Here is a 57,325-nt window from a genome sequence, read left to right on the forward strand (position 1 = left end):
GGACGAGGTGGTGAAGGTGCTGGCCGAGCGCGAGCTGATCCCATTCCTCGACATCGCCTATCAGGGCTTCGGCGCCGGCATGGAGCAGGACGCCTACGCCATTCGCGCCATTGCCGCCGCAGGGCTGCCGTGCCTGGTGAGCAACTCGTTCTCGAAAATCTTCTCGCTGTACGGCGAGCGCGTGGGCGGGCTGTCCGTGGTGTGTGAGAGCGGCGAAGCCGCCGGCCGCGTGCTGGGCCAGCTGAAGGCGACCGTACGCCGCAACTACTCCAGCCCGCCGAACTTCGGCGCGCAGGTGGTGGCCAAGGTGCTGAACGACGCGCAGCTGAAGCAGCAGTGGCTGGATGAAGTAGAAAGCATGCGCGCCCGCATTCTGGAGATGCGCCAGACGCTGGTGAATGCGCTGAAGAGCGCGCTGCCGCAGCGTAATTTCGATTACCTGCTGCAACAGCGCGGCATGTTCAGCTACACCGGCCTAAGCGCGCAGCAGGTCGACCGCCTGCGCGAAGAGTTCGGCGTGTACCTGATCCACAGCGGCCGCATGTGCGTCGCCGGTCTGAACCACCGCAACGTGCATCAGGTGGCGGAAGCAATCGCCGCCGTGCAGTAAGTCATAAAATAGAACGGGGGCGATATCGCTATCGCCCCCGTCCCGTCAGCCGCGCCGCTATTTGTCGGCGCTGTCTTGCGCCATCTGCGGCGGCAGCTGCAGCAGGCTGCGTTTCTCCGCCACCTCATCCTTCGTTATGGCCGGCGCCGCATTGCCCCAGCTATTGCGGATGTAGGTCGTCACCGCCGCCACCTGTTCGTCCGACAGCTTCCAGGCAAAGCTCGGCATCGCGCCGCTGGTGGGATTGCCCAGGGTCACCGCGCCACGGCCGCCCTGCAGAACGGTGGTCACCAGCGATGCGGCGTCCGGCGCCATAATCGCCGGGTTGCCGGCCAGGCTGGTGGCCAGGTTCGGGATGCCTTTGCCGTCGCTGTTATGGCAGGCGGTGCAGTTGGCGGCATAGACGTTGGCGCCCATCTTCATCTGTGCGCTGTCCGCGGCCAGCTGCGCCGGTTTTTGCCGATCCGATCCCGGCTGGGATTTAAGATACACGGCGATGGCGCGCAGGTCCTGCTCCGTCAGATGCTGGGTAGAGTTGCTGACCGCCTCCGCCATCGGGCCGGAGGCGACGGCGACGTGGTTGCTGCCCAGCCTGAGGTAGTCCACCACCTGATCTTCCGTCCACTCGCCGATGCCGGTGTAGCGGTTGCCGGTGATTTCCGGCGCGTACCACTCGCCCAGATTGCCGCCCTGCAGATAGGCGGAGGTATCCCCGCCGATGAGGTTCTTCGGCGTGTGGCAGGCCGCGCAGTGCTCCAGTCCCTGCACCAGATAGGCGCCACGGTTCCACTGTGCCGACTGGCCGGCATCCGGCGTAAAGCCGCTGTTGTCGAAGAACAACAGGTTCCAGCCCATCATCGCCAGACGAATGTTGTACGGGAACGGCAGCCGGGTTTCCGGCACCTGGTTTTTCACCGGCTTGACCGAACGCATATACAGCCACAGGTCGTGCATATCGGCGTCGCTGACTTTGATATAGGCGTTGTACGGCATCGCCGGGTAGAGGTTTTCCCCCTGTTTGCCCTTGCCGTGGCGCACCGCGCGGAAAAAGTCGCGTTCGCTCCAACTGCCGATACCGTCTTCAACGTCCGGGGTGATGTTGCTGGCGTAAATACCGCCGAACGGCGTGTCGATCCGATAGCCGCCGGAGAACGGCTGTTTGCTGCCCGGCGCGGTATGGCAGGCCACGCAGTCGCCGGCAATCGCCACGTATTTGCCGCGTATCACCGCCTGCGCGTCCGCCGCGGACGGCGGCTGGCTGGTCAGCGTCCGGTCGCCCGCCACGTTATCGGCGCTGGCATCGCCGTTTTTCCACAGCAGCCCAACCACCACAGCGGCGGCGACCACGGCGATCCCGCCCGCAATTTTGATTTTTTTCATCTCACACCTTTACCAGCGGGCCGGGGTTTTTGACGTACTGTTCGATAATCGCTTTCGCCGTCCACAGGCTCAGCGCGCCGATGGTGCCCGTCGGGTTGTAACCGGCGTTGTTAGGGAAGGAGGAAGCGCCCAGCACGAACAGGTTATGCATGTCCCAGCACTGCTGATAGCGGTTCAGCACGCTGGTTTTCGGATCGTTGCCCATTACCGCGCCGCCGATGGTGTGATCGCTGGCGAGGTTGTACGGCGAGTAACGGCCGGAGGCGGAGTTGGTGCCGATGACGATCTTGGCGCCCATCGCCTTGCCCAGCTCCACGCTTTTCTCTTCGATAAAGCGGGCTGTGCGGCGGTCGTTTTCGTTGTAGTCAAAGGTGACGCGCAGCAGCGGGTTGCCGTTATCGTCCGTGTATTCCGGATCCAGATCGAGGTAGTAATCTTCGTGCGAGTAGCTGGTGCCCTGGCCGAAGATAAAGGAGCCGTTCTGGAAGGCGTGGGTATAGGCTTTTTTCCATGCCTTGCCCCAGCGTGGCGTGCCGGGCGGCAGCGCGTCGGCATTGCCGATCGGGCGTGCGCCGCGGGCGACCACCAACAGGCCGGCGCCGCCGATAAAGCCCAGTCCGCTGTGGTCGAAATTATCGCCGTTATAGTCATCCACCTGCTGCGACAGCGCGCCGGCGCCGATAAACGGGTTAAGGTTTTCGTCTTCGAAGAACAAATTGGCGCCGGCCACCGTCTGGAAGCTGTAGGCGCGGCCGACCACGCCGGTTTTACTAACGGGATCGTAAGGCTGGCCGATTTTCGACAGCAGCAGCAGGCGCACGTTCTGCATCTGGAACGCCGACAGCACCACGATATCGGCCGGCTGTTCCCACTCTTTTTTATTGCGGTCCAGATAGGTGACGCCGGTGGCGGTTTTGCCGTCAGCGGCCTTGTTGACCCGCACCACCGCCGAGTCGGTGAGCACGGTAAAGTTCTCGCGCTGCATCAGGGCCGGCACCACGCAGGCGTTAGGGCTGGATTTGGAGAAGTTGCCGCAGCCGTAGTACAGGCAGTAGCCGCAGTAGGTGCAGGGGCCCATGCGCACCCCCAGCGGGTTGACGTAGGCGCGGGAGGTCTGGCCCGCCGGCACCATAAACGGGTTCAGCCCCAGCGACGTGGCCGCGTCGCGGAACAGGTCGGTCAGGCGCAGCCCCTCCAGCGGCGGCAGCGGGTATTCGCTGCTGCGGTTGCCTTCAAACGGGTTGCCGCCCGGGATAATTTCGCCGTTCAGCTTGCCGGCCTTGCCGGAGACGCCGGCGATCTTCTCGAAGCGGTCGTAGAACGGCTCCAGCTCGTCATAGGTAACGCCCCAGTCCTGCAGAATCAGGCCGTCGGCGATCTGCTGTTTGCCGTAGCGCTCGACGGTCTGGGTGTACGGCTGCAGGTCGAACGGCGTAAAGCGCCAGGCCATGCCCGCCCAGTGGGTGCCTGAACCGCCCACGTTATACCCCAGCTCGTTCAGGTTCCAGTCGCGGGTCGGCAGCGCTTTTTCGCTGCGGTGGTTGCGGAAGGTGGTGGTTTCCACCGCCGGCGGCAGCAGCATGCTGCGGCGGGTATCCCAGCGCAGTTCATCGGTATCGATGGAGGGTGGAAAATCGGTGGCGGTTTCAAACCAGGGGCCGCGTTCGATGGCGACGACGTTTAATCCGGCGCGGGTCAGCTCTTCGGCGATCAAAGAACCGCACCATCCCAGGCCGACGATAACCACATCGGCTTTTGGACGTACATTTTTCATAGTTGGACTCACAATTGCTCGGCGCGACAGCGGCGCGGGATCAAAGCGTGTTATCGATTAAACTGGTGGGGATGATGTTCAGCTTTTGCCCTTTCTTACCGAGCAGATCGCGGAAGTCATAGCGCGCGCCCGGGAAACCAATCATTTTCCAGCTGGTCATGTCTTTATTGCCGCCGTAAATCGGATCGGCCAGGAAGCCTTCGCGTACGTTTTGCAGCAGCAGCTCAAACAGCGCCTTGGTTTCCACCTGCGGGCCGAGGTCGTAGCGGTCGGCCTCCATGGCATGCAGGATGCGCTCCTGCTGCTGTTGGTCGAGCGCGATAAAGTCCTTACCGAACTGCGCCCGGGTGGCGCTATCCAGCGCCGCCAGGCCCTGGCGGTAACGCTGCGCCGGCGTCAGCGGCGACTGCGGCCCCTGCTGCGGGGTGCCTTTGACAAAACGTCCCAGCCGGTAGAGAGCGACGGCATTGCCGTAGTCGCCCGCCAGCTGACGGTCGATAAAGGTGGCGCAGCCGGCCTCTTTGCCGCCGAGGCTCAGTTCATCGGCCGGAATAAAGCGCTCGGCGATGATGGCGACGGTATCGAATTCATGCTGCGTGAAGTACTGCAGGCCGCCTTGGCGCGGCGGCGCTGGCGGCGTGTTGATGTCGCCGGGGTTCCAGGGCTGCCCGCCGTTGATGACGTCGGCCTGTGCCGTAGGCAACGACGAAGCCACCCCCAGCGCGACCACTGAGGTGAGAAATTCTCTGCGTTTCATAAATTCCCTGCCGATTAATTGCTCAAAAAACTATTTTTTTATTTTTTACGTTTCACGTCCGCGCCATGAAAGGGGGACGCGCCCAGCGCTGTTTTTTACATGCGAATAAAGAAATTAATAAAGTGTTAACAACGCGGCGAGAATAATTTCTTCCGTGTCGGCAGGGAAGGTTTTCGTTGATGGTTTTCCATCATCGGCCCGGTTTCTTTCCCGCTTTTGGCTTCCTATAGTGAGTTCACGTTGTCCTGACAGCACGCCGTCCCGCTCATCAAACACACGAGGAGAGCCTTATGTTTCCCACCGCCTTACCTCAGCCGACGCGGCTGGCGCCTGAAAGCATTCCCGTTTTGCGCTGGGGGATTATCGGCCCCGGCTGGATTGCCGACCATTTCGCTGCGGCGCTGCGCGGCCAGACCCGGCAGCAGCTGGTGGCCGTGGCGGGACGCAGCGCCGAGAAAACGGCGGCGTTCGCCGCGCGCTGGGATATTCCCCAGACCTGTCAGAGCCTTGGCGAGATGCTGGCGCTGAACCAGCTGGATGTGGTTTACGTCGCCACGCCGCACAACCACCACTTTCCCGACGCCATGCGGGTGCTGCAGGCCGGTAAACACGCGCTGATTGAAAAGCCGCTGGCGCTTAACGCCCGTGAGGGGCGGGCGCTGCGGGATGAAGCGCGGGCGCGTGGCCTTTTCTGTCTGGAGGGGATGTGGTGCGACTTTACGCCGAAATATGATGTGCTGCGCCAGCTGCTGGCCAACGGCGATCTGGGGGAGCTGCACACCCTGATTGCCGACCACGGCGAGTTCTTCACCCCGGAACACCGTATTTTTAATGCCGACCTGGCCGGTGGTCCGATGCTGGATCTGGGCAGTTACCTGATATCATTCAGCATCGGCATTGCCGGCGATGTGCCGGAGGCGATCGTCGCGTACGGGCAGCCCGCGCCGGGCGGCGTGAACGGCCAGGCGTCTATGCTGTTTAACCACGGCAATGGCATGCAGGCGGTGCTGAATACCACGCTGTTCAGCCATACCTCCGGCGCGGCGACGATCGCCGGGCGCGACGCCACGCTGTATCTGGACGGGCAGTTTTACGCACCCGGCGACTTCACGCTGCAGTCCAGCCAGGGCAACCGACGGCTGCATTGGCAGGACCGGGGCGGACGCTATGTACAACTGAGTTATGAAATTGAGCACGCGGCATGGTGCATCGGACAGGGGCTGACGGAGTCGCCGGTGCGCCCGCTGGATACCTCGTTGATGACGCTGCGCACGATGGATGAAGTGCGCCGCCAGCTGGGTATCGTCTTTAACGAAGAGCGCGCGGCGGCACGGCCGGCTTAGCCCGCCGCGCGGGGAGCAGAGATGAAGAAGTTAACCATCGGCAGGCTGGCGCAGCTGGCCGGCGTCGGCGTGGCGACGGTGGATCGGGTGCTGAATGAACGCGGCGGCGTAGCGCCGGAGACGGCGCGCAAGGTATTGCTGGCCGCGCGCGAGCACGGTTTTAACCGGGTATTGCCCGAGGCGTACCAGCACCCCTGGCGCATCGAGGTGATTCTGAGCGGCAACGGCTCATTTTTTTTCAAAAAGCTCGATAACAGTTTCAGCGAACTGGCCGGCGCGCTCGGCTACCGCCGAGTGACGCTGCACCGGACGTTTATCTCTGAATCCCACCCGGTCAGGCTGGCCGAGCATATCATGGCGTGCAGCCGTCAACGGGACGGCATTATCGTGTTTGCGCACGATCACCCTGCGGTCTATGCGGCGCTGGCCGACTGCCGGGCGCGGGATATTCCGGTGATCACCATCGTGACCGATCTGCCGCATGCCGAGCGCCTGTGCCATGTCGGCGTCAATCAGCTGCAGGCGGGCCGCACCGCCGGTTTGCTGATGGGGCGCACCCTGAAGGCGCCGGGCGAGGTGGTGATGGTCAGCGGCCGCAGCGACTACAGCGCGCACCGCCAGCGCATTGAGGGCTTCCGGGCGGTGCTGCGCCAGCGCTTCCCGCAGATTGACCTGAAAGAGGTGCTGGTGGGGCGTGACGAACGCCATACCATCCGGCGTCTGCTGGCGGAAACGCTGAACAAAAACGGCCATATCGTCGGGCTGTATAACACCGGTTCCGGCAACACTGAAATCAGCGCCGAGCTGGCGAAGCACCGACTGCTGGGAGAGTGCGTCTATATCACCCATGAGCTGTACAGCCTGACGCGCCGGCTGTTGGATAACGACAGCCTGTCTTATGTGATCGACCAGGATGCCCGCCAGCATGCGCAGCTGGCGATCGACCTGATGCTGGGTCAGCTGGGAGGCGGCGACGCCGTCGACATGTACCAGAGCGGCAAGGTAGATTTTAAAATCTTCACCGCAGAAAATTGCGAGTAGGGCGTACGTCCCCGGCGTGAAAAGCGTGGTATCTCCCTCAATTCCTTCTATGCTCAAAATGTAGCCAGTATTCTTGACGGCGGCTGCGCCGCTTCGCCACGGACGCGCGGCGCAGCACGCCGGACGACGGACATTTATCGAAGGACTAACTCCATGAATTCTTCAGCATTATTGCAATATTGCATGGCGAAACCGGGCGCGCAGCAGAGCGACCAGAATCAGTGGCAGGCCAGCCAGGTGAAGGTCGGCGAGGTGATGTTCGCCATGGTGTGGGAGATTGAGGGCCGCCCGGCGCTGGCGGTGAAATCCAGCCCGGAGCAGGCGGAAAATCTGCGTGAGCTGCATCCGGAAATTGTCCCCTGCGAGCATCTGAACAAGGCGCACTGGAATGCGGTCTATCTGGACGGCGGCCTGCCGGACTCGCAGTTTTATACCCTGATTGACGGTTCGTACCAGCTGGTGCTGTCGGGGCTGCCAGAGCAGGTGCGCCAGGGGCTGCAGGCCTGACTACGGCCATTTTCCCGTGTACGCCTCTTCAACGGGCTTCAGGCGAGGGTGTGATCGTTAACACATATTGGGAACGTTCCCTTTCTCATCGTCGACGCAAGCGTCTAGGCTGATGGCCGTAGAGCGAATCGCAAAAGGGAGCGTCTGATGGCCACAAGTGAAGAAAAACGCAAGATGATCGCCGGTGAACTGTATGACGCCGGTGATGAGCTGCTGCGCAGTGAACGCCTGCGGGCGCGCCAGCTGCTGCATCAGTACAACCACTGCGCACCACAGGAGGGCGAGCAGCGCAGGCAGTGGCTGACGCAGCTGCTGGGGCAGTATCAGGGCGGCACCATCGAACCCAGCTTCCGCTGCGATTATGGCTACAATATCTATCTGGGAAAAAAATTTTACGCCAACTTCGACTGCGTGATGCTGGACGTCTGCGAGGTGCGCATCGGCGATAACTGCATGCTGGCGCCGGGCGTGCACATCTATACCGCGACGCACCCGCTGGATGCGGCGACCCGCGTCGGCGGCGACGAGTACGGCAAGCCGGTGACCATCGGTGATAACGTGTGGATCGGCGGACGGGCGGTGATCAACCCCGGTGTGACCATCGGCGATAATGCGGTGATTGCTTCAGGCGCGGTGGTGACCAAAAACGTGCCGGCCAACTGTGTGGTGGGCGGTAATCCGGCGCGTGTCCTGAAGCGGCTGTAAAAGTCGGGCGCCGCAGCGGGCGCCCGTGGTGCGCTTAGGCGCGCAGCGAGTCGATGTCCACCACAAAGCGGTATTTCACATCGCTTTTCAGCATGCGTTCATAGGCTTGGTTGATCTGCTGCATCGGAATCAGCTCGATATCCGAGGTGATGCCGTGCTGACCGCAGAAATCCAGCATCTCCTGGGTTTCCGCAATGCCGCCGATCAGCGAGCCGGCGATGCGGCGGCGCTTCAGAATCAGGTTAAACACCTGCGGTGACGGATGATCGTGTTCCGGCGCGCCGACCAGCGTCAGCGTGCCGTCGCGGCGCAGCAGGTCGAGGAACGGGTTCAGGTCGTGCTGGGCCGCCACCGTATTGAGGATAAAGTCGAAGCTGTTGGTATGCTGCGCCATCTCCTCCGGGTTGCGGGAAATCACCACTTCATGAGCGCCCAGGCGTTTGGCGTCTTCGATTTTCGACGGCGAGGTGGTGAACAGCACCACATGCGCGCCCATGGCCCGCGCCAATTTCACCCCCATATGCCCCAGCCCGCCGAGACCGACGATGCCGACCTTTTTACCCGGGCCGACGCCCCACTGGCGCAGCGGCGAATAGGTGGTGATACCGGCGCACAGCAGCGGCGCGACGCCGGCCGGATCGAGGTTGTCCGGCACCCGCAGCACAAAGTCCTGATCCACCACCATATCGGTGGAGTAGCCGCCGTAGGTGACGGCGCCGGTCTGGCGATCCTGGCCGTTATAGGTGCCGGTAAAACCGTTTTCGCAATACTGCTCCAGCCCTTCCTCGCAGCTTGGACAGCTGCGGCAGGAGTCGACCATGCAGCCGACGCCGACCAGATCGCCGACCTGATAGGTGGTCACGCCGCTGCCGACGGCGCTGACGCGGCCGACGACCTCATGGCCCGGCACCACCGGATAGAGGGTGTTATTCCATTCGTTGCGCGCCTGGTGCAGATCGGAATGGCAGACGCCGCAAAACAGCACCTTGATTTGGACATCGTGTTCGCGCAGCGTGCGCGGTGAGTAATCGAAAGGCACGAGCGCAGACTGCGCGTCATGCGCGGCATAGGCATGCGTAATATTCATGGTTACTCCAGTTATCAATCAGTGCAAAGGGTGTTTTTTCCGGCAGCAGAATGCCGGTGAGGTGCGGCCTGAGTGATGAGGCGGCCGCTGAGGGAAGGTTGATAATAAGTGCTGCGCCGGGGGAGGGAAATGCCTGATAATGTTGGAATCTTGCCTGTTTCTGTTCAATGTTCGCACGGCGGACGGTCAGCGTGACCACCCGCCGTGCGCATCAGGCGTCAGCGTTTCAGCAGCGGCTTGAGGAAGCGCGCGGTGTGTGACTCCTGACATTCCGCCACGGTTTCCGGCGTGCCGGACACCAGGATCTCGCCGCCGCCGCTGCCGCCTTCCGGCCCCAGATCGACAATCCAGTCGGCGGTTTTGATCACGTCGAGATTGTGCTCAATCACCACGATGGTATTGCCTTGATCGCGCAGCTGGTGCAGCACTGCCAGCAGCTGCTGGATGTCGGCAAAGTGCAGGCCGGTGGTCGGCTCATCCAGGATATACAGCGTCTGGCCGGTGCCGCGCTTGGATAGCTCGCGCGCCAGTTTGACGCGCTGCGCTTCACCGCCGGACAGCGTGGTCGCCGACTGGCCGAGACGGATATAGGACAGGCCGACATCCATCAGGGTTTGCAGTTTGCGCGCCAGCGCCGGCACCGCGTCGAAGAACCCGCGGGCTTCTTCGATGGTCATCTCCAGCACTTCGTGAATGCTTTTGCCCTTGTATTTGATCTCCAGCGTTTCACGGTTGTAGCGTTTGCCTTTGCACTGGTCGCAGGGCACATAAATGTCCGGCAGGAAGTGCATTTCCACCTTGATTACGCCGTCGCCCTGGCAGGCTTCGCAGCGGCCGCCTTTCACGTTAAAGCTGAAGCGGCCCGGAGTATAGCCGCGGCTGCGTGATTCCGGTACGCCGGCGAACAGCTCGCGCACCGGGGTGAAAATGCCGGTGTAGGTGGCCGGGTTGGAACGCGGCGTACGGCCGATCGGGCTTTGATCGATGTCGATCACCTTGTCGAAGTGTTCAAGGCCGGCAACCTCGCGGAACGGCGCCGGTTCGGCGAGGGTGGCGCCGTTCAGCTGGCGCTGGGCGATCGGGAACAGCGTATCGTTGATCAGCGTCGATTTGCCGGAGCCGGACACCCCGGTGATGCAGGTGAACAGCCCCACCGGCAGCGTCAGCGTCACGTCCTTCAGGTTGTTGCCGCGCGCGCCGCTCAGTTTCAGCACTTTGTTCGGGTCTGCCGCCACGCGCTCCTGCGGAATGGCGATTTCGCGCTTGCCGCTGAGGAACTGGCCGGTCAGCGAGTCCGGCTTGGCCATGATGTCTTCCACGCTGCCTTCGGCGACGATCTGGCCGCCGTGTACGCCGGCGCCGGGGCCGATATCGATCACGTGGTCGGCGGCGCGGATGGCGTCTTCGTCATGCTCCACCACGATCACCGTGTTGCCCAGGTTGCGCAGGTGGATCAGCGTTTCCAGCAGGCGTTCGTTGTCGCGCTGGTGCAGGCCGATGGACGGCTCGTCCAGTACGTACATCACGCCCACCAGGCCGGCGCCGATCTGGCTCGCCAGGCGGATGCGCTGGGCCTCGCCGCCGGACAGCGTTTCCGCCGAGCGCGACAGCGACAGGTAGTTAAGGCCGACGTTAACCAGAAACTTCAGGCGGTCGCCGATCTCTTTCAGCACTTTCTCGGCGATTTTGGCGCGTTGGCCACTCAGCTTGATGTTCTGGAAGAAGGTCATCGCGTGGCCGATGCTGAGATCCGAAATCTCCGGCAGCGTGGTGTCTTCGACAAACACGTTGCGCGCTTCTTCGCGCAGGCGGGTGCCGTGGCAGGAGGTGCACGGACGGTTGCTGATAAATTTGGCCAGATCTTCGCGCACCGCGCTGGATTCGGTCTCTTTATAGCGGCGCTCCATATTGTGCAGCACGCCTTCAAACGGATGGCGGCGCACGGTGGTGTCGCCGCGATCGTTGATGTATTTAAACTCGATCGACTCTTTGCCGGAACCGTTCAGCACTGCCTTTTGCACGCTGGCGCTCAGGCTGTTGAACGGCGCTTCGACGTCGAACTGATAATGCTCCGCCAGCGAGCGCAGCATCTGGAAATAGTAGAAATTACGGCGATCCCAGCCGCGGATGGCGCCGCCGGCCAGCGACAGCTCCGGGTTCTGCACCACGCGATCCGGGTCGAAGAACTGCTGCACGCCCAGGCCGTCGCAGGTCGGGCAGGCGCCGGCCGGGTTGTTGAACGAGAACAGGCGCGGCTCCAGCTCGCGCATGCTGTAACCGCAGATCGGACAGGCGAAGTTGGCGGAGAACAGCAGCTCTTCCGCTTTGTCATCGTCCATATCGGCCACCACCGCGGTGCCGCCGGACAGCTCCAGCGCGGTTTCAAACGACTCCGCCAGCCGCTGCGCCAGGTCTTCGCGTACTTTAAAGCGGTCGACTACCACCTCGATGGTGTGCTTCTTCTGCAGCTCCAGCTTCGGCGGATCGGACAGATCGCACACTTCGCCGTCGATGCGCGCGCGGATATAGCCCTGCGTCGCCAGGTTCTCCAGCGTTTTGGTGTGTTCGCCTTTGCGATCTTTGACGATCGGCGCCAGCAGCATCAGGCGTTTGCCTTCCGGCTGGGTGAGCACGTTGTCGACCATCTGGCTGACGGTCTGCGCCGCCAGCGGCACGTGGTGGTCCGGGCAGCGCGGCTCGCCGACGCGGGCGAACAGCAGGCGCAGATAGTCATGAATTTCGGTGATGGTGCCGACGGTGGAACGCGGGTTGTGCGAGGTCGATTTCTGTTCGATGGAGATCGCCGGCGACAGCCCTTCAATATGGTCGACGTCCGGTTTTTCCATCAGCGACAGGAACTGGCGGGCGTAGGCGGAGAGCGATTCGACGTAGCGGCGCTGCCCCTCGGCATACAGCGTATCAAAGGCCAGCGAGGACTTGCCGGAGCCGGACAGCCCGGTGACCACAATCAGTTTGTCGCGCGGGATGATCAGGTTGATGTTTTTGAGATTATGGGTTCGAGCACCACGAACTTCGATATTGTCCATTTACACTTCCCGTCTTGGTGATACGCCGTGCGGCTTTACGGTTGGTTTTGTGACCAGGTGCGCAAAAAAACGCCACATCCAGTACGAAACGCATAATTATGACACAAAAAAGCCTGAATGAATATCCAGTGTTCGTATGAAACGTTGTCGATCGCGATGACAATTGTGGAATACAATGCGCAGTTATCAAGGCGGGTGTGGTTTCAGCTTTCGCGTGGTAAACTGACTCGTTTATACTGTGTAAAAATCATTCTTCAGGAGAGAGTTCATGGCCAGCAGAGGCGTAAACAAAGTAATTCTGGTCGGGAATCTGGGCCAAGACCCCGAAGTCCGTTACATGCCGAATGGTGGCGCGGTCGCCAACATGACCCTGGCTACCTCCGAAAGCTGGCGCGATAAAGCGACCGGCGAGCAGAAAGAAAAGACCGAGTGGCACCGCGTTGTGCTGTTCGGCAAGCTGGCGGAAGTGGCCGGCGAATATCTGCGTAAAGGCTCGCAGGTGTATATCGAAGGTTCCCTGCAGACCCGCAAATGGACCGATCAGAGCGGCCAGGACCGTTACACCACCGAAGTGGTGGTAAACGTCGGCGGTTCCATGCAGATGCTGGGCGGCCGTCAGGGCGGCGGCGGTGCACCGGCAGGCGGTGGTCAGGGCGGTCAGGGCGGTTGGGGTCAGCCTCAGCAGCCGCAGGGCGGCAACCAGTTCAGCGGCGGCCAGCAACAGCAGTCGCGCCCAGCGCCAAGCAGCGCGCCGGCGGCCAGCAGCAACGAACCGCCAATGGATTTTGACGACGATATCCCGTTCTAAAAAATACCTCAGACATTTCTGCCAATGTCCGCGCCAGAAGCCCCGATACACGGGGCTTTTTTTATGTCTGCAAAGGAAAAATTTGACTGGGTGCTTTTGGGGTATCGGTTAGGTCGGAGAAGGTAAAAAAACCGTGACCGGTTTAACAGTTAGACCTGCAGTTCAGTCGATTGTACGCGCTGAATGGTAAACCGGACGGTATCAAGATCGTGCCGCTGTCCGAGGTCGCCACCAAAGACGATTTTTTCAACATCAAGAACGTCAGCCGCGATGACCTGCTGAGCGCCCACCGCGTCCCGCCGCAAATGATGGGGATTATCCCCAGCAATACCGGCGGTTTTGGCGACGTCAAAAAAGCCGCTCAGGTGTTTGTCCGTAACGAGTTAATCCCGCTGCAAGAACGCATGAAAGAGGTAAACGACTGGTTAGGGGAAGAGGTGATCCGCTTCAAAGATTATGAATTGCCCTCTGAATAACAGGAGCCGCCCCACGGGCGGCTTTATTTTCATATGCAACATTTTTCAGGCACAACTACAAGCCATGACGTTTTTTTAACCTTTCCATTTGAACTATAATCAAATCGCTTAACGTATCACAGGAATCATAAACATAATCGACCGCTATACGGTCTCGAGCTTCCCATTTTTTATTTTCAGTATTAAAAACGAAAGTATCAGTATCATTTGAGCCAATAACAATAAATCCATCCAGGGCTTCATTATAAAAACCCTTTTCCTCAGACAAAATATCATTATTCAAGAAAATATTATTCTCATCTTCTTTGCTCAAAGGGTGAAAGATTATCCCATCAAAATCAACCCCATCACTGATACGGACAAAATCGCCGTATTGCTTCCAAAACTCCGGCTGTTCGTCTTCAATACCCCGGCTAAAGTGATAATTATTAACTTCGCCTTGGTAAGGCGGGTTAGGCTCCCCTCCTAGTTGCTGGCAAACCCCATTAAATAAATTTACTGCTTTATTAATTTCTGTCATACGTCCCCCTTAAGGATAGACTATACCCTTTGGAACAGGCCATAAAATCGATTTGCTTTCTGATGTACCAAGAGCCTTTGTTACTCTTATTTGCGCAGTCGTAAACACCGCATGTTCATGCGCCCTATTAATCAACACAAGATTATCAAAGTTATTTGTCCCACTATCATCCAACGGTAGTTTATGATGAACCTGATAGCCTTTTGGAACAATGCCTTTTAGCATATTAGTTCTAACATCATTATCGAACCTAGAAATAACATCAGGACTATCGGCAATGCTCTTTATAAATTTACCTCTTACTTTATTATCAAATTCAGAGCGTAACGCCACTAACTCACCTCTCGGCCTCTGAATATAATCCATTTTAATAACATCAATATTGTTGAGTAATTTTTTATCGCCCTTGTAAGTCCCTAGAAAATGCTGAAGTTCTTCTAACGACTTCATATTAGCAATGTTGCCGCCGGGCATACGAGTAACAGCAGCTATTGAAGATAGTGCAACCAGCGAACCTATTGACTGAGGGTTAGCCACCTGGGTAAAACCTTCGGCCGCATCGCCACCAAGCTGCTTAGCCGTCTGTGCGAAACCTTCCACGTTCTGATTGTATATCCCCCCGGCGGCTAGCAACCGCCCAACGGCTTTACTGTTCAACGTGCTAAGCTGCTTTTTTGCTGCTTGAGCGTGCTGGGGTGGCGTGTAATATTCCGCAGGCCTTACCGTTGGCAAAGGTCGCGAGCGTTCCCCCCTGCGCCTTATTGCCTGTTCGTAGTAGTCAGTGATGCGGTTACCACCGCCCAGCATGAATGAATTAACCCCACCACAACCTACCAAACGACCATTATCATTGATATAAAAAGCAAAACGTGTGCTGCTCCACATTTCTTTATCATCAATGTAAACAACATTGCCGCACTCTATATCACCCTTTAACTTACTGGCGTATCTACCGGTTTCATTCACTGTCTGGGTGTCCCACGGGGAGCGAGGCTGTATGTCATCCCCGAACATGTTAAACCCGCCGGAGCTGCCAGAATCCAACACATAATGTCGGCATATCTCGCGCCATGCTTCACGGGGGGTGATGATCCTGTCATAGCGTTCGGGCGGTAACTCGTCATAAAACAGGTGATACAGGTTGCCGGGTAATTTCTTCATGATATGAGCAACTCCCTTGCGGTAAAAAACGTCATTTCCGTGACATAGCGAACCCTTATAGCAGTTTCAATCTACGACCAGCAACCCTAAGCGCCTTAGACGCCCGTCACGGCGTTTTAACCAAACAAATCGCAATGCTATTCCCGCCTCTTTTTGAAGCATGGATAAAATATCAGCGGCAATTCCGCTCCTGCAAGCTTCAGCTCTGCTTTGAGTTGGATTAATGCTCCTCCTGCAGGGGCGTGTTTATCATGCCGGAATTCTGTTTCTGAATGGAGCAGGATTTTGGGATAGGGTCAGTACTTTTGGGTTATCGGTTACGTCGGAGAAGGTAAAAAAACCGTGACCAGTTTAACCGTCAGACCTGCAGTTCAGCCGCTTATGGCGGTTTTGTGCCAGAAGCGGAGGGCAAGGCGCGTTTTAGCCTCATTGACAGCATGAAGTGTGGTCACCTTTAATTAATAGACTTGAAAGTCTGATAAATGTTAGTAGACTCATCAGTCTACTTAATGACTGTTGTGGAAACCCTGATGACTAACTCGAAGTCCTTTTTGCTAACGCTCTGCTTATCCCGTGTTTTATTGACTTTTTTCTTCTGGATGGCCGGTGTTTTTGGCGTATTCAATTTTGGGGTGATCGTCCAGGAAATGGCGACGGCGGGTCTTCCCTGGCCGGTTCTCTTCGCGGTTGCCACCATCCTGTGTCAGCTCTGTGGTTCCGCACTGATAATTTTTAATTGTGCAGGCTATGGCTGGATTGGATCGGTAATGCTGATTGTGTTTACACTGCTGACTATCCCGGTGGGACATCCATTCTGGACATTCAGTGAGCCAGAACGTACGCAGGAGTTCCATATTGCTCTTGAACACATTACCGTTATCGGGGGGTTAATCATGAGCGCCCTCCTTTCAGGCCATAAACGATGAACGAAAAAAACCGCCAAAAAGGTCGCCCTAAAGATCCGCTCAAAGAACGCGCGATACTTCAGGCTGCGCGAAAATTATTTCTGGAAAAAGGACTGGAGGTCACCACGGAGGAAATTGCCCGTGTCGCTGGCGTGGCAAAGGCCACCCTGTACGCAAACTTTGCCGACAAAGACATCCTCATTGAAGCGGTATTACGGCAGGAATCAGATTTAACAATCAGTGATGAAGATTTTTCAAAACGGCATAACCATTCACTGACGGATACGCTGACTGCATTTGGAAACCGGTTCGTCCGTTTTATAAATCAGCGTGAGCTGACCGGATGGGATCGGCTGATTGCCTCTGCTGCCATTCGTCATCCGGATTTACCACGGCGATTTTACGTCGCAGGCCCCGGCAGGGCGCAGCAGATGTTGGAATCTATTATTGCTGAAGCCGTTGACGAAGGCGTGCTGATATCATGTAACCCGCGCGAAGCCGCTGATGATTTAGCCGGATTATGGTTGGGCATGACGAGTCTGGAGATAAAGCTCGGCGCGAGAAAGACACTGTCTGATGAGGAAATTAAGCATCGGGTGTCGCATGCGCTCGGTGTTTTTATGCGCTTTTATTCAGTCAAATAGCGCTTACGAGCGGCTATGTGCTGAAAGCCGGCGAATAGCTATGCTTGATTACGAAAAGTATCCAATTCTTTCGAGCTGACTAAGTTAAAAGGTTTGCATGCCGTATGAGCGCTGGCTGGTGGTCTGAAGCATGCTAATTGCATCACTTTTTAGATGGTGAAGAAAGTGAAACCCTGCTTCGGCAGGGTTTTTATGTGTTGCACTATCGATTTTGGATGGTTCTCAATGTGCTTTTGATAATAATTGACTGCGTTTGTTTAAGTAAATACAGATAGAAAGAGCAATCAGAGGTAGGATGGATGATGCAATAAATGCATGCGATTCGCTAATGTTCAGGCCGTTCGAAATATTAGAATCGGTCATTAAAGAATAAAATGCCACCCCGACAGCAAAACCCATTTGGCGTAATGTACTTGTTATCGCGGCAGCAAGGCCTGAGTTCTCTGGCGCGACATTATCCATCACTACTCGTGCCATAATCGGATTCAATATGGCTGCCCCACACCCCATAATGAAAAGAGTGATATCCAATAGTAACCCCTGGTGTTTCACATTGGTATTGAAAAGGTATGCCAATGCCAGCAAACCGAGAGCGATGAAAACAAACCCACTCATGGCATTTAGTTTTAGTTTATCTTGCAGTGTAAAAACAGGTATGAGTGTTAAAGGAATGGAAAGACATAGCATAGACGTCATGACCATCATCGGGGAATAATTAAATTTCACCGTGATGTATCCGGGGAGAGTCACGAAAAGACTCCAGTAAGAGATAGAAAAGAAAATAGGGAGTAATAAAGAAATAAGAAAATTTACGTTCTTCAGTTCAGGCAGTCGAGTAAAACTCTTTGAAGAAAATAGATGTAATGATCCAAGTACAATAAGGCAAGCTATGATTATAGCGTAAAAAAGATGCCTGCCAAGGCCGGAGAATGTCTGATTGAAATACGGATTCATGGTGATGAACAGAAGGATAATCGTCGCAGGAAGCGTACTCGTTAACGATACCTGACCAAGAGCCCCTTTTTTGAACGTCTCCATGGCAGTACTGCCAACAAATGGGAACAGTACCACCAAGCTCAGCGGGATGTTGATAAGCATAATCCATCCCCATGAAAGGTAGGATACAATCAGGCTGCCTAAAATAGGCCCAAGAGCAAAACTTAAGCCAAGAAACATTGACCATTTTTTAAATGCACCTGCCCGGTCACGGGGGCCGCCAATGGGATACAGTACGTTAAGTAGTGCCATTGCCGAAGTATTCAGGAATGCTGCAGAAATTCCTTGAATCAATCTTATGGTGGTGAATTCCGTGAGGGTTTCACAATACGTTGAATAAACGGATGAAAGCACAAAAACAGATAATGAAGATAACAAGGTTAAACGGTAGCCAGTTTTATCGGTAATAATTCCTGCTGGCAATAGAAAGGCGGCAAAACCTGCCGTATATGAAACGCTTAACCAGGTGCCTTCCTTTATGCCAAAACCTAATCTGACGGCAATGTCAGGAATGGCGACTCCTAAACCGGTGGTATCGAAACCGATCATGAATGTCACAATCATGACGGATAAAAAAAATAGATCTTCCTTTTTTCGTAACATGCGACCTTCTTTATTATGCATAACAATAAAGAGCAAAGAGGTTCTCTTTGCTCATGGCGTTTAGCCGGTAATCAGCAAAGAATACTGCCATCAAGGAAGCGAGAGACATTTCTGTCAATCAGACAGGCGCAACGATCCCCCATTACGCCTAATGCCGTCAACCACATCTCCTCCAGTCTGGCTCTTGCCATATCAGGGCCTTTTTCATGTGCCAGTAATGACAGCATATATGTTGTTCCTGAAACTGTGTATCCGGCAAGCTGCAATCGTTCACATTTTTCAGATAATATGGCAGGGTTGGCTGTCATTTCTTTTATCGTTTCTTGAATGAACCGATGGCGAGATACGATGGCGCTAACTTGTTCAGAATTAAGGAAAAGTGAGCGTGCTGTTTCATCACTGATGAAGTGCTTTAATGAACTCATCAAGTGATAGCTCTCCATGGGTTTTATGACCGAAACATCAGCACCATGCCATATATCCATCAGGGCCCATAAGTCCATTTCGATGATGTTTCCAGGTAGAATCTTTTGTCCCGTATTATGACCGACGCTATCAAGGTATACATAGGCTGTACTCGTCTCACTATTTTGTGAGAATGAGTAAATTTTCGTGTTTCCGCCTCCTGAAACAATTCCTTTTTTTGTCATCTTGACTTCTTCAGGAATCCGTCCAAGTGTAACGACACCATGAATCTTATTGATGGAAAGGATGTATCCGACTTTTTCCAGAAGCTCATACGTTCTCTCTTTATCAAAATCTCCCTGTGAATTTTTAACGCCCCATTGGCCGTCCTGCGTTAACGCAAGACCAAAAGGATCAACGATCAGGTTTATGTCCAAACCCACCAGTTCGCGTAGAATAAGAGAAATCAGCGTTTCGAACTCCGATAACCCGGCATTAATATCATCATGTTTTGATGCGTTAGAGACAAAGCGAAGTGAAATGTTTTTCACCCCCATAGAATGTGTTTTTATAATTTCCTCTGCTGCTCTCTTCCAGCCATACGTGAAATATCCCGGGAGGCCTTTTGCTGGTTTTTGTGCATTTTTATCTACATGCGAACTTACATCAACGGCCTGCGAGAGTATTGAAGGGGAAATCACCACGCTGGATTGAGTAATGACACGGCGGGTGAAGGTCGGCTTTAAAATCTCATATTCAATATTACTCATAACATACATCCCTTATATATATTTGATTTGAGAACAGCACATATTTTTTAGTTGTGTTTTTATTTTTCCGCCTTTCCAATGTGTAAATAAATTTTTGTTTATTTATGGCCGAGAATTGACATTAATTCATTGCGAACTTGAATTAATCTCATGTTTACGCCTGGATGGATATATTATTAATAATCACAGGTTGAAATATCTATCAGATGTTTCAATCAATGATGGCTGCTTATCTAGGATGAACGGTTGTTAATGATGACGTATTGAGGGCTTTATACTGCCATATTGCTTTGTAGGCTTTTAGTAAAATATTATTACGGTTACGGATGGATAGCCTATTTTGTTTGCTTATTTTATTCTGAAAAAAATCAAAGTGCAGGTATGGCCGTGGTTCTGCCGGAAAATTCTTTTTTATTCTGATTTTTTACTCGTCATATCTCTATAGCAGTAAAAAACTATTGTATTGATGTCTTTTTGTTCGCATTTTCACAATTTTTGAAACGTTTTGATATAGATTGCGGTGGGCAGTTTTTTAATTAATATTTATATTTTTTAGTATGTTATGTTGATTTTTCTGTCTGGTGGCGTACTGAATCCTCAATAGGAAGTTTTAGGCGTGCATATTAATGTTCTAAAAGAATTGTTATCGCCACACGTTGCATAGCCTCTAAAACCACAAAAGCCCCGGCAGGGGCTTCTGGCTTCTTGTCGCTGTGCAGACGGCTTAGTTAAAGATCTCTGCGGTGCCGTGCAATTTATTCTGACCGCCGGCGGAGGTGATGCGATAGCTGCTGGCGCCGGCCGCGGCGGCTTTACTGGCCAGTGCGTCTTCCAGCGCGCTCAGGCTGGCGGCGCCGCTGACGGAAATCACGCCCATTTTCTGCGCGTTAGCGGCAGGCTGTGCAGCAGGTTGTTCGGCAGCCGTTGCGGTAAAGGCTGCGCCGGTCAGCAGTAAAGCAGTAGCAAATTTTTTGATGTTTTTCATGATGCAATCCTCAGAGTATTTTTTTATGTGAGTCGCCGCTGCGTCTCGATGTGTTAAATATTAACCAGGTGCTGGTGAAGTTAAAATCAGAGAGTTTTGAGTGTGTCTGTCAAAAAAATTGATTTTCTGTGAGGGGGCAGGCTGGCGGAGCAAACCATTCACCGCTACCTTTAAATAAAGTGGGTTGGTGGAGGATGAGTGATGACGACAAATGCATTTGTTGGCAGCTGGTCACTGGTGTCTTCGGTATTCAAGAGCGAAGCGGGTACGCTAAGCTATCCGCTCGGCGCGCAGGTGGTGGGCCGCATCAACTACGAAGCCAACGGCACCATGGCGGCGCAGCTGTATAGTGCGGAGCGTCCGCGTTTTGCTTCGGAAGATCTGGCGCAGGGCAGCGACCAGGAGCTGCGGGCGGCGTTTATCAATATGATTTGCTACTTTGGTCGCTACCAGATTGATGAGCCGGACCAGCGCGTGATCCATCAGGTTGAAGGTTGTTCGTTTCCCAACTGGGTGGGCAGCCGTCAGGTGCGCTTTTATACTTTTGTCGGCGATAAGCTGACGCTGCGCACCGCGCCGCTGCAAATCGGTAACGGCGTGCAGATTGGCGAGCTGGTCTGGCAGCGCATCGGGGACGTCGGATGATCATTGTGCACCATCTGAATAACTCGCGCTCGCAGCCTATTTTGTGGTTTTTAGAAGAGCTGGCGCAGCCCTATCAGGTGCAGCGTTATCAGCGTGAGTCGGGAAGCCTGCTGGCGCCGCCGGCGTTAAAGAAAATCCATCCGCTGGGTAAGTCGCCGGTGATTGTCGACGGCGATTTGACGCTGGCCGAGTCCGGCGCAATCATCGAATATCTGCAGGAAGCCTACGATGCGCAGGGGCAGTTTATGCCCACCGACTTTCATGCGCGTCAGCAGTACCGCTACTGGCTGCACTATGCGGAAGGGTCGCTGATGCCGCTGCTGGTGATGAAGCTGGTGTTTGGCCGCCTCGGTCAGCCGCCGGTGCCGTTGCTGTTGCGCAAGCTGGCCGGCGCCATCGGTAAAGGGGTGCAGCGTAACTATCTCGATAGGCAGATCGCCGTGCACCGTGACTATCTGGAACAACACCTGCGCGCCAACCCCTGGTTTGCCGGTCATGATTTCAGCGCTGCCGATATCAAGATGAGTTTTCCGCTGGAGGCGATGGCCGCGCGCGGCGGCTTGGACGGCTGTCCGCAGCTGCGTGATTTTCTGCGGCGCATTCATCAGCGCCCGGCTTACCAGCGGGCGCTGGAGCAGGGCGGCCCTTATCATCTGCTGCTTTAACCGTCTGGACTATACTCGATAGGTCACTGCTTCTCGGAGATGGCCCATGACGACTCAAATCTTTGTGAATTTGCCGGTCAGCGATTTGCCCGCCTCGATGGATTTCTTTGGTCAGCTGGGCTTTGCATTCAATCAGCAGTTCACCGACGACAGCGCCGCCTGCATGGTGGTGAGCGACACCATCTATGTGATGCTGTTAACCCACGATAAATTCAAAATGTTTACCCCCAACCCGATCGGCGATGCCAAACGGGCCACGGAGGTGCTGCTTTGTCTGTCGCGGCCCAGCCGTGCGGCGGTGGACGATCTGGTTCGCAAGGCGATCGCCGCCGGCGGCAACACCTATAACCAGCCGCAGGACCATGGTTTTATGTACGGCCACGGCTTTCAGGATCTGGACGGCCATATTTGGGAGCTGATGTTTATGGAGCCGCAGGCCATGCCGTCCTGAGCACGGGAGCCTCATCATGCGGCGGCCGAGTCCGCCGCGCTCTGCGCCAGACGTTAAAATCGCCGGATCGACGACTTTCTGCTTTGCTCGTCGCGATCTTTAGTTGATCGGACGGTATAGAAGGCTGGATAATCGTTTGCTTCAGTAAAAACACTATAAATTCACCCGTACCTCATGCCGAGAGTTAATCGTTTGCCTTGTGCGCGGCCGCTATCTGCCGCGCGGTGCAAGGAATTGGGAGCAAACGTGACGGAAACGATTCTGTCCTGTCGGCTGCGGACGTTAAAAACACCTTCTGCAACAGACGAGCAGTGATTACAGGGGACAGCAACATGTCGAATTCTCAAGCGAATAACGCCGCAACAGCAAAAGGCGGGCTTGATGGTTATTTTAAAATTTCGCAGCGCGGCAGCAGCGTGCGGCAGGAAGTGGTGGCGGGCCTGACCACCTTTTTGGCGATGGTCTATTCGGTGATTGTGGTGCCGAGCATGCTGGGCAAGGCCGGTTTCCCGCCGACCGCGGTGTTCGTCGCCACCTGTCTGGTTGCCGGCTTCGGGTCGCTGCTGATGGGGCTGTGGGCGAATCTGCCGATGGCGATCGGCTGCGCCATTTCTTTAACGGCGTTTACCGCCTTCAGTCTGGTGCTGGGCCAGCAGATCAGCATTCCGGTGGCGTTGGGTGCGGTATGCCTGATGGGGCTGCTGTTTACCGTGATCTCGGTGACCGGCATCCGCTCATGGATCCTGCGTAACCTGCCGATGGGCGTGGCGCACGGCACCGGCATCGGTATTGGCCTGTTCCTGCTGCTGATCGCCGCCAACGGCGTCGGCCTGGTGGTGAAGAACCCGCTGGACGGGCTGCCGGTGGCGCTGGGCGCCTTTACCTCTTTCCCGGTGGTGATGACGCTGCTCGGGCTGGCGGTGATTTTCGGTCTGGAGAAGCTGCGGGTGCCGGGCGGCATTCTGCTGGTGATTATCGCCATCTCCGTTATCGGCCTGATTTTCGATCCGGCGGTGAAGTATCAGGGGCTGTTTGCCATGCCGAGTTTGGCCGATGAGCAGGGCAACTCGCTGATTTTCAGCCTGGATATTATGGGGGCACTGCAGCCGGTGGTGTTGCCGAGCGTGCTGGCGCTGGTAATGACCGCGGTGTTTGACGCTACCGGCACCATCCGCGCGGTGGCCGGGCAGGCGAACCTGCTGGATAAAGACGGCCAGATCGTCAGCGGCGGTAAGGCGCTGACCTCTGACTCGGTCAGCAGCATTTTCTCGGCGCTGGTGGGCGCGGCGCCGGCGGCGGTGTATATCGAATCGGCGGCGGGCACCGCAGCCGGCGGTAAAACCGGCCTGACCGCTACCGTGGTGGGGTTGCTGTTCCTGCTGATTCTGTTCCTGTCGCCGCTCTCCTACCTGGTGCCGGTGTATGCGACGGCGCCGGCGCTGATGTATGTCGGCCTGCTGATGCTCAGCAACGTCACCAAGCTGGACTTTGACGACTTTGTCGACGCGATGTCCGGCCTGCTGTGCGCGGTGTTTATCGTGCTGACCTGCAACATCGTTACCGGCATTATGCTGGGCTTCAGCGCGCTGGTGATCGGCCGCGTTTTCTCCGGTGAATGGCGTAAGCTGAATATCGGCACCGTCGTCATTGCCGTAGCGCTGGTGGTGTTTTACGCCGGTGGCTGGGCCATCTAAATCCTCTGCCGGGACGCGTTTGGCGCGTCCCGGTTTCAGATTACTCTCCTTAATCTATTTCGCCGTTTTGAAAGGCACAACAAGCTTTCACCGACGTAAAAAAAGTGATCTACTATTTGGCACATACTCTGGCAATGCGCCGTTGAGGTCGAAACCGTAGAGTCTAAGGAAAGCATGGAAATCTTTTTTACAATCCTCATTTTGATCCTGGTGGTCTCCCTGTCTGGGGTGGTGACGCGTATGTTGCCGTTCCAGGTGCCGCTCCCCTTAATGCAAATCGCCATCGGTGCGCTGTTGGCCTGGCCGCATTTCGGGCTGCACGTGGACTTCGATCCGGAACTGTTTTTAGTGCTGTTTATCCCGCCGCTGCTGTTTGCCGACGGCTGGAAAACGCCGATGCGCGAGTTTATTCATCATGGCCGCGAGGTGCTCGGGCTGGCGCTGGTGCTGGTGCTGATCACCGTGGTCGGCGTCGGTTACCTGATCTACCTGATGGTGCCGGGTATTCCGCTGGTGGCGGCGTTCGCGCTGGCGGCGGTGCTGTCGCCGACCGATGCCGTGGCGCTGTCCGGCATCGTCGGCAAAGGGCGTATCCCTAAACCGATTATGGGCGTGCTGGAGGGCGAGGCGCTGATGAACGACGCCTCCGGCCTGGTGTCGCTCAAGTTTGCCATTGCGGTGGCGATGGGCACCATGGTGTTCACCGTGGGCGGCGCGACGCTGGAGTTCCTCAAGGTGGCGATCGGCGGCCTGCTGGCCGGCGTGGCGGTAACCTGGACTTACAGTAAGTCGCTGCGCGTGATGAGCCGCTGGAGCGGCGACGACCCGGCGACGCAAATCGTCTTTTTACTGCTGCTGCCGTTCGCCTCTTACCTGATTGCCGAACATATCGGCGTATCGGGGATCCTGGCGGCGGTCGCCGCGGGGATGACTATCAGCCAGTCCGGCGTGATCCGCAATGCGCCGCTGGCGATGCGCCTGCGCGCCAACAGCGTCTGGGCGATGTTGGAATTCGTGTTTAACGGCATGGTGTTCATCATGTTGGGCCTACAGCTGCCGGGGATTCTGGAAACCTCGATGCTGCAGGCGGAGCTGGATCCGACGATTCAGACCTGGTACCTGTTCGCCGACGTGGCGATTATCTATGCCGCGCTGCTGCTGCTGCGCTTTACCTGGCTGTGGCTGATGAAGGGCGCCAGCAAACGACTGCTGAAAAAACGTCCGCTGCAGTTTGGCAACTACACCACGCGTGAGCTGTGGGTAGCGTCGTTTGCCGGGGTGCGCGGGGCGATTACGCTGGCCGGTGTGCTGTCGATTCCGCTGCTGCTCAGCGACGGCAGTGCCTTCCCGGCGCGTTATCAACTGGTGTTTATCGCCGCCGGGGTGATCCTGCTGTCGTTGATTGTCGGCGTTATTGCCCTGCCGCTGTTGCTGCGCGGCGTACAGGTGGCGGACTCGAGCGTCAGTAAGGGCGAAGAGCGGATGGCGATTGCGATGGCGGCGGAAGTGGCGATCGAGAGCATCAACAAAATGGAAGAGCGGCTGACGGCGGATACCGAGGAAAATATCGATCCGCAGGTGCTGAAAGAGGTCAGTTCGCGCGTGGTCGGCATGCTGCGCCGCCGGGTTGCCAGCAAAGACGATATTGAAAACGCGCTGGAGCTGGAAAACCTTGAGCGGCGCTTCCGCCTGACCGCGCTGCGCGCCGAACGCGGTGAGCTGTACCATCTGCGCGCGACGCAGAAAATCAGCAATGAGACGCTGCAAAAGCTGCTGCACGATCTCGACCTGCTGGAGGCGCTGCTGGTGGAGCGCGAGGGGTAAACCGGCGCGTGCCGGACTAAGCAGAAGGGGCTGAAGAGATTCAGCCCCTTCAGAGTGCTGACAAAGTTAGTTATTAGGGAGAGCGTGGCGATGGGGTCGTAGCGGCGTAAGCCGCCGGAGCGCCCCTCGTTACGCTAGGCCCGGGTATCTCGGGCCATCAGACGACTTTGTCATCAACCTCAAGGGGCTGAAGATATTCAGCCCTTTTTTATTTCATTGTCGACAGATGGTCGCGGCAGCAGGCGATCCAGGCCTGAGCGCTGTGGGACAGGTAACTGTCCTGACGCCAGATCAGCCCGACCTTCCACTCCATCAGCGGTTCCAGCGGCAGCCAGAGCAGGCTTTCCTCATCCAGCCACTGACAGACCGGCTCCGGCAGGGCGGCGATGCCGACGCCGGCCTGCACCATTGAGGCCAGAAAATCCCACTGGCCGCTGCGCACCGCGATGCGCGGCTCCAGTTCGGCGCGGCGGAAGGCTGCCATCAGCATCTTGTACAACGCGAAATCTTCGTTATAAATCAGTATCGGCCATTCGGCCAGCTCATGAATGCTGATGTGGCTCCGCTGTTGCCAGTGCGCATTGCGCGGCACCACAACGGACATCGGGTGGGTCAGCAGCGGCAGAAAGGTCAGCTGCCGGTCGGTATCGGGCGAGTAGACCGTCATCGCCAAGTCCAGTTCGCCCGCCAGCACCCGCTGTTCGCCGGACAGACCGCCCAGCTCGGAGATGCGTAGTTCAATACCGGGATAGGCGTGGCGAAAGTGGCGGATGAGATCGGCGATTTGCCGGCCGACCATCGGCGGGATGCCCAGCCGCAGCACGCCTTTTTTTACCGCGCTGATGTCTTCCAGCTCGGCCTCCAGCTGGCGGAATTCGTCGAGGATCGCCACGCCGCGCTGATAGACCGCCTGGCCGCTGTCCGTCAGGTGCAGCTTGCGCCCCTCGCGGATCAGCAGGGTGCACTCCAGTTCATCCTCCAGATGGCGCAGCATCTTGCTGATGGTCGGCTGGGTGACGAACAGTTTTTCCGCCGCGCGGGTAAAGCTTTGCTGACGCACGACTTCGACAAAGTAGCGTAGGGTACGAACATCCACAATCTGTTCTCCGATGGGCGATACCGGCGGGAAACTATTCCCTTGAGGCATGAAGTGGATAATTTTAATTCATTTCAGTACGGGTTTCCCGGCTGCGTATACTGTAATCCGTCATTTTTTTGCTTGAGGCCGCTCTCCATGTCCCTGGCGTTACGTCGTGCTGCGCCATCCCTGCTGGCCCGCCTGCAGGTTCCCGTTCAGGTTGTTTTATACGCGCTGCTGTTTTTGCTTGCCGAGCAGTTGGTGGCGCATTTCCATCTACCGTTGCCTGCCAATATTGTCGGTATGCTGATGCTGCTGGCGTTGATCGTGCTGCGCGTGCTGCCGCTGCGTTGGGTACAGGCCGGTGCGCGCTGGCTGCTGGCGGAGATGCTGCTGTTCTTCGTCCCGGCGGTGGTGGCGGTGGTTAACTACGCGCAACTGCTGATGGTGGAAGGCTGGAAGATTTTTCTGGTGATTGCCGTCAGCACTATGCTGACGCTGGGGGCCACCGGGCTGGTGGTGGACCGCGTCTATCGCTTCGAACTCTGGCTGCAGCGGCGCAAACGTCATGAATGATTTTATCCTCAGCCTGCTCTGTCTGGCCGCTACGCTGGCGCTCTATTTTGCCAATAAGCGGCTCTATCGTCGTCGCCGCAGTCTGTTGCTGATGCCGCTGGTGCTGACGCCGATGATTCTGGTGCTGTTGCTGGTGGTGACGCATATCTCCTATCGGGACTATATGGGGGAGACCCACTGGCTGCTGTGGCTGCTCGGGCCGGCGACCATTGCCTTTGCGGTGCCGGTGTATGAGAACCTGCATATTATCCGCCGTCACTGGCTGTCGCTCAGCGCCGGAGTGGCCACTGCAGTATGTGTGGCGGTGTACAGCTCGGTCTGGCTGGCGCGGCTGCTGACGCTGCCTGAAGAGGTACAGCGCAGCCTGGCGGTGCGTTCGATCACCACGCCGTTCGCGCTGGAGGCGGCGAAGCAGATGGGCGGCCAGCCGGATCTGGTGGCGCTGTTTGTGGTGATCACCGGGGTGTTCGGCATGGCGGTGGGGGATATTCTGTTTTTGCGCCTGTCGGTGCGCAGCCGTCTGGCGAAGGGGGCCGGCCTGGGGGCGTCGTCGCACGGCGCTGGCACCGCGCGCGCCTATGAAATGGGGCAGGAAGAGGGCGTGGTCTCCAGCCTGGTGATGATGCTGGCCGGCATTATCACCGTGCTGGCCGCGCCGCTGATTGGCCTGTGGATGTGGTAGCGTGTTATTGAAAGGCAATGGCATGTGCGGTGCGGGCGGCATGCCATGGCAAGCCTCTAGTACAGTGAAGGCGCGCCTGTTGGACGGGTCTTAAAGCGGCGGTGCAGCCACATATACTGTTCCGGCGCGCGCATAATCTCTTTTTCCACCACTTTATTCATATAAGCGGCGGCGGCCATTTCGTCGGTAAGCGGATAGTTTTCCAACGCCGGCTGGATCAGCAGATCGTAGCCGGCGCCATTTTCTCGACGAATCAGCACTACCGGCACCAGCGCCGGCTGCGCCATGCGCGCCAGCATAAAGGTGCCGCTGGTGGTCGCAGCCTGATCGACGGCGAACAGCGGTGCAAATACGCTGCCGCGCGGGCCGTAATCCTGGTCGGGCGCGAACCACACCGCTTCGCCGCCTTTCAGCGCCTGCACCATGCCGCGCAGGTTCTTACGGTCGAGCATCGCCTTATTGGAGCGCATACGGCCTTTGGTCTGCGCCCACTCCATCGCCTTGTTATTGTGCGGACGGTACATCGCCATCATCGGCTGGCACAGGCCCATCGCCCGGCCGCCCAGTTCCAGCGACATAAAGTGCACGCCAATCACCAGTACGCCGCGGCCGTTCTGCTGCGCCATTTTCAGGTGATTGATGCCGGAGACGTTAAACCAGCGTTTGACGCGTTTATCTGACCAGAACCAGGCGATGCCGGTTTCCAGCAGCCCCATGCCGAGGGATTCAAAATTGCTGACCACCTTGCGCTCGCGTTGGGCGGCATCCATATCCGGGAAGCACAGTTCCAGGTTGCGGCGGGTGATGGTGACGCGGCGCTTCAAAAAGCGCATTGAGGTGCGGCCCATCCACACGCCAAGCTTATGCAGCAGCGGGTAGGGCAGCTGTACCAGCAGAAACAGCACCGCCAGGCCAAACCAGGTCAGCCAATAGCGGGGGTGCAGCAGGGCACGTTGGAATTCTTGCGGACGTTTCATAGTCACTCATTTATGCATTATGGGTAAAAAACCTGTAACGCATAAAGAAGCCACTCAATAGCGATACAATGACTCAGACACTGGGTCGTGGTTATCGTTTAGTCGGATCGTGAAATTAACTAAAACTTTACATTCGAAGGGCGAATCGCGCTGCGCATCGGTCGGGAAAGGCGTGACCGCGGCAATCTGAGGGGGCTCTAGGAATGGTCAGTATACCATACACTACGGCAGTATACAGGGGAGTGGGATGCGAAAAATCCTATTTAGCCGGCGTTCTGCGTGCGTATCTTGACCGAGATTATATCCCCGCTAGCCACTCGCATTTTAGAGGCGGAACCATGAAAATGAGGGGCAACTTTCCAGACACCCCTTCATCGCAGATGGATAACTCGACCGCAGATATCGTTGAGTTGGAAGCGGATTATCCGGATACGCTCAATGCGGAATTCGGCGCTCGTCGGGGGGATGACGTTACGTTGGAAGGATGGGGAACGACAACAAAGGATTTTTTGGCGCAGACCGGGCTATTAGCGACAAGCCATCTGCGGCAGGAGGTCGAATCATTGATCCGCGTATAGCCAGAAAAGAAAAAGGCGCTTATCAAATGAGATAAAGCGCCTTTTTGCAACACGTTAACTGACTAGTATCAGTTCATGCCGTATTTTTTCAGTTTCTTGCGCAGCGTACCGCGGTTGATGCCCATCATCAGGGCTGCACGGGTCTGGTTGCCACGGGTGTATTGCATCACCATGTCCAACAGTGGCTGTTCAACTTCAGCCAGTACCAGCTCATACAGGTCATTCACATCTTGACCGTTCAGTTGAGCAAAATAGTTCTTCAGTGCTTGTTTAACCGAGTCACGCAGAGGCTTTTGAGTCACTTGATCCTGTGAGTTTACGGTAGAAACGGTCAGTACGTCAGAATTTACGCGTTGTTCGAACATAGTTCTGTCAGCTCTTTTTTTACGCTAGATTTTCGAAATATGCCTCCAACGCCTCCAGCTGTTCGCTGGCATCCTCTATGGCGTTGAATGTGCGCCGAAACTGGTCATTTGGGGCATGCTCCTGGAGATACCAGGATACGTGCTTTCGAGCAATCCGGAATCCCTTGCCTTGGCCGTAAAAGCCGTGCAATTCCCGAATATGTCCGATCAACAAGCGCTTCACCTCGCCAAGCGGCAACGGCGGCAGCAGCTCCCCTGTGTCCAGATAATGCTGGATTTCCCGGAAGATCCAGGGTCTCCCCTGAGCAGCGCGGCCTATCATCAGGGCGTCGGCCCCGGTGTAGTCGAGCACTGCTCTGGCTTTATGCGGGTCAGTAATATCCCCATTCGCAATAATCGGAATGGAAACGTTCTGCTTAACTGCCCGAATGCTGTCGTATTCCGCGTCGCCGTTAAACAGGCAGGCGCGGGTTCGGCCATGAATCGTCAGGGCCTGAATACCACAGTCTTCGGCCAATTGGGCAATCTCTACACAGTTACGGTGTTCCGGCGCCCAGCCGGTACGGATTTTCAGCGTCACCGGCACATCCACGGCGTTAACCACCGCCAGGAGGATCTGTTTAACCAGATCCGGGTGCTGCAGCAAGGCAGACCCTGCAAGTTTCCGGTTCACCTTTTTAGCCGGGCAACCCATATTGATGTCGATGATCTGTGCACCACCGGCGACGTTAATCTGCGCGGCGGCGGCCATATCATCCGGAACGCTGCCGGCGATTTGCACGGAGCGAATCCCAGGTTCATCGCTATGAACCATGCGCAGACGCGACTTATCCGTCCGCCACACCTCCGGATTGGAGGAGAGCATTTCGGATACAGCCATCCCAGCCCCCATTGCATGACACAAGGTTCTGAATGGGCGATCTGTAATGCCGGCCATCGGGGCCGCAATCAGGCAATTTGTTAACTGGTGGTGTCCAATGCGCATAGACAAAGAATGACCGTACTGTGTCCGCAAGGGCGCGTATATTACGCATTTTTTCGCCGAGATGAAAGGCCAAACTTTGACCAATTTGCTGCAGTCTCTCAATAAAAATGAGGTTAACAGTGAAGGGGGAAGATATTATATATATTTAACAATGGTTTGGCTAATTGTGCTTATTTTGTGTTCAGGTAAATAATCACCAAACAACAGAATTTTATCTGTAAATGTCGTGTGTTTAGATGGGGATTACTAAGAACCGGCATGGTTTATCAGGGTAATACTTTGCCTTGGTCGCTGGGTATGCGGTAAGTCGCATGGCGAGTGACTGTGCTATGTGGCCTTTCAGCGCCAGTGAAAGGCCAGCTCGAACTCTAATCGATGATGATACGGCCATTCAGTGGCTGTATAGGGCGATTGTTAGTGTGGTGAATCACGGAGGTGAATTGAGAGATTTGTTGCGCAGAGGCGGTGGCCGGTTTATTCAGCACCATCCAAATGACACCTTCGGAGCACGGTGGTGTGGTCAGCGATCCGCTAAAGCGAAAATAGTTAAATTTTTTCGGCAGCAAGGCTTTGATATCCATCGGGGGAAACAGCGCGGCCGTTTTGCCCACATCGGTAGGCATTTGTTTCCAGGCCTGTGCTAACTGCGTATTGGCGGCTCCCTGGTTAAACATTAATGCTAATACCGCCAAGGCACCGCCGTTATCTTGATAGACAAAATGTGCTTCCAGTGGGAAGCGTTTACCGTCGATCTCGTTTTCACTCGGTGAGTGGAAGTGGAACTGCTGCAGCGTGTAGGTCGTGTTGTCCAACGTCAACGTATTCCCTTCGCTGACATTGATTTGAATGCTGTGGCCGTTGTTGGCGATCTGCTGTTTGCCGGGTTGGAAAGTAAGATTTAATTTACCATGGTGGGTTTTCAGCGCGCTTTGAATATTGACAGGCGATTGGTTTTTTCCGGTACTGCACAGCGAGAAATCCTGCGTGAGTTTACCCCAGTGGTCCGGGCCTTCATCGCCGTCGTAACTCCAATGCGTATGTTCCACCGCAGTGACCGAGAAGCTGCTTACCAGCATGGCGATAATCAGTAATCTACTTTTCATTTCCAATCCCTTTAAAAACGACAACGTATAAGTATTTAGATCGACGACGCCAGCTCCTGAGCGCCGTTATTCTGTTCCATGCAGGATAATACGCTTATCATTTTTATGGGTAAATAAAAGGGTACAGGGGGAAAAACAAGAAATCCACCGGAAGTGATTAAATTTCCAGTGGATTTTTCATAAGAAAGAAAACGAAATTATTTACGTCGGCCGGTGATACGGCACCACTCTTCCCGTTCGGCGACCGGATCGAGTTCGAAGATATCCTGATAGGCTTCCGCCACGCTCTGCGCCTGGGTGGCCAGTACGCCGGACAGGCCGAGATACCCGCCGGATTTCGGCAGGCAGCTAATCAGCGGCGCCAGTTCGCGTAGCGGGCCGGCCAGAATATTGGCGACCACCACGTCGGCCTGCAGCTCAGCCGGCTGGTCTTGGGGCAGATACAGTTCCAGACGCTCAGAGACGCCGTTACGCTCCGCGTTGTCGCGGCTAGCCTGAATCGCCTGCGGGTCGATATCGATGCCGATGGCGCGCGCCGCGCCGAGTTTCAGCGCGGCAATCGCCAGAATGCCGGAACCGCAGCCGAAATCAATCACGGTTTTGCCGGCCAGATCGAGGCCGTCGAGCCACTGCAGACACAGCGAGGTGGTCGGGTGCGTGCCGGTGCCGAAGGCCAGGCCCGGGTCCAGCATGACATTGACCGCGTCCGGGTCGGGCACGTCGCGCCAGCTTGGGCAGATCCACAGGCGTTCGCCAAAACGCATCGGATGGAAGTTATCCATCCACTCGCGCTCCCAGTCTTTATCTTCCAACTGTTCGATCTTATGGCGGAAACCGGCGCCCAGCAGCGGGTGATGCTCCAGCATGGCGACCACTGCGGTCATATCGGTTTGGGCGTCGTACAGGCCGATAACGTCGGTGTCGCCCCACAGCAGGGTTTCGCCGGGCAGCGGCTCGAACACCGGGTTGTCGTGGGTGTCCTGAAAGGTCACCGAGACCGCGCCGCTTTCAACCAGCGCATCGCTCAGCGCTTCCGCCTGGTTGCCGGTGGTGTTCAGTTTTAGTTGGATCCAAGGCATAACAATTCTCTTTAAGAAGATAAAGATGACGCCGGGCGGCGTTTTTCGCCGACCAGGTTACCAATGTAAAACGCCAGCAGACTGACCAGCAGCGCGGGCACGATGGGGTGCAGGCCCGCGAGCTGCAGATTGAAGCTGGCTAATAGCGTATAGCATACCGCACCTGCCGCCATTGAGCTAAGGGCGCCCTGCGCATTGGCGCGCTGCCAGTACAGGCCCAGCACCAGCGGCCACAGGAATACCGCCTCCAGACCGCCGAAGGCCAGCAGATTCAGCCAGATGATCATTTCCGGCGGCCGCCAGGCGGCCAGCAGCACCAGCAGCCCAAGCACCAGCGTAGTCAGGCTGGAGAAACGCTTGATCAGCGTCTCGTTCTGCTGTTGTTGCGGCCGGACGCCAAGATACAGATCCTTGATGATGGTGGCGGACGACTGCAGCAGCTGCGCGTTAATGGTCGACATAATGGCCGCCATCGGCGCGGCCAGGAAGATGCCGGCGGCGTACGGCGGCAAGACGGTGACCATCAGCGTCGGGATCACCTGATCGGGCACCTGGAGATCCGGCAGTACGGCGCGGCCCAGCGCGCCGGCCAGGTGCATGCCGAACATCAGCAGCGCCACGACGATGGTGCCGAGCACGATGCCGCGGTGCACCGCCTTGCTGTCCTTATAGGAGATACAGCGTACGGCGGTGTGCGGCAGGCCGATGACGCCGAAGCAGACCAGGATCCAGAAGGACACCATAAAGGGCAGGCTGAGGATCTGCTCGCCGCCCTGTGGCGACACCAGCGCCGGGTCGATCTGCTGCAGTTTATCGACGGCCACGTGCAGGCCGCCGGCGGCATGGATCACGCCGGCCAGCAGCAAAGCGGTGCCCAGCAGCATCACCAGCCCCTGCATGGCGTCATTCAGCACGCTGGCGCGAAAACCGCCGAAGGCGGTGTACAGCGCGATACTGACGCCGAAAATCAGCAGGCCGCTGTCGTACGGTACGCCCGCCGCGGTTTCCAGCAGGCGGGCGCCGCCGATAAACTGCACCGTCATGGCGCCGAGGAAGGCGACCAACAGGCTCAGGCTGGCCAGCCACACCAGCAGGCGGCTCTGATAACGGGCGAACAGCATATCGTTGAGGGTGATGGCGTTGTAGCGCCGCGCCAGGATGGCGAATTTTTTACCGAGCACGCCCAGCGACAGCCATACCGCCGGCAGCTGGATCATCGCCAGCAGCACCCAGCCGAGGCCGTATTTGTAGGCGGCGCCGGGGCCGCCGATAAACGAACTGGCGCTGATGTAAGTGGCGGTCAGGGTCATCGCCAGCACAAAGCCGCCCATCGAACGGTTGCCGAGAAAATATTCGCTGAGGAAGTTACCGCTCTGCCGGCGGCGATAGGCGTATATCGACAGGCCGAATACCAGCAGCAGGTAGGCGACCAGCGGTACGATCACTTCAGTTTTCATCGTGGTCCTCCAGCGGAATATCGCGGAAGATGACGCGCACCATCAGCCAGCACAGGATGATGAACAGCAGCGGAACCAGCAAACAGGCCATTTCGAACCAGTGCGGCAGGCCGGTGACGCCGATTCGGCTGTCCGGCAGATAGGCGGCCAGCGCCCAGGCCAGCACGTAGAAGAGGGTCAGACCCAGCGCCCAGCGCGCTTCGCGGTGAGCCTGAATAAAGCGTTTTTCCATCCGTTTCTCCCCCCCTAACCCATGTATTGCCGCGTATAACGCCGGCGTGAAATGCATCGGGCAGAGGCTTATGGCTATGGATTTACCAGAGGAAGGGGATTGTACGACAAGCACGGCGTTTGCCAAGCGCTTCAGTCGTAAAGAAAAGGGCCGGTGGAACACCGGCCCTGGTCAGATGACGTAAGAGGCTAAAGCGTGCGTTACTGCAGGCCCAGCTTCTTCTCCAGATAGTGGATGTTGGTGCCACCATGCTGGAAGTTTTCGTCATTCATGATTTTTTGCTGCAGTTCAACGTTGGTTTTAATCCCGTCGATGATCAGTTCAGCCAACGCATTTTTCATGCGGGCAATCGCCACGTCACGGTTTTCACCGTAGGTGATCAGCTTGCCAATCATGGAGTCATAGTACGGCGGCACGCTGTAGCCGGCGTAGATATGCGACTCCCAACGCACGCCGAAACCGCCTGGCGCGTGGAAACGGGTGATCTTGCCCGGGCTTGGCAGGAAGGTATTCGGGTCTTCGGCGTTGATACGGCATTCCACCGCGTGGCCCTGAATCTTCACTTCTTCCTGTTTGATCGACAGCGGCTGACCGGCAGCGATACGCAGCTGCTCTTTGATCAGATCCACGCCGGTGATCATTTCGGTAACCGGGTGCTCCACCTGAATACGGGTGTTCATTTCAATGAAATAGAACTCGCCGTTTTCGAATAGGAACTCGAACGTACCCGCGCCGCGGTAGCCGATATCCACACAGGCTTTGGAGCAGCGTTCGCCGATATAGCGGCGCAGTTCCGGCGTGATGCCCGGTGCCGGCGCTTCTTCCACCACTTTCTGGTGACGGCGCTGCATGGAGCAGTCGCGTTCCGCCAGATAGATAGCGTTGCCCTGGCCGTCGGCCAATACCTGGATCTCGATATGGCGTGGATTTTCCAGGTATTTTTCCATGTACACCATGTCGTTGTTGAAAGCCGCTTTGGCTTCCGCTTTCGTCATGTTGATGGACTGTTCGAGCTCTTTATCGCTGCGCACAACGCGCATGCCGCGGCCGCCGCCGCCGCCGGACGCCTTGATAATGACCGGGTAGCCGATGCGTTTGGCAAAGGCGCGGTTCTTATCCATATCGTCGGTCAGCGGGCCGTCGGAGCCGGGTACGCAAGGCACGCCGGCTTTCTTCATGGCGTTGATGGCGGAAACCTTGTCGCCCATCAGGCGAATGGTGTCTGCTTTCGGGCCGATAAAGATAAAGCCGGAGCGTTCAACCTGCTCGGCGAAGTCGGCGTTTTCCGACAGGAAGCCGTAGCCAGGGTGAATGGCTACCGCGCCGGTGATCTCCGCCGCAGCGATGATCGCCGGGATGTTCAGATAGCTTTTGACTGACGGCGCGGGACCAATGCACACGGTCTCGTCGGCCAGCAGTACGTGTTTCAGATCGCGATCCGCCGCCGAGTGCACGGCCACGGTCTTGATGCCCAGTTCTTTACAGGCACGCAGGATACGAAGCGCGATCTCGCCGCGGTTGGCGATAACAATTTTATCAAGCATGGTGCGCCTCGTTATTCGATGACGACCAGTGGCTCGTCATATTCAACCGGTTGACCGTTTTCCACCAGGATGGCTTTCACCACGCCGGATTTGTCGGCTTCGATCTGGTTCATCATTTTCATTGCTTCAACGATGCACAGCGTGTCGCCGGCGTTGACTTTCTGACCCACTTCCACGAAGGCTTTCGCATCCGGGCTTGGGGTGCGGTAGAAGGTGCCTACCATTGGGGAACGAACGATATGGCCACTCACGGCTGCGGCAGCGGCAGGCGCTTCGGCTTCGGCGGCAGCGACGGCGGTGGCCAGCGCTGGAGCCGGCTGTGCCGGTGCGGCATAGGCCTGCTGCATGACTGGGTAAGCCTGCGCCGGCGCGGCGCGACTGATGCGAACTGACTCTTCGCCTTCAGCAATTTCCAGTTCAGAAATACCTGATTCTTCAACCAGTTCGATCAGCTTCTTGATTTTACGAATATCCATGAGTGTGATTCCGTACTCTTTTTGTGGAGCAATTAGTGGGTTTTTGACAGACGATTAACCGCTGCCTGTAAAGCAAATGTGTAACCGTCCGCGCCGAGTCCGCAGATCACGCCTACTGCAATATCAGACAGATAGGAGTGATGGCGGAAGGGCTCGCGGGCATGCACGTTGGACAGGTGGATCTCGATAAACGGGATTTGCACCGCCAACAGCGCATCGCGCAGCGCCACGCTGGTATGGGTGAACGCCGCCGGGTTAATCAGAATGAAATCTGTGTTGCCGCGCGCCTGATGAATGCGATCGATCAGCGCGTGTTCAGCATTGGACTGCAGATGGCTTAGGGCGATGCCCAACGCGGAGGCCTGATTCTCTAATCCGTTTACGATCTCTGCCAGCGTTGTGCTGCCGTATTTCTCCGGCTCGCGGGTCCCCAGCAGGTTCAGATTAGGGCCATTCAGAAGCAAAATGTGAGACTTGTCCGCCATTGTGCTGGTATCTCCGGCAATAAAACCATCATCGTTCAACATAACCCGATGTTACCGATTTGTCACCTTTTTCGGGGAAAAATCACGCTGTCCTTCAGGACAAGGTCGGGCATTATAACGATATCGTAGCAATTCGCAGCTAAATACTGGTCTTATCAGCGAAGATATTCAACCCCTAATTGGCCGGGGTTACCCGGTTCTGTGAGATCGCACGGTGCGGAAGATGACGGTTTCTAACGCCACCAGGCGCGGAATTTCGGGTAACGCCACGCTAACAACAGCAATGCCAGCAGCGCGTAGATCAGCGGCTGAGGGGAAATGATTTTTACCGACCAAAGGTAGTGTATCGGCGTCAGAATCGCCACCAGATAGACGAAATTGTGCAGCCGCTGCCAGTTTTTTCCCAGGCTGCGCATCGCCCGTTGGGTCGAGGTTGCCGCCAGCGCCAGCAACAGCAGCCAGCTGACGATGCCGAGCGTCAGGTAGGGGCGTTCGAGCAGTTCCCGGCCGAGCAGCGCAATATTATTCAGCCCCAGTTCCAGGGTGGCGTAGCTGAGCAGGTGCAGCGTCGCCCAGGCAAAACACCACAGCCCCAGCAGCCGGCGGCAGCGCATCAGCATCGCCTGGCGGCTGTAGCGCGCCAGCGGGGCGACCAGCAGGGTGAGCAGCAGCAGTTTCAGCGCCATACGCCCGGTAAAATGCTGGATGTCCTTGGCCGGGTCGGCGCTCAGCCAGCCCTGATCGATCGCCAGCACCAGCCACGGCAGCGGCAGGAAGGCGGCCAGATGAATCGCGGCTTTCAGCCATTTGATATGCACAGGTTTTAAACGCACTCAGAAATTCTCCCGTAGGTTCATGCCGCGATACAGCGAAGCGACCCGATCGCCATAGCCGTTAAACAGCAGCGTGGGCTGACGTTTCACATCCAGAATGCCGCCGGCGCCGATAAAGCGCTCGCTGGCCTGCGACCAGCGCGGGTGATTAACCTGAGGATTGACGTTGGCGTAAAAACCGTACTCATTGGGCGCCGACAGGTTCCAGGTGGTCGGCGGCTGGTCACGGGTCAGGCGGATATGCACGATGGACTTGATGCCCTTGAAGCCGTATTTCCAGGGGGTGATCAGCCGCAGCGGCGCGCCGTTCTGCGGCGGCAGCGTTTTGCCGTACACGCCCACCGTCAGCAGCGCCAGCGGGTGCATGGCCTCGTCCAGACGTAAGCCTTCTACGTACGGATACTGCAGGCCGCCGCCGATAAAGCGGTCTTTCTGCCCCGGCATCTGCTCCGGATCGTAGAGCGTCTGGAAGGCGACAAAGCGCGCGTTGCTGTTTGGCTCGGCCAGCTTCAGCAGTTTGCCCAGTTCAAAACCGATCCACGGTACCACCATCGACCAGGCTTCCACACAGCGCATCCGATAAATGCGCTGTTCCAGCGGGAAGCGTTTCATCAGATCGTCGATATCGAGCGTCAGCGGTTTGGCCACCTCGCCGTCGATACGCACTTTCCAGCCTCCGGTCTTCAAACCGCCGGCGTTGGCGGCCGGATCGGCCTTATCCAGCCCGAACTCGTAGAAATTGTTGTAACCGGTGACTTTATCTTCCGGCGTCATTGCCAGCTTGGCCTGCCACTGTGGCGGCCGGCTGAATTCCAGCGCTTTGCCCGGCGGCGCTTTGGGGCGATCGTTGCCTTTAAACCAGGAGAGCAGATCGGCCTGGGCGCTAAGCGGCAGCGCCAGCGACGCGGCGCTAATCCCCAATGCCTGCAGCACTTTTCTGCGCTGATGGAACACGCTTTCCGGCGTGGCGTCAGCCTCGGTTAGTTGATGTACCTTTTTCATTAGCCTGTCCTCCACGGTGATGCGTTAAGCATGGCGTGAAAGCAGATCGGAAGCGAGATGCGGCGGGAAAATATGAAATTTCGCAGAACAGGGCGCGGGTGCGTCGGCGCGCACCCGCGGACGGCGTCAGCGGATTTTTACCAGCGTGCGTCCGGTGACTTTATTGTCGAGCAGGTCGCGGGCTGCGGCAGGCGCCTGGTCTAGAGTAATTTCCTGCGTGGCCTGCTGATAAAAGCTGTCCGGCAGGATGCCGGCCAGACGCTCCCAGGCGGTCTGGCGCTGATGCAGCGGCGTATGCACGGAGTCGATCCCCTGCAGGCGTACGTTGCGCAGGATAAACGGCATCACGGTGGTCGGCAGCTGGTAGCCGCCGGCTAGTCCGCAGGCGGCGACGGTGCCGTTATAGTTCATCTGCGCCAGCACGCCGGCCAGCAATTTATCGCCGACGGTGTCAACGGCGCCGGCCCAGCGCTGTTTTTCCAGCGGACGCGGCGCTTCGATGTAGTCACTGCGCGGCAGTACCTCTTTGGCCCCCAGGGTTTTCAGGTAGTCGGTATTGCTGTCGCGGCCGCTGATGGCGGTCACTCGGTAACCGAGCGCCGACAGCACGGCGATGGCAGTGCTGCCGACGCCGCCGCTGGCGCCGGTTACCAGCACGTCTCCATCATCCGGGCGCACGCCGCCGTCTTCCAGCGCCATCACGCACAGCATGGCGGTCAAGCCGGCGGTGCCGATGATCATCGCCTGGCGTTCATCGAGCCCTTTCGGCAACGGCACCAGCCATTCACCGGTGACGCGCGCCTGCTCCGCCAGGCCGCCCCAATGGTTTTCTCCGACGCCCCAGCCGGTCAGCACCACGCTTTGCCCTTCGCTGAAGCGCGGATCTTTGCTGCTGCGTACCGTGCCGGCGAAATCAATCCCCGGCACCATCGGGAAGTGGCGGACGATTTTACCTTTACCGGTGATGGCCAGCGCATCTTTATAGTTGAGGCTGGACCAGTTCACATCGACCGTTACGTCGCCTTCCGGCAAGCGGTCGTCGTCGATATCCTGCACCTGGCTGATGATTTGCTCGCCGTGTTGTTCCAGTAATAATGCGCGCATGTCACTGTCCTCTTGTTTATCTCGGTTTGCTGGCATGTTGCCGAGTCATGACCTCAGTCATAAAGATCGCGAGAATAATTCATTAAAATGATGCTTTAATCCAACTCATTTGACTATATGCATAATAGGTAAGTGATGCTCTGATAAAGAACAAAAAATTACCGTTTAAAGGTTCCTTTCCGCGGCGAGGCTTGGTAGCTTGGATGCGCTTGAATCCGGCCGTAATGTTCCTGGCGGTATTCTGAAAAAACAGACAGTTAACCATAAAATCGGGTTATGCTGTTGCACCTTTATCGGTAGGCTGGCACCTTTTTGTTTCAATGGGTGCATACTCACTTAACCATAGCGGACAAGGCACAGGGATGCGATTTACCACCAAACTCTCTGCACTGATCACCCTGCTCGTTGCGCTGGCCATGTTCTTTATGCTGATGGGGTGCTCATACAGCTTCTTTTATGTCACTCAGGAGCGCATGGAGCGCCGCTTCGATGCGCTGGTCACTTCGCTTGACCAGTCGATGCTGCATAGCTCGCTGCAGGCGCAGACACAGTGGCTGCCGCTGGTGATGAGGCCGCTCGGCATTGTGGAACTGCGCGTTGAAAGCGCCAGCGGCATTCTGCTCAACTATGAACTGCCCGTGTTGACGGGCGAGCCCAGAGCCGCGCCCCGCAGCCATCGCTATACCTCTTTGCCGCTGATGCAACACCCCGGCAGTACGCTGAATATCACTTATCTCGATCCCTTCGCCAGCGATGGCTATTCGCTGCGTTCGACGCTGGCTGTCACGCTGGCGATTGTCGTCATGCTGGTGGTGCTGCTGTTCAGCCTGCGCTGGCTGCGTGAACAGGCCGCCGGCGAAGATCGCCTGGCCTGGCGGGCGCGGCGCATTTTGAACGGTGAGCGTGAAGAGGTGATGCAGGGCGACATGCGGGAGTGGCCGCCGAGCGTCAGCAGCGCGCTGGATCGCCTGCTGGCGGATCTGGCCGAGGCGCGTGAGGAGCGGACGCGGGTGGATACCCTGATCCGCGCTTTTGCCGCCCAGGATGCCAAAACCGGGCTGAATAACCGTCTGTTTTTCGATAACCAATTGACCACGCAACTGGAAGAAGAAGGGTCGCATGGTATTGTGATGATGGTGCGCCTGCCGGATTTTGAAACGCTGCGTGAAACCCATGGCGCCGCAATGGTGCAGGAATTGATGTATTCGCTGGTCAATCTGCTGTCTACTTTTGTGCTGCGCTATCCTTCGGCGCTGCTGGCGCGCTATTTCCACAGCGATTTTACCGTACTGCTGCCGCACCGCACGCTGAAAGAGGCGGATGGCATTGCCGCACAGTTAGTGAACGCTATCGATGCGTTGCCTGCTACGCCGCTGATTGAGCGCGAAGCTTTTTTGCATATCGGCATTGTTGCCTACCGCAGCGGCCAGACGACCGAACAGGTGATCGACCGTGCCGAACAGGCAACGCGCCACGCTACGCTGCAGGGCGAAAACGGCTGGTATGTGTACGACAGTCAGGTGCCGGAGATGGGGCGCGGCAGCGTGAAGTGGCGTACTCTGCTGGAGCAGATGTTGGAGCGGGGCGGCCCGCGGCTGTATCAAAAGCCGGCGGTGACGGTGAAGGGCGAGGTGCACCACCGGGAAATAATGAGTCGTGTTTATGATGGTTCTCAAGAACTGCTCCCTGCTGAATATATGCCGCTGGTGAAACAGTTCGGGCTGGCGGAGCGTTACGATCGTCTGCAGGTGAGCCGGCTCATACCGCTGCTGGCGCTGTGGCCGGAAGAGACGCTGGCGTTTCCGCTGTGTGTTGATTCATTATTACAGCGCTCGTTCCAGAACTGGCTGCGCGATACGTTGTTACAGTGCGAAAAAAGTCATCGGCGACGCATTCTGATTGAACTTGCAGAGGCGGATGTATGTCAACATATCGACCGTTTACGCCCGGTGCTGCGTCTGATCGCGGGACTGGGCTGCCGTCTGGCGGTGTCACAGGCGGGGTTAACCGTGGTCAGTACCGCGTATATCAAGTCGTTGCAGGTGGAGATCGTGAAACTGCATCCCGGCTTGGTGCGCAGTATTGATAAACGCGACGAGAACCAGCTATTTGTTCAGAGTCTATCTAGCGCGTGCGAAGGCACCAGCGCGCGGCTGTTTGCTGCCAGCGTGCGCACGCGCAGCGAATGGCAGACATTAAAAGAGCGTGGGATCCATGGCGGACAGGGTGACTTTCTTGCCCCGCCGGAGCCGATTGACGTTGGGCGCAAAAAATATTCGCGTCGTTATCGCGTTTAACCTGAATATTTGCGCATTTTTCACGTAGAATAACCCGTCTTTTCCCGTCGGACGTTGGTAGGTGCTTACCACCAGTGATAATCAGGGAAAATGTTAGTTTTTATGAGCTGTGTTACGCCGTTTCGCGCGTTGACAGGGGTGGTAAACTGAACCTTGGTTCAGGGAATTCAGGCCTCATCCAATTTCCGTGCATTCGAGCAGTAATAATGCAGATTATTTTCACCGAAGTAGAACGTTTTTGCGCCTTGTCGCTGCTTCGTGTGGTTGGTAAAGTAGGCGGATTTTATTTTTCGCCCCCAGCTTGCAGGATTATCCTTTAGTTATGTTTAAGAAATTTCGTGGCATGTTTTCCAATGACTTGTCCATCGATTTGGGTACCGCCAATACCCTTATTTATGTTAAAGGGCAAGGCATTGTACTGAATGAACCGTCGGTGGTTGCCATTCGCCAGGATCGTGCCGGTTCACCGAAGAGCGTAGCGGCTGTGGGCCATGACGCTAAACAGATGCTGGGACGTACTCCCGGTAATATCGCAGCCATTCGTCCGATGAAAGACGGCGTCATCGCCGACTTCTTTGTGACCGAAAAAATGCTGCAGCACTTTATCAAGCAGGTGCACAGCAACAGCTTTATGCGCCCAAGCCCGCGCGTGCTGGTGTGCGTGCCGGTCGGCGCCACGCAGGTTGAGCGCCGCGCCATCCGCGAATCGGCGCAGGGCGCCGGCGCGCGCGAAGTGTTCCTGATTGAAGAGCCGATGGCGGCCGCTATCGGCGCCGGCCTGCCGGTTTCCGAAGCAACCGGTTCCATGGTGGTGGATATCGGCGGCGGCACCACGGAAGTGGCGGTGATCTCACTGAACGGCGTGGTGTACTCCTCGTCGGTGCGCATTGGCGGCGACCGCTTCGATGAAGCGATTATTAACTACGTGCGCCGCAACTACGGCTCGCTGATCGGTGAAGCTACCGCAGAACGCATCAAGCATGAGATCGGCTCGGCCTATCCGGGCGATGAAGTGCGTGAGATCGAAGTACGCGGCCGCAACCTGGCCGAAGGCGTACCGCGCGGTTTTACCCTGAACTCCAATGAAATCCTTGAAGCCCTGCAGGAGCCTCTGACCGGCATCGTCAGCGCGGTAATGGTGGCGCTGGAGCAGTGTCCGCCGGAGCTGGCTTCCGATATTTCGGAACGCGGCATGGTGCTGACCGGCGGCGGCGCGTTGCTGCGCAACCTGGATCGCCTGCTGATGGAAGAAACCGGCATTCCGGTCGTTGTTGCAGAAGATCCGCTGACCTGCGTGGCACGCGGCGGCGGCAAAGCGTTGGAAATGATCGACATGCACGGCGGCGATTTGTTCAGCGAAGAATAGTCAGCCCCTGGAAGGAGGTATCGTCTAAGATCAATGCATCTTGTACGCTGCCTCCTTCTGTTGTCGAGGAACTCGCATAATTTATGAAGCCGATTTTTAGCAGGGGGCCTTCCCTGCAACTGCGACTTTTTTTGGCGGTGATCGTGGCGATTGGCCTGATCGTTGCCGACAGCCGGCTCGGTACGTTCGTAAAAATACGAAACTATATGGATACCGCAGTCAGCCCTTTCTATTTTTTGGCCAACGGGCCGCGTAAGGTTCTGGACAGCGTCTCGGAAACGCTGGCTACTCGCCAACAGTTGGAACTCGAAAATCGCGCTTTGCGGCAAGAACTGCTGCTGAAAGGCAGCGATACCCTTCTTCTCGGCCAATTCAAGCAGGAAAATGCCCGCTTGCGTGAACTGCTCGGCTCGCCGCTGCGTCAGGACGAACAAAAAATGGTCACGCAGGTGATCTCGGCCGGCTCCGATCCGTACAGCGATCAGGTGGTGATCGATAAAGGCTCCGATAACGGCGTCTACGAGGGCCAACCGGTGATCAGCGATAAAGGGGTGGTCGGTCAGGTGGTGGCGGTGGCCAAATACACCAGCCGCGTGCTGCTGATTTGCGATGCCTCCCACGCGCTGCCGATTCAGGTGCTGCGTAACGATATTCGCGTGATTGCCGCCGGCAGCGGCTGTGCCGACGATCTGCAGCTGGAGCATCTGCCGGGCAACACCGATATCCGCGTGGGTGACGTGCTGGTGACCTCGGGGTTGGGGGGGCGCTTCCCGGAAGGTTATCCGGTGGCGGTGGTTTCCTCGGTGAAAGTGGACAACCAGCGCGCCTATACGGTGATTCAGGCGCGTCCGACCGCCGGTCTGCAGCGTCTGCGTTATCTGCTGCTGCTGTGGGGGGCCGATCGCAACGGCGATATGCCGCGTCAGCCGGAGGAAGTGCACCGTGTCGCCAACGAGCGTCTGATGCAGATGATGCCGCAGGTGCTGCCGTCGGCTGACGCCATGGGGCCGCCGGCGCCGGTGCCGGCACCTGCTACCGGCGCCGTGACGCCGCCGTCGGCGGCCGCCACGCCGCCCGCCGCCGCAGGAGCGCGCTGATGAACCGTTACCGTAGTCACGGGCGCTGGATCATCTGGCTCTCTTTCCTGATTGCGCTGGTGCTGCAGATTATGCCGTGGCCGGAGCAGATTTATATGTTCCGCCCTTCATGGGTGGTGCTGATTCTGATTTATTGGGTGATGGCTCTGCCGCACCGGGTCAACGTCGGCACCGGCTTTGTCTTGGGGCTGATCATGGATCTGATCCTGGGATCGACCCTGGGCGTGCGTGCGCTGGCGCTGGGCATTATCGCCTATCTGGTGGCGTTCAAATTTCAGCTGTTCCGCAATATGGCGCTGTGGCAGCAGGCGTTGATCGTGATGCTGCTGTCGCTGGCGATGGACGTGGTGGTGTTCTGGGTGGAGTTTTTAGTGATCAACGTCTCTTTCCGCCCGGAAGTGTTCTGGAGTAGTGTGGTTAACGGTATTTTATGGCCGTGGCTGTTCCTGCTGATGCGCAAGATTCGCCGCCAGTTCGCCGTACAATAACGACGTAACAAGGGGAGTGTAATGATTTCGCTTTATTTGGCCTCAGGTTCCCCCCGTCGGCGTGAATTGCTGACGCTGCTTGGCGTACCGTTCGACATTATTCTGACCCATACCGAAGAACAACGGCAGCCGGGGGAAAGCGCGGAGACCTATGTCCGTCGCCTGGCGCAGGATAAAGCGCGGGCGGGCGTGGCGCTGGCGGCGGAAGACCGGCCGGTGCTCGGCGCCGACACCATTGTGGTGCTGAACGGCCGGGTGCTGGAAAAACCGCGTGACGCCGCACATGCCGCAGAGATGCTGAACCTGCTGTCCGGTAAGCAGCATCAGGTGATCACCGCGGTGGCGATTGCCGACCGACAGGACATCATGTGCCAGCAGGTGGTCACCGACGTGACCTTCCGTACGCTGTCGCAGCAGGATATCGCCGATTATATTGCAACGGGCGAACCGATGGACAAAGCGGGCGCCTATGGGATTCAGGGAAAGGGTGGTTGTTTCGTCAGAACCCTCACCGGCAGCTATCACGCCGTGGTGGGGCTACCGCTGGTCGAAACACATGAGCTGCTCAGTAATTTTGTCGCATTACGAGATGTAAGAACCGGTTGAGGGCGGCTGTATGCGCTATCGACCGGCTCTGAGGAGAAGACATGACCGCTGAGCTACTGGTAAATATCACACCGTCTGAAACGCGGGTTGCCTATATTGACGGCGGCATCCTGCAAGAGATCCACATTGAGCGCGAATCCAAGCGCGGCATCGTTGGCAATATCTACAAAGGCCGGGTGAGCCGGGTGCTGCCGGGCATGCAGGCGGCCTTTGTCGATATCGGCCTGGAGAAGGCGGCGTTTCTGCACGCCTCCGATATTATGCCGCACACCGAGTGCGTGGCGGGCGATGAACGGAAAAACTTCCACGTGCGCGATATCGCCGAACTGGTGCGCCAGGGGCAGGATCTGGTGGTGCAGGTGGTAAAAGATCCGCTGGGCACCAAAGGTGCGCGCCTGACTACCGACATCACGCTGCCTTCCCGCTATCTGGTATTTATGCCGGGGGCGGCGCACGTCGGCGTTTCACAGCGCATTGAAAGCGAGGCCGAGCGCGAACGGCTGAAAAAAATCGTCGCCGATTACTGTGACGAGCTGGGCGGTTTTATCATCCGCACTGCGGCGGAAGGCATCGGCGATGAAGAACTGGCGCAGGACGCTGCGTTCCTCAAACGCCTGTGGACCAAGGTGATGGAGCGTAAAAAGCGCAACCAGACCAAATATATGCTGTACGGCGAACTGGCGCTGGCGCAGCGTATCCTGCGTGATTTCGCCGGCGCGGCGCTCGACCGCATCCGCGTGGACTCGCGGCTGACGCACGATTTGCTGGTGGAGTTCACCGGTGAATATATCCCGGACATCAGCGGCAAGCTGGAGTTATATACCGGCAGCCAGCCGATCTTCGATCTGTACGACGTGGAGAACGAAATCCAGCGTGCGCTGGAGCGTAAGGTGGAGCTGAAGTCCGGCGGCTATCTGATCATCGATCAGACCGAGGCGATGACCACCATCGATATCAACACCGGCGCTTTTGTCGGCCACCGTAACCTCGACGAGACCATTTTCAATACCAATATTGAAGCGACGCAGGCCATCGCCCGCCAGCTGCGGCTGCGCAATCTGGGCGGCATTATCATCATCGATTTTATTGATATGAATAATGATGAACACCGCCGGCGGGTGCTGCATTCGCTGGAGCAGGCGCTGAGCAAGGATCGGGTCAAAACCACCATTAACGGTTTTTCACAGCTGGGGCTGGTGGAAATGACGCGTAAACGCACGCGTGAAAGTATTGAACATGTGCTGTGCAACGACTGTCCTACCTGTAACGGGCGTGGCACGGTCAAGACGGTTGAGACGGTATGCTATGAAATCTTGCGCGAAATCGTCCGCGTGCACCATGCTTATGATACCGACCGTTTTCTGGTTTACGCCTCGGCTGCGGTAGGCGAAGCGCTGAAAAGCGAAGAGTCGCACGCGCTGGCGGAGGTGGAAATCTTTGTCGGCAAGCAGGTTAAAGTACAGATTGAACCGTTATACAGCCAGGAACAGTTTGACGTCGTTATGATGTAAGTCAGCTGTGATTGGCGGGGTTCGGCATGCGGAACCCATTCATTCCCGTTGCCGGGCAGCGGAAGCAAGGAGATAGAGTGAAGCGACTGCCTGGGATTTTGTTGGCAACAGGCGCCACGTTAATTGTCGCCGTGGCGTTGCTGATCAGTGGACTGCGCCTGGCGTTGCCGGAACTGAACAGTTATCGCCCACAGTTGCTGGCGAAAATTACAGCGCTATCCGGCGTGCCGGTGCAGGCTGACTTTATACAAGGCAACTGGGAAAATTTTGGTCCGCAGCTGGAAGTGCGCAACCTGCGCGCCACGATGGCCAAAAGCGATCTGCATATCGAACGGGTTACGCTGGCGCTTGACGTCTGGCAGTCACTGCTGCACTGGCGCTGGCAGTTTCGCGATCTCACCTTCTACCAGCTGCAGCTGGATATCAATACCACGCTGGGCGGCGATAAAAACAAGGGCAGCACCGTTCAGCCCGGCACCATCAGCGATCTGCTGTTGTATCAGTTCGACCACTTCGACCTGCGCGACAGCCGCATCTCTTTCCTGACGCCCTCCGGTCCGCGCGCCGAAGTCGCCATACCGCAGCTGACCTGGCTGAACAGCGACCAGCGCCACCGCGCCGAAGGACAAATCAGCCTGTCGACGTTTAACGGCCAGCACGGGGCTGTACAGGTGCGTATGGATCTGCGCGATAACAAAGGGCTGCTGAATACCGGCACGGTCTACCTGCAGGCCGATAATATCGATATGAAGCCGTGGTTCAGCCGCTGGCTCAAATCCAACACCGGTCTGGAAAGCGCCGACTTCAGTTTGGCCGCCTGGCTGCAGGTGCAGCAGGGGGAGATTTATGGCGGCAACGCCTTGCTGAAACAGGGGGCAGCCCGCTGGACGGTCGGCGACGATGCGCACCGGCTGGACGTCGATAATTTGGCGCTGGCGATAAAACGCCAGGGCGGCGGCTGGCAGCTGGATGTGCCGCAGCTGAATATTAAAACCGACGGTCAGGCCTGGCCGCAGGGGATGTTGTCCGGGCTGTGGCTGCCGGAAAACAGCCGGTTTATCGGGCCGGAACAGCAGGAAGAACTGCGTATCCGCGCCACCGACATCCAGCTGGAGCGGCTGTCGTCGCTGTTGCCGACGTTCTCGTTCCTCAGCCCGGATATGCTGGAGCGCTGGCAAGATATACGGCCGCAGGGACGGGTAGACACGCTGGCGCTGGATATTCCGCTGAAACAGCCGGAGAGAAGCCGCTTTCAGGCGCGCTGGCGCGACCTGAGCTGGCAGCACTGGCAGCTATTGCCGGGGGTAAACCACTTCAGGGGCGCGCTCAGCGGCGGGGTGGAAAACGGCAGACTGGATCTCGAGCTGAAAAACAGCACGTTGCCGTATGGCGATATGTTCCGGGCGCCGCTGGAAATCAGCAGCGCCAGCGGGGCGCTGAACTGGCGCTATGGCGCGCAGGGCTGGGAGCTCTCCGGTCAGAATCTGGATGTGAAAGCCAAATCGCTGTGGGCGAATGGCGACTTCCGCTATCGGCAGCCGGCCAAGGGCGAGCCTTGGCTGAGTATTCTGGCTGGCATCCGTCTGTCTGACGGTGCCGATGCCTGGCGCTACTTCCCGGAACCGCTGATGGGCACCCATCTGGTTGACTACCTGAGCGGCGCCATCCAGGGCGGCCAGGTGGATAACGCCTCGCTGGTCTATGCCGGCAATCCGCATCAGTTCCCCTATAAGCATAATGAGGGACACTTTGAGGTGTATGTGCCGCTGCGTCACTCAACCTTCCAGTTCCAGCCGGGCTGGCCGGCGCTGGAAGATCTGGCCATCGATCTGGATTTCCGCAACGACGGCCTGTGGATGCAGGCGCCGGCGACCAAGCTGGGTAAGGTGGACGGCAAAAACGTCAGCGCGGTCATCCCGGATTACAGCAAACAGCGTTTGCTGATTGACGCCGACGTGGCGGGCGCCGGGCCGGACGTAGGGGCCTACTTTGCGCAGACGCCGCTGCATGATTCCGTCGGCGGCGCGCTGGAACAGCTGCAGGTTGGCGGCGATGTCAGTGGGCGCTTACATCTTGATATCCCGTTGAACGGCAAGCAGGTGGCGGCTAAAGGTGAGGTAACGCTAAACAATAATTCGCTGCTGGTGAAGCCGCTGGAGAGTACGCTGGAAAAGGTCAGCGGCAAATTTACCTTCGATAACGGCAACCTGGCCAGCAACACCCTGACGGCGAATTGGTTTGGTCAGCCGCTGGCGGTGAACTTCACCACCGAAGAAGGGACAAAGGATTATAAGGTCAGTGTCGGCCTGAAGGGCGACTGGCAGCCGGGCAAGTTCCCGGAAGTACCGCCGGAGGTGGCAAAGGCGCTGTCCGGTAGTGCGCCGTGGAACGGCAAGGTGGCGATTACCCTGCCGCACGGCGGTGCCGCCAGCTACGATATCGATCTGAACGCTGACCTGAAGAGTGTGAGCAGTCACTTACCGCCGCCGCTGGCTAAACCGGCGGGTGAACCGTTGCCGGTGAGCGTCAAGGTACAGGGCGGCCTTAACGGTTTCAAACTGAACGGCAGCGCCGGTAAACAAAACTACTTCAACAGCGCCTGGTCCTTCGGCCGGCAGCAGGTTTCGCTGGACCGCGCCGCGTGGCGCACCGGCGGCGGCGTGCCGCCGCTGCCGCAGAGCCCGTCGCTGAGGCTTAACCTGCCGCCGCTGGACGGTGAAAAATGGCTGGCGCTGCTGTCGCCGGCGCTGCAGCAGTCAGGCGGCGTTCAGGGCAAGGTCGGCAGCTTCCGCTTCCCGACCACGGTGGCGTTGAGCACCCCGCAGCTGCTGCTGGGCGGCCAGGCCTGGCATCAGCTGGAGCTGGCGGCGCGCCAGCAGTTTGGCGGCGTCAGCGTCAGCGCCAAAGGTAAGGAGATCGACGGCAGCGTATTGATCGCCGATAACGGCCCGTGGCGCGCCGATATCAATTACCTGTATTACAACCCGCAGTTTGCCGACGACAAACCGGCACCGCTTGCCGCGCAGCCGTCAGCACCGGCGCAGCGCGTCTCCTTCCGCGGCTGGCCGTCCGTGATGCTGCGCTGCCAGAGCTGTTGGCTCCTCGGACAGAAGCTGGGCAAGGTCGAGGCCGATGTGAAAAACGCCGGCGATACGCTGACGCTGGAGCACGGGCTGATCGATACCGGCAAGGGACGCGTCAGCGCCACCGGCTTGTGGAAGCAGAATGCGCAGGAAGAGCGCACCGCGCTGAAGGGGAAACTGCTGGGGCGCAAGATTGACGATACCGCCAGTTTCCTCGGCATCACTACGCCGTTGAAAGACGCGCCCTATGATGTGGACTTCGACCTGCACTGGCGCGGGCAGCCGTGGAAGCCGAAGCTGAACACCTTCAACGGCACCATGAAGCTGGCGATGGGCAAGGGGGAGATCGACAGCATCGGCGGCGGCCGGGCCGGGCAGCTATTGCGCCTGGTAAGTTTCGATGCGCTGCTGCGTAAGCTACAGTTTGATTTCAGCGACACGTTCGGCAACGGGTTCTACTTTGATTCCATCCGCAGCACCATCTGGATGAAAGATGGCATAATGCATACCGACAACCTGCTGGTTGACGGGCTGGCGGCGGATATCGCCATGAGCGGCCAGGTCGATCTGGTGCAGCGCCGGCTTGATATGCAGGCGGTGGTGGCGCCGGAGATTTCAGCGACGGTCGGGGTGGCGACTGCGTTTGTCATCAACCCAATCGTCGGCGCCGCGGTATTCGCCGCGTCGAAGGCGCTGGGGCCGCTGTGGAACAAGATTTCGCTGATTCGCTACCATATCGGCGGCAGCCTGGATCAGCCGACCATCAATGAGGTGTTGCGTAAGCCAAAAGAGGATAAGGCGTCATGAAAAATGCCAATATTGCGTTGTTACAACTGTGCAGCGGCGATCGCGTCCGGGATAACCTGGCGCAGATTGAGCAGCAGATCAAGCAGCTCAATACCGGTGTGAAACTGGTGATGACGCCGGAAAATGCCTTGCTGTTCGCCGACGCCGAGGCGTATCGTCAGCATGCCGAGCGGGAAGGCGACGGTCCGCTGCAGCAGGCGGTGCGCGATCTGGCGCGCCGTTACGGCGTCTGGCTGCTGATCGGCTCGATGCCGTTAATCAGCCGTGAAGATCCGCAGCGCATCACCACCAGCAGCCTGCTGTTCGACGAACAGGGCGAGCTGCGCGGGCGTTACGATAAGCTGCATATGTTCGATGTCGATATCAACGACGTACATGCGCACTATCGCGAGTCAGATACCTATCAGCACGGCCGGCAGCTGACGGTGGTGGATACGCCGGTCGGCCGCCTCGGGATGACTATCTGTTATGATCTGCGTTTCCCCGGGCTGTATCAGGCGCTGCGCGACCAGGGGGCAGAGCTGATTTCCGTACCTTCCGCCTTTACCCGCGTTACCGGCGAGGCGCACTGGGAGATTCTGCTGCGCGCCCGGGCGATTGAGAACCAGTGCGTGATCCTGGCGCCCGCGCAGGTTGGCCGTCATGGCCAGACGCGCCGTACCTGGGGACATACCATGGCGGTGGACGGCTGGGGGAATATTATGAAAGAGAACCCCGACGCCGTGTCCGCCATTAAAGTGCGCGTCGACACCGAGGTGCTGAAGACCATGCGCGCCCAGATGCCGGTGCGGCAGCACAACAGATTCCAGACGTCGCTGCAGGCGCCGTCTGAACATAAATCCTCCAATCAAGAGTGAAAAAATTATGAGCCTGACGCTTGTCAGTGAGCAGTTACTTACTGCCAATAAGCTGAGTCATCAAGACCTGCATTCGGTATTGGGGCAACTGTCCGAACGCCGACTCGACTATGCCGATCTCTATTTCCAGTCCAGCTACCACGAAGCCTGGGTGATTGAAGACGGCATCATTAAAGACGGCTCTTACAATATCGATCAGGGCGTCGGCGTGCGCGCCGTCAGCGGCGAGAAAACCGGTTTCGCCTATGCCGACCAGATTACCCTTAACGCGCTGAACCAGAGCGCCCAGGCCGCGCGCAGCATCGTACGTGAACAGGGCGACGGCAAGGCGCATACGCTGGGCGAAATTCGTCACCAGGCGCTGTATCCGTTGCTCGATCCGCTGCAAAGTCTGCCGCGTGAAGAGAAAATCGCCCTGCTGCACCGGGTGGACAAGGTTGCCCGCGCCGCCGATAAGCGCGTGCAGGAAGTGTCGGCCAGCGTGACCGGCGTTTATGAGCAGGTACTGGTGGCGGCCACCGACGGTACGCTGGCGGCGGATGTGCGTCCGCTGGTGCGTCTTTCTGTCAGCGTGCTGGTGGAAGAAGACGGCAAGCGTGAGCGGGGTTCCAGCGGCGGCGGCGGTCGTTTCGGCTATGACTATTTCCTGGAAACGGTGGACGGTGAAGTGCGCGCCGACGCTTTCGCCAAAGAGGCCGTGCGCATGGCGTTGGTTAACCTGTCGGCGGTTGCCGCGCCGGCGGGCGGCATGCCGGTGGTGTTGGGTGCCGGCTGGCCGGGCGTGCTGCTGCATGAAGCGGTCGGTCACGGCCTGGAGGGGGACTTCAACCGCCGCGGCTCGTCGGTCTTCAGCGGACAGATGGGGCAGTTGGTGGCGTCGGAGCTTTGCACCGTGGTGGATGACGGCACCATGCAGGGACGTCGCGGTTCGCTGGCTATCGATGATGAAGGCGTGCCCGGCCAGTATAACGTGCTGATCGAAAACGGCGTGCTGAAAGGCTATATGCAGGACAAACTGAATGCGCGTCTGATGGGCGTGGCACCGACCGGTAACGGCCGCCGCGAATCTTATGCGCACCTGCCGATGCCGCGCATGACCAACACCTACATGCTGGCGGGCCAGTCGACGCCGGAAGAGATTATCGCCAGCGTGGAGTACGGCCTGTATGCGCCGAACTTTGGCGGCGGGCAGGTGGATATCACCTCCGGCAAGTTCGTTTTCTCCACCTCCGAGGCTTACCTGATCGAGAAAGGGCGCATCACCAAACCGGTGAAAGGCGCGACGCTGATCGGCTCCGGCATTGAAGCGATGCAGCAAATCTCGATGGTCGGCAACGATCTGGCGCTGGATAAAGGCGTCGGCGTCTGCGGTAAAGAGGGGCAGAGCGTGCCGGTGGGCGTCGGCCAGCCGACGCTGAAGCTGGATAACCTGACGGTGGGTGGCACGGCGTAAGCGCCCAGGCCGCCGTGTCATCCGTCTGATATGCCGGTCAGCCCAGTCTGACCGGTATTTTTTGTCTTTTATTACCGGCGTGTCAGCGGTAGCCCTGATAAAGCTCGCCGACTTTTTGGAAGTATTCGGTCAGGTAGTTGATGCATACCTGCACTTTCAGCGGCAGTTTGTCCTTTTCGGTATACAGCGCATACACCGGGCGCGGATCGGAATGGTAGCGTTTGAACAGAATCTCCACTTCGCCGCGTTTGATTTCGTCGATCACCCACATCAACGGCGCATAGGCGATGCCGGCGCCGGCTTTCAGCCAGCGGATCATGGTTTGTGAGTCGTTGGTGACAAAGCGCCCCTGCGGCGAAATGCGCGTGCTGATGCCCTCCGGGGCAATCAGTTCAAACTCGCTGTCCGGCCGCACGCTGTACTCCAGCCAGGAAAAATTCACCATATCGCTGGGAGTGCGCGGCGTGCCGTGTGCGGCCAGGTAACTTTTGGCGGCGCATACCACCATCGGCATCGAGCCCAGCCGCTTGGAGAACAGGCTGGAATCCTGCAGCGCGCCGACGCGGATCACCACGTCCAGCCCGTCGGCGATCAGATCGGGCGCCGGAATACCGGTGACCAGATTCACCTTCAGGCCGGGGTACTCCTTCAGCATATCGGCGGTCATGGTGGCCAGTACGTTTTGCGCCATGGTTGAAGAGCTGCCGATGCGTAAGTTGCCGGTCGGCGTATTATTAAAGGCGTACAGCTGCTCGTGCACTTCGTTGGCTTCCAGCAGCATGCGGCGGCAGCCCTGATAATAGATTTTACCCGCTTCCGTCAGGCCGATGCTGCGCGTGCTGCGGTTGAGCAGCTTGACCTGCAAATCATTTTCCAGTTTGGACACTGTCTGGCTGATGGAGGATACGCTCATGCCTAACTGGCGCGCGGCGGCGGTAAATGAACCGCACTCAACCACTTTGGCGTATACCGACATCCGTTTTAGTCTTTCCATTATTCACTCTGGCTTAAAAGTGATTTAGATCACAGATTGTTGATGACTTGATAGTAAGCAGGCTAATATAACCAGTGCCGGGTGTAAAAACTTGTGCGCAGAAGCGCGGTATTCAGATGCTGCGTGATGTGCCCGTTGCAGCGTGACCCGGTTGCCCTCGCACTTTCTAATCGCGGATGTATGCCTTGAGTTTAACCTTTTTTCAGGTTTATAGCCTGGACAACCTGTCTGGGCATGAGTTGTGGCGCGCATTCGCTAAAATGTAAATATAATGTGAATGAATATGAGTAAGACGTGTCTTCCCCGGCGTAGTAAACAATAAGGAAAAAATGATGAGTTTGCTTCCGGTGATGGTTATCTTCGGACTGTCGTTTCCCCCGGTTTTTTTCGAGCTGATCGTGTCGCTGGCGCTGTTTTTTGTGCTGCGTCGACTGTTACAGCCGACCGGTATTTATGATTTTGTCTGGCATCCGGCGCTGTTCAATAGCGCGCTGTATTGCTGCCTGTTTTATCTGATTTCGTGTCTTTTTGTTTGAGGTCGCTGTGAAAACATTTTCAATAAAAATAGCCAGAATCGCGATCACTCTGATTCTTGTCCTGCTGGGGATTATCGCCGTCTTCAAGGCCTGGGTGTTTTATACCGAATCGCCGTGGACGCGTGACGCCAAATTTACCGCCGATGTGGTGGCGATCGCGCCGGACGTCAGCGGTCTGCTGAGCGATGTGCTGGTGACGGACAACCAACTGGTGAAAAAGGGCCAGGTGCTGTTTGTGGTCGACCAGCCGCGCTATCAGCAGGCGTTGGCGGAAGCCAGCGCCGACGTGGCGTATTACCAGGCGCTGAGCGCAGAGAAAAAGCGTGAGGCGAGCCGTCGCGTGCGTCTGGGCGTTGACGCCATGTCGCGCGAAGAGATTGAACAGGCCAGCAACGCGCTGGAGACCGCACAGCACCAGCTGGCGAAAGCGATCGCGGTGCGCGATCAGGCCAAACTCGATCTGGAGCGTACCACGGTGCGTGCGCCGGCGGACGGCTGGATAACCAACCTGACCGTGCACGCCGGCGATTTTATTACCCGCGGCTCCACCGCGGTGGCGCTGGTGAAAAAGAACACCTTCTATATTCTGGCCTATATGGAAGAGACCAAGCTGCACGGCCTGAACCGCGGCGACCGCGCGGAGATTACTCCGCTTGGCAGTAACCGCATTATGCACGGTACGGTGGACAGCGTGGCGGCGGCGGTGAACAACAGCAGCAGCAGCAATGACAGCAAAGGGCTGGCTGCCATCGACAGCAACCTGGAGTGGGTGCGTCTGGCGCAGCGCGTGCCGGTAAAAATCATGCTGGATGCGAAAGACCAGCAGCATCCGTACCCTGCCGGCACGACGGCCACCGTGGTGATCACCGGTCAGAACGACCGCGATAGCGACCGCGAGTCGCCGTTCGTCAAGCTGATGCACCGGCTGCGTGAGTTCGGTTAATGAATAACCCAACCTTTATCCGCTTGAGATTTGCGTTCAAACTGAGTTTTGCGATCGTCTTCGCGCTGTTTGTCGGCTTCCATCTCAACCTGGAAACGCCGCGCTGGTCGGCAATGACCGCCGCCATCGTCGCCGCCGGCCCGGCCTTTGCCGCCGGCGGCGAGCCGTTTTCCGGCGCTATCCGCTACCGCGGCTGGCTGCGTATTATCGGTACGTTTATCGGCTGCTTTGTCGGCCTGTTGATTATCGTCACCACCGCGCGTGCGCCGGTGGTGATGCTGCTGCTGTGCTGCATCTGGGCCGGCGTCTGCACCTGGATCTCATCGCTGATCAAGGTGGAAAACTCTTACGCCTGGGGGCTGGCGGGCTATACCGCGCTGATCATTATCGTCACGGTGGCCACCAGCGAGTCGCACCTGCTGGAGGCGCCGCAGTTCGCCGTGGAGCGCTGCAGCGAGATCGTGCTGGGGATCGTCAGCGCGGTGCTGGCGGATCTCTTGTTCTCCCCGCGCTCGATCAAACAGGATATCGACCGGGCGGTGGATAACCTGCTGGTGCAGCAGTATAAACTGCTGCAGATGTGTATCAGTAATGCGGACAAGGAAGAGATCGACCGCGCCTGGGGCAACCTGGTGAAAGGCACCACCGCGCTGAACGGCATGCGCGCCAACCTGATGATGGAGTCCTCGCACTGGCAGAAGGTCAACCGCCGCGCGCGTGCGCTGCATACGCTGTCGCTGACGCTGATTACCCAGGCTTGCGAAACCTACCTGATTCTGCTCAACCATCCGGACGCGCTGAGCGAAAATCTGCGCGAACTGCTGATGGAGCCGGCGGAGACGCCGCAGGATATTCACCGCCGCATGAAAGTGATGCGTCAGGTGCTGACGGTGCATCGCACCGATGACACGCTGTTGACGGTATCCAG

53 protein-coding genes and 1 pseudogene (2 of these 54 only partly in view) are annotated in these 57,325 nt (G+C 57.5%); 29 read left to right on the forward strand and 25 right to left on the reverse strand.

Annotated elements, in window-relative coordinates:
* Window positions 1-610, forward strand: the 3' portion of a protein-coding gene (locus FO014_RS12005) for an amino acid aminotransferase (RefSeq protein WP_160029684.1). It extends 584 nt beyond the left edge of the window; 610 of the gene's 1,194 nt are visible here — the last part of the coding sequence; the start codon falls outside the window, past its left edge; its stop codon occupies window positions 608-610.
* Between the two features lie 57 nt (window positions 611-667).
* Here the strand turns inward: FO014_RS12005 and FO014_RS12010 are convergent, their stop codons facing one another.
* From FO014_RS12010 to FO014_RS12020, 3 genes are read right to left on the reverse strand one after another with little or no spacing between them, the layout of a single operon-like run.
* Window positions 668-1,990, reverse strand: coding sequence for a c-type cytochrome (locus FO014_RS12010; RefSeq protein ID WP_160029685.1), 1,323 nt, complete (start codon window positions 1,988-1,990; stop codon window positions 668-670).
* Between the two features lies 1 nt (window position 1,991).
* Entirely contained in the window at window positions 1,992-3,764 is a 1,773-nt protein-coding gene (locus FO014_RS12015) for a GMC family oxidoreductase (protein WP_105232823.1), read from the reverse strand.
* A gap of 40 nt (window positions 3,765-3,804) precedes the next feature.
* Window positions 3,805-4,521 (reverse strand): gluconate 2-dehydrogenase subunit 3 family protein, encoded by a 717-nt coding sequence (locus FO014_RS12020; RefSeq protein WP_160029686.1) that lies wholly within the window; start codon window positions 4,519-4,521, stop codon window positions 3,805-3,807.
* Window positions 4,522-4,811: 290 nt separating this feature from the next.
* Between FO014_RS12020 and FO014_RS12030 the strand changes: the two genes are divergently transcribed.
* The 4 genes from FO014_RS12030 to maa all read left to right on the forward strand — a co-directional run bounded on the left by FO014_RS12030 (window position 4,812) and on the right by maa (window position 8,117).
* Window positions 4,812-5,864 carry a Gfo/Idh/MocA family protein gene (locus FO014_RS12030; protein WP_160029688.1) on the forward strand — a complete coding sequence of 351 codons (1,053 nt, stop codon included), beginning with the start codon at window positions 4,812-4,814 and terminating at the stop codon, window positions 5,862-5,864.
* A gap of 21 nt (window positions 5,865-5,885) precedes the next feature.
* Window positions 5,886-6,905, forward strand: coding sequence for a LacI family DNA-binding transcriptional regulator (locus tag FO014_RS12035; RefSeq protein WP_105232820.1), 1,020 nt, complete (start codon window positions 5,886-5,888; stop codon window positions 6,903-6,905).
* A gap of 153 nt (window positions 6,906-7,058) precedes the next feature.
* Complete coding sequence (locus tag FO014_RS12040; RefSeq protein WP_015962070.1) at window positions 7,059-7,412, forward strand: MmcQ/YjbR family DNA-binding protein; 354 nt, start codon at window positions 7,059-7,061, stop codon at window positions 7,410-7,412.
* A gap of 147 nt (window positions 7,413-7,559) precedes the next feature.
* Window positions 7,560-8,117: a maltose O-acetyltransferase gene (gene maa / locus FO014_RS12045; RefSeq protein WP_160029689.1), complete on the forward strand. Its 558-nt coding sequence runs from the start codon at window positions 7,560-7,562 to the stop codon at window positions 8,115-8,117.
* 34 nt (window positions 8,118-8,151) lie between these two features.
* Here the strand turns inward: maa and FO014_RS12050 are convergent, their stop codons facing one another.
* Window positions 8,152-9,204, reverse strand: a complete 1,053-nt coding sequence (locus tag FO014_RS12050; protein WP_105232818.1) for an NAD(P)-dependent alcohol dehydrogenase — start codon at window positions 9,202-9,204, stop codon at window positions 8,152-8,154.
* Window positions 9,205-9,422: 218 nt separating this feature from the next.
* A complete protein-coding gene (gene uvrA / locus FO014_RS12055) occupies window positions 9,423-12,251 on the reverse strand; it encodes an excinuclease ABC subunit UvrA (protein WP_160029690.1) in 2,829 nt (942 codons plus the stop codon).
* 268 nt (window positions 12,252-12,519) lie between these two features.
* Between uvrA and ssb1 the strand changes: the two genes are divergently transcribed.
* Complete coding sequence (ssb1, locus tag FO014_RS12060; RefSeq protein ID WP_015962066.1) at window positions 12,520-13,059, forward strand: single-stranded DNA-binding protein SSB1; 540 nt, start codon at window positions 12,520-12,522, stop codon at window positions 13,057-13,059.
* Between the two features lie 173 nt (window positions 13,060-13,232).
* Window positions 13,233-13,535: pseudogene (locus FO014_RS12065) on the forward strand (phage portal protein); the annotation flags it as partial.
* A 55-nt stretch (window positions 13,536-13,590) separates the two neighbouring features.
* Here FO014_RS12065 and FO014_RS12070 read toward each other — a convergent pair.
* Together FO014_RS12070 and FO014_RS23960 are read right to left on the reverse strand one after the other, a co-directional pair.
* Window positions 13,591-14,055 (reverse strand): YrhA family protein, encoded by a 465-nt coding sequence (locus FO014_RS12070; protein WP_160029691.1) that lies wholly within the window; start codon window positions 14,053-14,055, stop codon window positions 13,591-13,593.
* Window positions 14,056-14,064: 9 nt separating this feature from the next.
* Window positions 14,065-15,216 (reverse strand): HNH endonuclease signature motif containing protein, encoded by a 1,152-nt coding sequence (locus FO014_RS23960; protein ID WP_160029692.1) that lies wholly within the window; start codon window positions 15,214-15,216, stop codon window positions 14,065-14,067.
* A 530-nt stretch (window positions 15,217-15,746) separates the two neighbouring features.
* On the opposite strand from FO014_RS23960, the gene FO014_RS12080 reads away from it, so the two are divergent.
* Both FO014_RS12080 and FO014_RS12085 read left to right on the forward strand, forming a co-directional pair.
* A complete protein-coding gene (locus FO014_RS12080) occupies window positions 15,747-16,142 on the forward strand; it encodes a DoxX family protein (RefSeq protein WP_160029693.1) in 396 nt (131 codons plus the stop codon).
* The gene (locus FO014_RS12085; protein WP_160029694.1) at window positions 16,139-16,765 is read left to right on the forward strand and encodes a TetR/AcrR family transcriptional regulator; all 627 of its coding nucleotides are present in this window, start codon (window positions 16,139-16,141) and stop codon (window positions 16,763-16,765) included. Before FO014_RS12080 ends, FO014_RS12085 begins: the two co-directional genes overlap by 4 nt.
* Before the next feature lie 222 nt (window positions 16,766-16,987).
* Here the strand turns inward: FO014_RS12085 and FO014_RS12090 are convergent, their stop codons facing one another.
* From FO014_RS12090 to bhsA, 3 genes are all read right to left on the reverse strand, one after another.
* A complete protein-coding gene (locus FO014_RS12090; RefSeq protein WP_160029695.1) occupies window positions 16,988-18,364 on the reverse strand; it encodes an MFS transporter in 1,377 nt (458 codons plus the stop codon).
* Window positions 18,365-18,435: 71 nt separating this feature from the next.
* Entirely contained in the window at window positions 18,436-19,539 is a 1,104-nt protein-coding gene (locus FO014_RS12095) for a hypothetical protein (protein ID WP_160029696.1), read from the reverse strand.
* A 724-nt stretch (window positions 19,540-20,263) separates the two neighbouring features.
* Complete coding sequence (gene bhsA / locus FO014_RS12100; protein ID WP_105232810.1) at window positions 20,264-20,524, reverse strand: multiple stress resistance protein BhsA; 261 nt, start codon at window positions 20,522-20,524, stop codon at window positions 20,264-20,266.
* A gap of 201 nt (window positions 20,525-20,725) precedes the next feature.
* Here bhsA and FO014_RS12105 point away from each other — a divergent pair, with 201 nt between their 5' ends.
* The 5 genes from FO014_RS12105 to FO014_RS12125 all read left to right on the forward strand — a co-directional run bounded on the left by FO014_RS12105 (window position 20,726) and on the right by FO014_RS12125 (window position 25,803).
* Entirely contained in the window at window positions 20,726-21,169 is a 444-nt protein-coding gene (locus tag FO014_RS12105) for a lipocalin-like domain-containing protein (protein WP_160029697.1), read from the forward strand.
* Window positions 21,166-21,834 (forward strand): glutathione S-transferase family protein, encoded by a 669-nt coding sequence (locus FO014_RS12110; RefSeq protein ID WP_160029698.1) that lies wholly within the window; start codon window positions 21,166-21,168, stop codon window positions 21,832-21,834. Before FO014_RS12105 ends, FO014_RS12110 begins: the two co-directional genes overlap by 4 nt.
* A 46-nt stretch (window positions 21,835-21,880) precedes the next feature.
* Window positions 21,881-22,285: a VOC family protein gene (locus FO014_RS12115; protein WP_160029699.1), complete on the forward strand. Its 405-nt coding sequence runs from the start codon at window positions 21,881-21,883 to the stop codon at window positions 22,283-22,285.
* A gap of 332 nt (window positions 22,286-22,617) precedes the next feature.
* The gene (locus FO014_RS12120) at window positions 22,618-23,979 is read left to right on the forward strand and encodes an NCS2 family permease (RefSeq protein ID WP_160029700.1); all 1,362 of its coding nucleotides are present in this window, start codon (window positions 22,618-22,620) and stop codon (window positions 23,977-23,979) included.
* 174 nt (window positions 23,980-24,153) lie between these two features.
* A complete protein-coding gene (locus tag FO014_RS12125) occupies window positions 24,154-25,803 on the forward strand; it encodes a Na+/H+ antiporter (protein ID WP_160029701.1) in 1,650 nt (549 codons plus the stop codon).
* 208 nt (window positions 25,804-26,011) lie between these two features.
* Here FO014_RS12125 and FO014_RS12130 read toward each other — a convergent pair whose 3' ends face one another.
* Complete coding sequence (locus FO014_RS12130) at window positions 26,012-26,899, reverse strand: LysR family transcriptional regulator (protein ID WP_160029702.1); 888 nt, start codon at window positions 26,897-26,899, stop codon at window positions 26,012-26,014.
* A 138-nt stretch (window positions 26,900-27,037) separates the two neighbouring features.
* On the opposite strand from FO014_RS12130, the gene FO014_RS12135 reads away from it, so the two are divergent.
* Window positions 27,038-27,457, forward strand: a complete 420-nt coding sequence (locus tag FO014_RS12135; protein ID WP_105232804.1) for a CidA/LrgA family protein — start codon at window positions 27,038-27,040, stop codon at window positions 27,455-27,457.
* Window positions 27,450-28,139, forward strand: coding sequence for an LrgB family protein (locus tag FO014_RS12140; protein WP_105232803.1), 690 nt, complete (start codon window positions 27,450-27,452; stop codon window positions 28,137-28,139). The genes FO014_RS12135 and FO014_RS12140 overlap by 8 nt, the downstream gene beginning before the upstream one ends.
* Before the next feature lie 56 nt (window positions 28,140-28,195).
* Here FO014_RS12140 and lpxP read toward each other — a convergent pair whose 3' ends face one another.
* On the reverse strand, window positions 28,196-29,116 hold the full coding sequence (gene lpxP / locus FO014_RS12145) for a kdo(2)-lipid IV(A) palmitoleoyltransferase (RefSeq protein ID WP_160029703.1): 921 nt from the start codon (window positions 29,114-29,116) through the stop codon (window positions 28,196-28,198).
* Between the two features lie 338 nt (window positions 29,117-29,454).
* Here lpxP and FO014_RS12150 point away from each other — a divergent pair, with 338 nt between their 5' ends.
* Entirely contained in the window at window positions 29,455-29,694 is a 240-nt protein-coding gene (locus FO014_RS12150; RefSeq protein ID WP_160029704.1) for a hypothetical protein, read from the forward strand.
* 68 nt (window positions 29,695-29,762) lie between these two features.
* Here the strand turns inward: FO014_RS12150 and fis are convergent, their stop codons facing one another.
* The 12 genes from fis to acuI form a co-directional block, all read right to left on the reverse strand.
* A complete protein-coding gene (gene fis / locus FO014_RS12155; protein ID WP_000462905.1) occupies window positions 29,763-30,059 on the reverse strand; it encodes a DNA-binding transcriptional regulator Fis in 297 nt (98 codons plus the stop codon).
* 19 nt (window positions 30,060-30,078) lie between these two features.
* On the reverse strand, window positions 30,079-31,044 hold the full coding sequence (gene dusB / locus FO014_RS12160) for a tRNA dihydrouridine synthase DusB (protein WP_099050014.1): 966 nt from the start codon (window positions 31,042-31,044) through the stop codon (window positions 30,079-30,081).
* Between the two features lie 368 nt (window positions 31,045-31,412).
* The gene (locus tag FO014_RS12165) at window positions 31,413-32,147 is read right to left on the reverse strand and encodes a carbonic anhydrase (protein WP_160029705.1); all 735 of its coding nucleotides are present in this window, start codon (window positions 32,145-32,147) and stop codon (window positions 31,413-31,415) included.
* A 197-nt stretch (window positions 32,148-32,344) separates the two neighbouring features.
* A complete protein-coding gene (gene prmA / locus FO014_RS12170; RefSeq protein WP_160029706.1) occupies window positions 32,345-33,226 on the reverse strand; it encodes a 50S ribosomal protein L11 methyltransferase in 882 nt (293 codons plus the stop codon).
* Window positions 33,227-33,237: 11 nt separating this feature from the next.
* Complete coding sequence (panF, locus tag FO014_RS12175) at window positions 33,238-34,683, reverse strand: sodium/pantothenate symporter (protein ID WP_160029707.1); 1,446 nt, start codon at window positions 34,681-34,683, stop codon at window positions 33,238-33,240.
* Window positions 34,673-34,915: a YhdT family protein gene (locus FO014_RS12180; RefSeq protein ID WP_160029708.1), complete on the reverse strand. Its 243-nt coding sequence runs from the start codon at window positions 34,913-34,915 to the stop codon at window positions 34,673-34,675. Before FO014_RS12180 ends, panF begins: the two co-directional genes overlap by 11 nt.
* A gap of 200 nt (window positions 34,916-35,115) precedes the next feature.
* The gene (gene accC, locus FO014_RS12185; protein WP_160029709.1) at window positions 35,116-36,459 is read right to left on the reverse strand and encodes an acetyl-CoA carboxylase biotin carboxylase subunit; all 1,344 of its coding nucleotides are present in this window, start codon (window positions 36,457-36,459) and stop codon (window positions 35,116-35,118) included.
* An 11-nt stretch (window positions 36,460-36,470) separates the two neighbouring features.
* Window positions 36,471-36,935, reverse strand: a complete 465-nt coding sequence (gene accB / locus FO014_RS12190) for an acetyl-CoA carboxylase biotin carboxyl carrier protein (protein WP_160029710.1) — start codon at window positions 36,933-36,935, stop codon at window positions 36,471-36,473.
* 32 nt (window positions 36,936-36,967) lie between these two features.
* Window positions 36,968-37,420 (reverse strand): type II 3-dehydroquinate dehydratase, encoded by a 453-nt coding sequence (gene aroQ / locus FO014_RS12195; protein ID WP_160031406.1) that lies wholly within the window; start codon window positions 37,418-37,420, stop codon window positions 36,968-36,970.
* 233 nt (window positions 37,421-37,653) lie between these two features.
* The gene (msrQ, locus tag FO014_RS12200) at window positions 37,654-38,253 is read right to left on the reverse strand and encodes a protein-methionine-sulfoxide reductase heme-binding subunit MsrQ (protein WP_160029711.1); all 600 of its coding nucleotides are present in this window, start codon (window positions 38,251-38,253) and stop codon (window positions 37,654-37,656) included.
* Window positions 38,254-39,255, reverse strand: coding sequence for a protein-methionine-sulfoxide reductase catalytic subunit MsrP (gene msrP, locus FO014_RS12205; protein ID WP_160029712.1), 1,002 nt, complete (start codon window positions 39,253-39,255; stop codon window positions 38,254-38,256). It lies immediately after the preceding gene.
* A gap of 126 nt (window positions 39,256-39,381) precedes the next feature.
* Window positions 39,382-40,359 carry an acrylyl-CoA reductase (NADPH) gene (acuI, locus tag FO014_RS12210; protein ID WP_160029713.1) on the reverse strand — a complete coding sequence of 326 codons (978 nt, stop codon included), beginning with the start codon at window positions 40,357-40,359 and terminating at the stop codon, window positions 39,382-39,384.
* A 362-nt stretch (window positions 40,360-40,721) separates the two neighbouring features.
* Between acuI and csrD the strand changes: the two genes are divergently transcribed.
* The 9 genes from csrD (at window position 40,722) to tldD (ending at window position 53,924) form a co-directional block, all read left to right on the forward strand.
* The gene (gene csrD, locus FO014_RS12215) at window positions 40,722-42,656 is read left to right on the forward strand and encodes an RNase E specificity factor CsrD (RefSeq protein WP_160029714.1); all 1,935 of its coding nucleotides are present in this window, start codon (window positions 40,722-40,724) and stop codon (window positions 42,654-42,656) included.
* Window positions 42,657-42,978: 322 nt separating this feature from the next.
* Window positions 42,979-44,022, forward strand: a complete 1,044-nt coding sequence (gene mreB, locus FO014_RS12220) for a rod shape-determining protein MreB (RefSeq protein WP_003855260.1) — start codon at window positions 42,979-42,981, stop codon at window positions 44,020-44,022.
* An 83-nt stretch (window positions 44,023-44,105) separates the two neighbouring features.
* Window positions 44,106-45,119 (forward strand): rod shape-determining protein MreC, encoded by a 1,014-nt coding sequence (mreC, locus tag FO014_RS12225; protein ID WP_160029715.1) that lies wholly within the window; start codon window positions 44,106-44,108, stop codon window positions 45,117-45,119.
* Complete coding sequence (gene mreD, locus FO014_RS12230; protein ID WP_160029716.1) at window positions 45,119-45,607, forward strand: rod shape-determining protein MreD; 489 nt, start codon at window positions 45,119-45,121, stop codon at window positions 45,605-45,607. Before mreC ends, mreD begins: the two co-directional genes overlap by 1 nt.
* 21 nt (window positions 45,608-45,628) lie before the next feature.
* A complete protein-coding gene (locus FO014_RS12235; protein ID WP_160029717.1) occupies window positions 45,629-46,213 on the forward strand; it encodes a Maf family protein in 585 nt (194 codons plus the stop codon).
* Window positions 46,214-46,254: 41 nt separating this feature from the next.
* Entirely contained in the window at window positions 46,255-47,724 is a 1,470-nt protein-coding gene (rng, locus tag FO014_RS12240) for a ribonuclease G (protein WP_105232789.1), read from the forward strand.
* A 77-nt stretch (window positions 47,725-47,801) separates the two neighbouring features.
* Window positions 47,802-51,614 carry an AsmA2 domain-containing protein YhdP gene (gene yhdP / locus FO014_RS12245; protein ID WP_160029718.1) on the forward strand — a complete coding sequence of 1,271 codons (3,813 nt, stop codon included), beginning with the start codon at window positions 47,802-47,804 and terminating at the stop codon, window positions 51,612-51,614.
* Window positions 51,611-52,471, forward strand: a complete 861-nt coding sequence (gene nit1 / locus FO014_RS12250; protein WP_160029719.1) for a deaminated glutathione amidase — start codon at window positions 51,611-51,613, stop codon at window positions 52,469-52,471. The genes yhdP and nit1 overlap by 4 nt, the downstream gene beginning before the upstream one ends.
* A gap of 7 nt (window positions 52,472-52,478) precedes the next feature.
* On the forward strand, window positions 52,479-53,924 hold the full coding sequence (tldD, locus tag FO014_RS12255) for a metalloprotease TldD (RefSeq protein WP_160029720.1): 1,446 nt from the start codon (window positions 52,479-52,481) through the stop codon (window positions 53,922-53,924).
* Between the two features lie 82 nt (window positions 53,925-54,006).
* On the opposite strand, the gene aaeR is transcribed toward tldD, so the two are convergent.
* Entirely contained in the window at window positions 54,007-54,918 is a 912-nt protein-coding gene (gene aaeR / locus FO014_RS12260; RefSeq protein ID WP_105232785.1) for an HTH-type transcriptional activator AaeR, read from the reverse strand.
* A gap of 332 nt (window positions 54,919-55,250) precedes the next feature.
* On the opposite strand from aaeR, the gene aaeX reads away from it, so the two are divergent.
* The 3 genes in view from aaeX to aaeB are tightly spaced (at most 7 nt apart) and all read left to right on the forward strand, a layout consistent with a single transcriptional unit that may run on beyond the window.
* A complete protein-coding gene (aaeX, locus tag FO014_RS12265) occupies window positions 55,251-55,454 on the forward strand; it encodes a p-hydroxybenzoic acid efflux pump operon protein AaeX (RefSeq protein WP_160031407.1) in 204 nt (67 codons plus the stop codon).
* Between the two features lie 7 nt (window positions 55,455-55,461).
* Entirely contained in the window at window positions 55,462-56,397 is a 936-nt protein-coding gene (gene aaeA / locus FO014_RS12270) for a p-hydroxybenzoic acid efflux pump subunit AaeA (RefSeq protein ID WP_160029721.1), read from the forward strand.
* Window positions 56,397-57,325: the 5' portion of a p-hydroxybenzoic acid efflux pump subunit AaeB gene (gene aaeB / locus FO014_RS12275; protein WP_160029722.1), read on the forward strand. Its footprint extends 1,039 nt past the window's final position; 929 of the gene's 1,968 nt are visible here — the first part of the coding sequence; its start codon is at window positions 56,397-56,399; its stop codon lies off the right edge, out of view. Before aaeA ends, aaeB begins: the two co-directional genes overlap by 1 nt.

The organism is Serratia rhizosphaerae (assembly GCF_009817885.1).
Lineage (GTDB): Bacteria > Pseudomonadota > Gammaproteobacteria > Enterobacterales > Enterobacteriaceae > Serratia_B > Serratia_B rhizosphaerae.

Bases quoted from the DNA above. Each gene is read 5' to 3' on its own strand.
- FO014_RS12010 (WP_160029685.1), bottom strand. From the start codon at position 1,990: ATGAAAAAAATCAAAATTGCGGGCGGGATCGCCGTGGTCGCCGCCGCT.
- FO014_RS12015 (WP_105232823.1), bottom strand. From the start codon at position 3,764: ATGAAAAATGTACGTCCAAAAGCCGATGTGGTTATCGTCGGCCTGGGA.
- FO014_RS12020 (WP_160029686.1), bottom strand. From the start codon at position 4,521: ATGAAACGCAGAGAATTTCTCACCTCAGTGGTCGCGCTGGGGGTGGCT.
- FO014_RS12030 (WP_160029688.1), top strand. From the start codon at position 4,812: ATGTTTCCCACCGCCTTACCTCAGCCGACGCGGCTGGCGCCTGAAAGC.
- FO014_RS12035 (WP_105232820.1), top strand. From the start codon at position 5,886: ATGAAGAAGTTAACCATCGGCAGGCTGGCGCAGCTGGCCGGCGTCGGC.
- FO014_RS12040 (WP_015962070.1), top strand. From the start codon at position 7,059: ATGAATTCTTCAGCATTATTGCAATATTGCATGGCGAAACCGGGCGCG.
- maa (WP_160029689.1), top strand. From the start codon at position 7,560: ATGGCCACAAGTGAAGAAAAACGCAAGATGATCGCCGGTGAACTGTAT.
- FO014_RS12050 (WP_105232818.1), bottom strand. From the start codon at position 9,204: ATGAATATTACGCATGCCTATGCCGCGCATGACGCGCAGTCTGCGCTC.
- uvrA (WP_160029690.1), bottom strand. From the start codon at position 12,251: ATGGACAATATCGAAGTTCGTGGTGCTCGAACCCATAATCTCAAAAAC.
- ssb1 (WP_015962066.1), top strand. From the start codon at position 12,520: ATGGCCAGCAGAGGCGTAAACAAAGTAATTCTGGTCGGGAATCTGGGC.
- FO014_RS12070 (WP_160029691.1), bottom strand. From the start codon at position 14,055: ATGACAGAAATTAATAAAGCAGTAAATTTATTTAATGGGGTTTGCCAG.
- FO014_RS23960 (WP_160029692.1), bottom strand. From the start codon at position 15,216: ATGAAGAAATTACCCGGCAACCTGTATCACCTGTTTTATGACGAGTTA.
- FO014_RS12080 (WP_160029693.1), top strand. From the start codon at position 15,747: ATGACTAACTCGAAGTCCTTTTTGCTAACGCTCTGCTTATCCCGTGTT.
- FO014_RS12085 (WP_160029694.1), top strand. From the start codon at position 16,139: ATGAACGAAAAAAACCGCCAAAAAGGTCGCCCTAAAGATCCGCTCAAA.
- FO014_RS12090 (WP_160029695.1), bottom strand. From the start codon at position 18,364: ATGTTACGAAAAAAGGAAGATCTATTTTTTTTATCCGTCATGATTGTG.
- FO014_RS12095 (WP_160029696.1), bottom strand. From the start codon at position 19,539: ATGAGTAATATTGAATATGAGATTTTAAAGCCGACCTTCACCCGCCGT.
- bhsA (WP_105232810.1), bottom strand. From the start codon at position 20,524: ATGAAAAACATCAAAAAATTTGCTACTGCTTTACTGCTGACCGGCGCA.
- FO014_RS12105 (WP_160029697.1), top strand. From the start codon at position 20,726: ATGACGACAAATGCATTTGTTGGCAGCTGGTCACTGGTGTCTTCGGTA.
- FO014_RS12110 (WP_160029698.1), top strand. From the start codon at position 21,166: ATGATCATTGTGCACCATCTGAATAACTCGCGCTCGCAGCCTATTTTG.
- FO014_RS12115 (WP_160029699.1), top strand. From the start codon at position 21,881: ATGACGACTCAAATCTTTGTGAATTTGCCGGTCAGCGATTTGCCCGCC.
- FO014_RS12120 (WP_160029700.1), top strand. From the start codon at position 22,618: ATGTCGAATTCTCAAGCGAATAACGCCGCAACAGCAAAAGGCGGGCTT.
- FO014_RS12125 (WP_160029701.1), top strand. From the start codon at position 24,154: ATGGAAATCTTTTTTACAATCCTCATTTTGATCCTGGTGGTCTCCCTG.
- FO014_RS12135 (WP_105232804.1), top strand. From the start codon at position 27,038: ATGTCCCTGGCGTTACGTCGTGCTGCGCCATCCCTGCTGGCCCGCCTG.
- FO014_RS12140 (WP_105232803.1), top strand. From the start codon at position 27,450: ATGAATGATTTTATCCTCAGCCTGCTCTGTCTGGCCGCTACGCTGGCG.
- lpxP (WP_160029703.1), bottom strand. From the start codon at position 29,116: ATGAAACGTCCGCAAGAATTCCAACGTGCCCTGCTGCACCCCCGCTAT.
- FO014_RS12150 (WP_160029704.1), top strand. From the start codon at position 29,455: ATGAAAATGAGGGGCAACTTTCCAGACACCCCTTCATCGCAGATGGAT.
- fis (WP_000462905.1), bottom strand. From the start codon at position 30,059: ATGTTCGAACAACGCGTAAATTCTGACGTACTGACCGTTTCTACCGTA.
- dusB (WP_099050014.1), bottom strand. From the start codon at position 31,044: ATGCGCATTGGACACCACCAGTTAACAAATTGCCTGATTGCGGCCCCG.
- FO014_RS12165 (WP_160029705.1), bottom strand. From the start codon at position 32,147: ATGAAAAGTAGATTACTGATTATCGCCATGCTGGTAAGCAGCTTCTCG.
- prmA (WP_160029706.1), bottom strand. From the start codon at position 33,226: ATGCCTTGGATCCAACTAAAACTGAACACCACCGGCAACCAGGCGGAA.
- panF (WP_160029707.1), bottom strand. From the start codon at position 34,683: ATGAAAACTGAAGTGATCGTACCGCTGGTCGCCTACCTGCTGCTGGTA.
- FO014_RS12180 (WP_160029708.1), bottom strand. From the start codon at position 34,915: ATGGAAAAACGCTTTATTCAGGCTCACCGCGAAGCGCGCTGGGCGCTG.
- accC (WP_160029709.1), bottom strand. From the start codon at position 36,459: ATGCTTGATAAAATTGTTATCGCCAACCGCGGCGAGATCGCGCTTCGT.
- accB (WP_160029710.1), bottom strand. From the start codon at position 36,935: ATGGATATTCGTAAAATCAAGAAGCTGATCGAACTGGTTGAAGAATCA.
- aroQ (WP_160031406.1), bottom strand. From the start codon at position 37,420: ATGGCGGACAAGTCTCACATTTTGCTTCTGAATGGCCCTAATCTGAAC.
- msrP (WP_160029712.1), bottom strand. From the start codon at position 39,255: ATGAAAAAGGTACATCAACTAACCGAGGCTGACGCCACGCCGGAAAGC.
- acuI (WP_160029713.1), bottom strand. From the start codon at position 40,359: ATGCGCGCATTATTACTGGAACAACACGGCGAGCAAATCATCAGCCAG.
- csrD (WP_160029714.1), top strand. From the start codon at position 40,722: ATGCGATTTACCACCAAACTCTCTGCACTGATCACCCTGCTCGTTGCG.
- mreB (WP_003855260.1), top strand. From the start codon at position 42,979: ATGTTTAAGAAATTTCGTGGCATGTTTTCCAATGACTTGTCCATCGAT.
- mreC (WP_160029715.1), top strand. From the start codon at position 44,106: ATGAAGCCGATTTTTAGCAGGGGGCCTTCCCTGCAACTGCGACTTTTT.
- mreD (WP_160029716.1), top strand. From the start codon at position 45,119: ATGAACCGTTACCGTAGTCACGGGCGCTGGATCATCTGGCTCTCTTTC.
- FO014_RS12235 (WP_160029717.1), top strand. From the start codon at position 45,629: ATGATTTCGCTTTATTTGGCCTCAGGTTCCCCCCGTCGGCGTGAATTG.
- rng (WP_105232789.1), top strand. From the start codon at position 46,255: ATGACCGCTGAGCTACTGGTAAATATCACACCGTCTGAAACGCGGGTT.
- nit1 (WP_160029719.1), top strand. From the start codon at position 51,611: ATGAAAAATGCCAATATTGCGTTGTTACAACTGTGCAGCGGCGATCGC.
- tldD (WP_160029720.1), top strand. From the start codon at position 52,479: ATGAGCCTGACGCTTGTCAGTGAGCAGTTACTTACTGCCAATAAGCTG.
- aaeR (WP_105232785.1), bottom strand. From the start codon at position 54,918: ATGGAAAGACTAAAACGGATGTCGGTATACGCCAAAGTGGTTGAGTGC.
- aaeX (WP_160031407.1), top strand. From the start codon at position 55,251: ATGAGTTTGCTTCCGGTGATGGTTATCTTCGGACTGTCGTTTCCCCCG.